The sequence below is a fragment of the Dietzia psychralcaliphila genome (assembly GCF_003096095.1).
Taxonomy (GTDB): domain Bacteria; phylum Actinomycetota; class Actinomycetes; order Mycobacteriales; family Mycobacteriaceae; genus Dietzia; species Dietzia psychralcaliphila.
In genome coordinates, this window is the sequence record NZ_CP015453.1 from 286,402 (window position 1) to 343,178 (window position 56,777).

A 56,777-nucleotide genomic window follows, 5' to 3' on the forward strand; every position below is an offset into this window, starting at 1 on the left:
CGTGAGATCGTCCCCGGCCACTGGTTCGGCCCCGTGGCCGTCGTGGCCGTGGGGTGCGCGCTCGCCTGGACACTCGTGGGGTTCGGGCACGGAGTGGCACCGGCGCTGTTCGTGCTGGCGGTGACCACGGTGGTGGCCCTGTGGAACTCGCCGCTCAGGGTGACCGGTCACGAGCCCCTGCAGTCGGTGCGGAGTACGGCCTGCATGGAACACGCCGTGGTGGTCCTGTGGCGTCCCGGATGCCCGTACTCCTCCGCGCTGCGCCGGCGGGCCGCCCGGGAGGGCCTCGAGGTGCACTGGGTCAATATCTGGCGGGACGAGGACGCCTACGAGCTCTGCCGGAGCATCAACATGGGCTCGGAGGAGACCCCCACGGCGATGCTGCTCGACCCGTCGCTCTCCGGACCGGTCGTGATCCCGGCCTCGGTGCCGGGCATCCGCGAGGCCACCGCCGCGAGGCTGCCCCGGGGTCGGGCGCGACGCGCGATCTAGTCGCGCGTTCTCGTCGACGGCCCCCGGTAGTCGACGGCCCCCGGTACTCACCGGACCACCTCGTCGTCGTCGCCGATCCCGTCCTGCTCCGCGACCCCAGTCCGGCCTCACCCGTAACGCAGTGACCCCCGCACGTCCCCACACTCCGCGCCGAGCGCCATGTCGGCGATCCGGCCCGAGGCGCGCAGCTCGGTCAGCCTCGGGGCGACCCGGTCGCGCAGGGCCCACGGGTCGATCGTATTGACGTAGATCCCGGTGGCGCCCTCGAACCCTGCGGGGTTCGAGATCCGCCACTTGAGCACGATCCGCCAGGGCATCGCCGCGCCGACCCCCGGCGGCCGGCTGTGCCACTCCTCGTTGGACGGCACCAGGGGGCCCGTGGCGGCATGGCAGGCGTGCAGTAGATCGGAGATTCCGCGGAGCTCGTCCGGGGAGTGCTCCCACGGCTCGCTCGCCGGGGATCGCGAGTAGATGACGAGGGCGGGATAGCGGTGCCCCACCCCGACCACCGCCACCGCGTGCTCGTTGGCCGCCAGCACCAACCCCTCCAAGGCCGCGTGGTCCACGCCGAGGGTGTTGTAGAGGTCCGGCTCCCGGGAGAGGGCGGCCACCTCGCGGCCGGTCTTCGCCGGGACCTCATCGATCGCCACGAGCTGCTTGTGCAGGTGCGCGAACGACGCGCCCGCGGGCTGCAGCCAGTTCTGGAACACGGACACGTACCGGGCGTGGGGGTTGTCGCGGTACAGGCTCCGCATGGCGCGGACGGTGAAGGCGATGAACTGTTCGTGTTCATCCGGGTCGAGCGCGCCGGAGGAGGCGTGACGGTCGGTTCTGGTGGCGCCGTCGGTGAGGTGGCGGCGCGCCACCACGACGTCGTGGCAGCCGCCGAAGAAGCTCTCCGAGTGGGCGACCAGGTCCTCGGTCGACATGGAGTCGACGCCCGCGGGATCCCCCTGCGAGGCGGCGATCCGGGTGCGGACCAGCGCTCGGACGTGGTCGACGCCGGCCTCGGAACGGAGGTAGGTGGTCTGGTGCGCGGACGCCCGGGCGGAGATCTCGTAGCCGTGGACCGCCTTCCAGTAGTCCAGCGAGACGATCTCGAAGAGGTTGCCGAAGAGCCGGAACTCGGGAGTCGTGAGGTCGAGCTCTCGCGCGGCCACCTGGTCCAGCGTCGTCCAGGTGTCGCCGTCGCGGACCAGACGCGACTTCTCCGGGGTGGTCTCGCGCAGGCGGGACACGCAGAACGCGCAGTGCGCCTCCGGGCCGGTCGGATCCACCGCTGAGATATGGCCGGGGGAATGGTCGAGGGGGCGGTTGCCGCGGCCGGGCACCGTCCAGACCTCGGTTCCGGTGAAGGGGTTGATCTGCTTGACGGTCCCGTCCGCCATCCGGCGCAGCGGCCGGTGACGGGGAGACGGGTCGTCGGGCGTGGTGGTCACCCGGCGAGCCTAGGTGGCCGGGGGGAAACATCTGACGACGACGAGATGAGTTTTCCGCCGCACCGGTGGAACTGTGATGGAAGTAACACTATCCTGAGTTTTCACGATGTGCATATCAGGCAGGGGGATCGGTGCTAGCGATCCCGTGTGGGCACACCGACCAGATTGAGGATCGACAATGACATCGAAGCGAGCACTTCATATCCGTGCGGCGGCCGTCGCCGGCGCGGCTCTACTCGCCGCGGCCGGCACCCCGGCTGTCGCCAACGCCCAGACAGGCTCTGTCGACGCCGGACTCGGACTGAACCTCGAGCTGCTGCTGGGCTCGGCAGGATCGGGCGACGGCGGGTCCCTCGACAACGGTTCGTTGGAGCCCGGTTCACTGGAGCCCGGTTCCCTCGATCCCGGCTCCCTCGGCCAGGGTTCTCTGGAGGGTTCGCTCGAGCCGGGTTCTCTCGATCCCGGGTCGCTGGAGCCCGGTTCCCTCGAGCCCGGTTCGCTCGCTCCGCTGTCGGCGGGGTCTGACGCCGGGTCCCTCGAGCCCGGTTCTCTCGAGCCCGGTTCGTTGGAGGGTTCGCTGGAGCCCGGTTCCCTCGAGCCCGGTTCCCTCGAGGGTTCGCTGGAGCCCGGTTCACTGGATCCGTTGTCCGCCGGTTCGGACGAGGGGTCGCTGGAGGGTTCGCTGGAGCCCGGATCCGCTGAGGGTGGATCGCTCGTGGCGCTGACCGTGTTGCTGGCGCTCGGTTCCTCGGGTTCCGAGGCGGGCGAGGGCTCGCTCGAGCCCGGTTCGCTCGCTCCGCTGTCGGCGGGGTCTGACGCCGGTTCCGATGAAGGTTCGTTGGAGGGCTCCCTGGAGCCGGGTTCGCTGGATCCGTTGTCGGCGGGGTCTGACGCCGGGTCTGACGAGGGTTCGTTGGAGGGCTCGCTCGAGCCGGGTTCGCTCGCTCCGCTGTCGGCCGGGTCCGATGCCGGTTCTGACGAGGGTTCGTTGGAGGGCTCCCTGGAGCCGGGTTCGCTGGATCCGTTGTCGGCGGGGTCTGATGCAGGGTCCGATATGGGTTCGATCGAACCCGGATCCTTGGCACTGGGTTCACTTCCGCTCGCGTCGGTCGCTGGTTCCCTCGCGCCGCTGTCGGTGGGATCTGACGCCGGTTCGGAGGACGGCTCGTTGGAGGGTTCGCTCGAGCCGGGTTCGCTGGATCCGCTGTCGGCCGGGTCCGATGCCGGGTCTGACGAGGGTTCGCTGGAGGGGTCGCTCCCGATGGGCTCCCTGGAGCCGGGTTCGGCGGAGGGATCTCTCGCGCCCCTCGGATCGCTCACCGCGTCCCTCGCCCCCGCCGGTTCGCTCGGTTCGGCCGTCGGTTCGCTGCCGATCCTGCTCCCGGTGGTCCTCATCGGCGGCTCGATCGCCGCAGCCCCGATGATCCAACAGTCGGTCGCCGACCTCGGCCTGGTCCTACCTCCCCTGCCCGGGATGCCGGTCGCGCCCGTTGCGGTTCCCGAGGCTCCGCCGGCTCCGGGTCCGGTCACGCCCAACGGCCGTGGTGGCGAACCGGGCGCACAGGGCGCGGTTGCGGTCGCGGCCAATGCGGCCGTCGTCACGACGGGTTCGCTCGGCGACTACGAGCTGGGGTTGCCGGACGGCGTCACCCTGCCCCCGTTGCCCTTCATCCGGTGATCTGACACCACAACCGCCCCGCTCCGAGTGACCCACTCGGAGCGGGGCGGTTGCCATTTCGGGGCCGAGAGATCCCGATTCCTGAGAGAAATCTCACAAGGTGGAATCCGTGTCCCACGTCGGCTGGTGTCGATTGACGAAACCCAATTGTGCGGCTACCCCCTTTTCCCCATATTATTTCCGGGCCAGTGCACTTCGGTGTTCTGAGTGCGGGTGCTCCAGCCACCACGGAGTCCGCCCGTCGACAAAGAAGGCGAGCAGATGATGACGACTCCCGGCCCCAGAGGCCTGTACCGCCCTGAATATGAACACGACGCCTGCGGTGTCGCGTTCGTCGTGGACATGTACGGACGTCAGTCCCGGGACATCGTCGAGAAGGCGATCGCCGCGCTCGTGAACCTCGAGCACCGGGGCGCCGTCGGCGCCGAGGCCAACACCGGTGACGGCACGGGTTTGATGATCCAGGTACCGGATCGGTTCTTCCGCGAGGTGATGCGTGAGGAGCAGAACCTGGAACTGCCCGAGGCCGGTGCGTACGCGACCGGCCTTTGTTTTCTCCCCCAGTCACGGATGCTGGCGATGGACGCCAAGCGGATGGTGGAGCGGATCGCCGCCGAGCAGGGCGTCACGGTTGTCGGATGGCGTGAGGTCCCGGTCGACGATTCGACCGTCGGAGCGATCTCCCGCGACGCGCAGCCCACCATCCACCAGATCTTCGTCAAGGCCGCGGGTGTCGACGGCGCTCTGCTCACGGAGCTCGCGCTCGAGCGCAAGTGCTTCGTGGTCCGCAAGCGGTGCGAGCACGAACTGGGATCCAAGGGGCCCGGTAAGGGCGACCTGGGCTCGGAGACCGTGTACTTCCCGTCACTGAGCCCCCGGACGTTCGTCTACAAGGGTATGCTCACGGAGAAGCAGCTCCCCGCGTTCTACCTGGACCTGCAGGACGAGCGTGTCGAGTCCGCCCTGGGCATCGTCCACTCCCGCTTCTCCACCAACACCTTCCCGGCGTGGCCGCTCGCGCATCCGTTCCGCTACGTCGCGCACAACGGTGAGATCAACACCGCCCGCGGCAACGAGAACTGGATGCGGGCCCGCGAGGCGCTCATGTCCAGCGAACACATCGAGGACCTGTCGGCGGCGTTGCCCATCTGCACCCCCGGCGGATCGGACACCGCGCGGTTCGACGAGGCGCTCGAGCTGCTGACCCTGGCGGGCCGGACCCTGCCGCACGCCGTGATGATGATGGTGCCCGAAGCCTGGGAGCGCCACGAGACGATGGACCCCGCCAAGCGGGCGTTCTACGAGTACCACGCCTCGCTGATGGAGGCCTGGGACGGTCCGGCGTCGATCACCTTCACCGACGGCACCGTGATCGGTGCGGTCCTCGACCGCAACGGCCTGCGCCCCTCCCGGATCTGGGTCACCGACGACGGTCTCGTCGTGATGGCCTCCGAGGTCGGCGTCCTGGACATCCCGCAGGACAAGGTCGTCACCAAGACCCGCCTGCGGCCCGGCCGCATGTTCCTCGTCGACACCGCCGCGGGGCGGATCATCGACGACCAGGAGATCAAGGAGCAGCTCGCCGCGGAGCACCCCTACCAGCAGTGGATCGACGAGGGCATCGTCCGTCTCGGGGACCTGCCGCAGATCAGCCATGAGATCATGAGCCACGAGCGTGTGGTGTTGCGCCAGCGCGTCTTCGGCTTCACCGAGGAGGAGCTCCGCATCCTCGTCTCCCCGATGGCCGGGGCCGGGGCCGAGGCGACCGGGTCCATGGGCACAGACACCCCGCTGCCCGTGCTGTCTCAGCGGGCCCGGATGCTGTTCGACTACTTCGCCCAGCGATTCGCGCAGGTCACCAACCCGCCCCTCGACGCCATCCGCGAGGAACTCGTCACCAGCTACGGCGTGACGCTCGGACCCGAGGGCGATCTCATCAACCCCGGCCCGGACTCGTGCCGTCAGATCAAGCTCGACAACCCGATCCTGGGCAACTCCGAACTCGCCACCCTCATGGCGGCGGGCGAGTCCCGCCCGGGACTGCGTGCGGTGACCGTCCGCGGCCTGTACAACGTGGCCCACGGCGGACGAGGCCTGCGCATCGCCCTGGACCGGATCCGCCGCGAGGTCTCCGAGGCGATCGAGGACGGCGCCTCCGTCATCGTGCTCTCGGACCGCGAGTCCGACGAGCGCAACGCACCCATCCCGTCGCTGCTGCTGACCTCCGCCGTGCACCACCACCTGGTCCGCGAGAAGACCCGCACCCGCGTGAGTCTGGTGGTGGAGTCGGGCGACGCCCGCGAGGTGCACCACATGGCGGTGCTGTTCGGCTACGGTGCCAACGCCATCAACCCCTACATGGCGTTCGAATCGATCGACGAGCTCGTCAAGTCGGGCGACCTCACCGGGATCGACACGGTCGAGGCCTGCGCCAACTACCGCAAGGCGGCCGCCAAGGGCGTGCTCAAGGTGATGTCCAAGATGGGCATCTCCACTCTCGCCTCCTACACGGGTGCCCAGCTGTTCGACGTCACCGGTCTGTCGCAGGAGCTGTGCGACGAGTACTTCACCGGCTCCGTCAGCCCGATCGACGGGATCGGGCTCGACGAGATCGCCGAGGACGTGGCGCTGCGGCACCGCTTCGCCTTCCTGCCCCGGCCCGAGGAGGCCGCGCACCGCGAGCTCGAGATCGGTGGCGAGTACCAGTGGCGGCGCGAGGGCGAGTACCACCTGTTCAACCCGGACACGGTGTTCAAGCTCCAGCACTCCACCCGCTCCGGCCGCTACGAGATCTTCAAGGAGTACTCGCGGCTCGTCGACGACCAGTCGGAGCGTCTCGCCACGCTGCGCGGCCTGTTCGAGCTCAAGAGCAACCGCCCGCCGGTGCCGATCGATGAGGTCGAGCCGGTGTCGGAGATCGTCAAGCGGTTCTCCACCGGCGCGATGAGCTACGGCTCCATCTCCGCGGAGGCGCACGAGACCATCGCGATCGCCATGAACCGGCTGCACGCCAGGTCCAACTCGGGGGAGGGCGGCGAGTCGATCGCCAGGTTCACCCCCGACCCCAACGGGGACTGGCGCCGGTCGGCCATCAAGCAGGTCGCCTCCGGCCGGTTCGGCGTGACCAGTAACTACCTGAGCAACTGCACCGACATCCAGATCAAGATGGCCCAGGGCGCCAAGCCGGGCGAGGGCGGCCAGCTGCCGCCGGGCAAGGTGTACCCCTGGGTGGCCGAGGTTCGTGGGTCCACGCCGGGCGTCGGGCTGATCTCGCCCCCGCCGCACCACGACATCTACTCGATCGAGGACCTGGCGCAGCTCATCTACGACCTGAAGAACGCCAACCCCGAGGCGAGGATCCACGTCAAGCTCGTCGCAGAGCAGGGCGTGGGGACCGTCGCGACCGGCGTGTCCAAGACGCACGCCGACGTGGTGCTGATCTCGGGCCACGACGGCGGTACCGGCGCCTCGCCGCTGACCTCGCTCAAGCACGCCGGTGGCCCCTGGGAGCTGGGCCTCGCCGAGACCCAGCAGACCCTGCTGGTCAACGGCCTGCGCGACCGGATCGTCGTACAGGTCGACGGTCAGCTCAAGACGGGCCGCGACGTGATGGTGGCGGCGCTGCTCGGCGGCGAGGAGTTCGGTTTCGCCACCGCCCCCCTCGTCGTGGCCGGCTGCGTCATGATGCGCGTCTGCCACCTCGACACCTGCCCGGTGGGTGTGGCCACACAGAACCCGGTGCTGCGTGAGCGGTTCAACGGCAAGGCCGAGTACGTGGTGAACTTCATGGAGTTCATCGCGGAGGAGGTCCGCGAGTACCTCGCCGAGTTGGGCTTCCGGTCCCTCGACGAGGCGATCGGACACTCCGAGTGCCTGGACAAGTCGCGGGCCTTCGCACACAACAAGCGGGTGGCCAAGCTGGACCTGGAGCCGATCTTCGCCCAGGCGGACTCTCCCTTCATGCACCAGGACCTGCGCTGCACGAAGCAGCAGGACCACAAGTTGGAGGGCGTGCTGGACCGCACGCTCATCGACGACTTCCGGTCGGTGCTCGCCGACCCGTCGTCCGGACCGGGCACGGGGCAGTACCCGATCTGCAACGTCAACCGCTCTGTCGGCACCATGCTCAGCCACGAGATCTCCAAGGCGTACGGAGCTGCCGGACTGCCGGACGGGTCCATCGATCTGACCTTCACCGGTTCGGCCGGGAACTCGTTCGGGGCGTTCCTCGCCTCAGGCGTGACCCAGCGTGTCTTCGGTGACGCCAACGACTACGTGGGCAAGGGACTGTCGGGCGGCCGGATCGTTGTCCGGCCCGCCCTGGACGCGGCTCCGGACTTCGTGGCGGCGAACAACATCATCGCGGGCAACGTGATCTGCTACGGCGCGACCAGCGGCGAGATCTTCCTGCGGGGAATGGTGGGCGAGCGCTTCTGCGTCCGCAACTCCGGGGTCACCGCGGTGGTCGAGGGCGTGGGTGACCACGCCTGCGAATACATGACAGGTGGTCAGGTCGTGGTGCTCGGTTCCACCGGGCGCAACGTGGCCGCCGGAATGTCGGGCGGTGTCGCGTACTTCTACGACCCGCACGGCGAGCTGCCGGTGAACCTCAACGACGAGCTCGTCGAGATCGAGGAACTGCTGACGGAGGACGTCGAGTTCCTGCACCGGATCGTCGAGAGGCACGCCACCGAGACCGACTCGGCGCGGGCCCGGGAGATCCTGTCCGGTTGGGCACAGAACGTGAATCACTTCGCCAAGATCATGCCGCGCGACTACAAGCGCGTGCTGCTCGCCATCGAGCAGGCGGAGAAGGACGGACGCAACGTGGACGAGGCGATCATGGAGGCCGCAAATGGCTGACCCGAAGGGCTTTCTCAAGCACACCGAGCGCGAGCTCCCCGAGCGTCGTCCGGTGGATCTGCGGATCATGGACTGGAAGGAGGTCTACGAGTCGACGACCCTCCCGGAGAACGACCTGAAGACCCAGGCCAGTCGCTGCATGAGCTGCGGCGTCCCGTTCTGCCACCAGGGTTGCCCACTCGGCAACATCATCCCGGAGTGGAACGACCTCGTGCACCGGGGACAGTGGGACTCGGCGGTGGATCGCCTCCACGCGACCAACAACTTCCCCGAGTTCACCGGTCGGCTCTGCCCGGCCCCCTGCGAGGGTTCCTGCGTCCTGGGGATCAACCAGCCGCCGGTGACGATCAAGCAGATCGAGGTGGAGATCGCCGAGAAGGCATGGGAGGACGGTCCCATGGATCCGGTGATCCCCTCGTTCCGCACCGGCCAGTCCGTCGCGATCGTGGGCTCCGGACCGGCCGGGTTGGCTGCCGCGCAGCAGCTCACGCGCGCCGGCCACTCGGTGACGGTCTTCGAGCGAGACGACCGCATCGGTGGTCTGATGCGCTACGGGATCCCCGAGTTCAAGATGGAGAAGGAGATCATCGACCGCCGCCTCGCCCAGATGGAGGCGGAGGGCACGGTGTTCCGCGCGGGCGTCAACGTGGGCAAGGACATCACCGCATCGCAGTTGCGTAGCGAGTTCGACGCGGTCGTCCTCTGCGGCGGGGCCACCCTCCGCCGGGACCTCCCCGTTCCGGGTCGCGAGCTCGACGGGATCCACCAGGCGATGGACTACCTGCCCCTGGCCAACAAGGCCGCGGTGGGCGACCCGGTGGTCGACGCCGACGGACTGCCCGAGATCAACGCGCGCGATAAGCACGTCATCATCATCGGTGGCGGTGACACCGGCGCCGACTGTCTGGGAACGGCCACCCGCCAGGGCGCGAAGTCGATCAAGAGCTTCGAGATCATGCCCAGGCCACCGGCCACCCGTGCCGCCTCGACCCCGTGGCCGGTGTATCCGCTGATGTTCCGGACGGCGTCCGCGCACGAGGAGAACGGCGAACGGGTCTACAGCGTCTCCACCGCCGAGTTCCTCGGCGAGGGCGGCCACGTGACCGCGCTCAAGGGTTCCGAGGTCAAGATGGTCGACGGGCGGTTCGAGGCGGTGCCCGGCACCGATTTCGAGTACCCGGCGGACCTGGTCCTCCTGGCGATGGGGTTCACGGGCGCGCAGAAGACCGGATTGTGCTCCGACCTGGGAGTGGACTTCAGCGACCGGGGGAACGTGGACCGGGACGGCACCTACGCGACCAACGTCGACGGGGTGTTCGTCGCCGGCGACATGGGACGCGGCCAGTCCCTCATCGTGTGGGCGATCGCCGAGGGGCGCGCGGCGGCGGCCTCTGTCGACCGCTTCCTCATGGGGGAGACGGCACTCCCCGCTCCCGTCCGGCCCACGGACGTCGCACAACGCTGACCAGGGGTGCGTGATCGAAGGGCGCGGACCGGGGCACGGCGGGGTATCGTACTGCCTTAATACAACCTAAGATCTGGGGCGATACTCTCCAGGCCGCCCCGGCCGCCGTCACGGAAGGCACTCATGGTCCGCCGTCGCCCCGCCGCCGTGATCGGTGCTGTGATCGTCGCCCTGTGCCTGGCGTTCATGGTGATCGGCGGGTCCGTCGCGTCCGCCCAGGGGCCCGGTCCCGGCGCGAGGGTCGAGGTGACCGACCTGCCTGTGCTCAGCGAACTCCCCCCGCTGCCGGTGGAGGGGGACTCTCCCGAGGCGGAGGACGGCTCGGACTCGAACTCCCTGGGGATCTCCGGGGTGCAGACCGTCGCACTGGGGCTGGCCGCCGCGGCTCTCGTCGCCGGCGGGATGGGGCTGGCTCTGGTCACGCGGCGAGGTCGCGCAGTGCTCGCGGAGGATCAGGCGCGGCCCTCTGGTCCCGCCCCGTGACGGTGCGGTCGATAGGCTCGGCGGTATGAGCCGCCACATCGCAGGACGGGGACGGACCGCGCGGGTGACACCGCCGGTCGGTCCACCAGTAGACGACGTCGAGTGTGACCTGAGCAGCAAGCTCACACTGGGGCAGTTTCTCAAGCTGGCCTCGTTGCTCGATTCCGGGGCGGAGGCCAAGGACGCCGTCGCCGCGGGCGCGGTCAGCGTCAACGGCGAGGTGGACGTGCGTCGCGGCCGCGGACTGGTCGACGGTGACGTGGTGGCGTTCGGGGACCGCGCGGCTCGCGTGGTCGCCGGTGACGGGCAGGGGAGGCCTGAATGAACGAGATGACGTCCGGCGCCGTGCCGGCCCCGGTGGTGCTGCACGACGACGACCCGGGGGCCCGCCGTTATGCCGAGTGGCTGGCGGAGGAGTTCGACACCCGCAGCTCCCACCACGACTCCGTCGATCCCGCCGAGCTCGTGGTGGCCGGGACGGTCGTCCTGGTGACGGGCATGCGTGCGGCTGGTGGTCTCGGTGGTTCCGGGTTCATCAAGGACAACTGGGAGGCGCTCGTGGAGGCCGGACGCCGGGTCGCCGTCGTCATGGTGGGTCCCACCCCGGTGACCGACGACGCCCGCATCGACTTGATGTCCAGCGAGTTCTCCGCCGACCAGCTCCGCGACCTCAAGCTGTTCCAGCTGCGTGGCGTGGTGACGCCTGACCAACTCGGGTTCCGGCAGCGGCTGGGCATCAAGACCGCTCTGGCGGCGCTGCGCCGCAAGCCCGACCTCACCCCGGAGGAGGAGTCGATGCTCGAACTCGGCGGCCTGGACCTCACGGACCGTGTCTCACTCGGCCCGCTCCTGAGGTGGATCAGGCGCGAGGCCTGAACCGTCCGGGGCGCGAGACCACCAGGGTGTGATACCCGTTACAATTCGTGTGGACTGCCCCACGCCTGGGTGGGGTGCCTATCCGGAGGTTCCCTGACATGCGCACCACCATGCTCGCCGCGGCGTCGTCCGCACTGACGGCCGCCGCACTGCTCACCGGGGCCGGGTCGGCGGCAGCGGAACCCACGGAGCCGGCGGAGCCGTACTGCGTGTGGATACAGACGATGAACGGCACTCGTTGCATGTCGGTCGATCCCGCGACGATCGACCTGCTGGGCAGCCTGGGCTACGGCTCGCTCGGCACCGGCTCGCTGATGGACCTGTTGACGTCGATCATCAACACCGGTTCCGTGGTCCTCTCGGTCGACGTCCCCAACTCGACCGGGTCCTATGCGCCGGGGTCGCTGGGGAGCTACGGGCCGGAGGCCTCGATCGGCGAGTTGTCCGTGGGTCCGGTCGCAAGCCTCGCGGGGGCCTCCTGATCCGCTGACCGCGCGGCGGCCGCCCGGGTGTCAGGTGTGCGCCCGGGGTTCAGCGCACCACGATCCCGTCGGAATCCGCGTAGAGCATCTCGCCGGGGACGAAGTCGACCCCGCCGAAACTCACGGTGACATCACGCTCGCCGGTCCCCTTCTTGCTGGACTTGCGTGGGTTCGTCCCCAGGGCTTTGCACCCGAAGTCCATCTTCCCGACCAGAGCCGAGTCGCGGATCGCGCCGTGCACCACCACACCCGCCCAGCCGTTGGACCGACCGAGCTCCGCGATGAGGTCGCCGACCAGCGCCGTGTGCACACTGGCATCACCGTCGATCACCAGGACCCGGCCCTCGCCGGGCTCACCCAGGACGCTCTTGAGCAGGGCGTTGTCCTGGAAGCACCGCACCGTGGAGATCGGACCGAAGAACTCGGTGCGGCCACCGAGGTCGCGGAACTGGGTGTCGCAGCTCCGGACGCCCTCACCGATCTCGTCGACGAGGTCCGCGGTGGGGACGAATGCGGTGGGGGTGTCGGTCATGGCTGGCCCTCCTGGTCTGCGTTCGGTTTCCCTCCACGCTATCCGGCGACCCGGCCCCGGGAGACCGCGGCCGTGGGGGACAATGACGCCAGAGGGTGTCACCGCGCTCTCTCCAGATGTAGGAGGACCGATCGTGGCCAGGTACGAAATCCTGATCCACGCCCGCCGCGCCGTGGTCGACGGCCGTATCCAGCAGGCGGCCGTGACGGTGGACGGTGGCGTGATCTCCTCCGTCCGGACCGGGTCCGAGGCACGGGACATCGGGTTGGCGGGAGACCATACGATCGATCTCGGTGACGACGTCGTGCTGATGCCGGGCCTCGTCGACCCGCACGTCAGTACGGAGGATGTCGCGGTGGGCACCCGATCGGCCGCCCTCGGGGGGATCACCTCGGTGGTGGACTACGGGACCGACGGCGATCCGTCCGCCACCGGACCCGAGCAGGTCGACCGTTGGCACGACGGGGTGACCGGCGAGTCCTTCGTCGACGTGGGCCTGTGGGGCGCCGCCGTACCCGGGAACCTCGGTCAGCTCGGGGCGTTGCTGGACCGTGGGGTGTTCGGAATCTCCGCGGTGGCCGAGGGCAAGGGTGTGTCGGGCGCCCCCACTCTTCCGCGCGCGCAGCTCGTGGCGGCGGCGGAGGAGGTCGCCGGCCGCGGCGGGCTCTTTGCCGCGGACGCCGGTGTCGAGGACCTCCCCGCACTTCTCGACGTCTGTCGTCGGACCGGCGGTCGCCTGCACCTGCGGGCCGTCGCCGACGCCGAGGAGCTGCCCCTGCTGCGCGGGGCCAAGGCGGAGGGCCTGTCCGTGACCGCCTCCACCACCCCGCACCTCCTCGCCCTGGTCTCGGAGGTCACCCACGGGGGCGCGGCCGCCGCCGACCTCGACCCCCCGATCCGGGACGCCGCGACCCGCGAACTCCTCTGGGACGCCCTCCTCGACGGCACGATCGACGCGATCGCCTCGGCGCGACTCGGTCTGTCGGTGGTGTGGACGGAAGCACGCCGCAGGGGCTGTGACCTCTCCGACGTGGCCTGCTGGATGTCCGGGAGGACGGCCGCCCTCGTGGGCCTCGAGGACCGGGGGGAGATCCGCACGGGTCTCCGGGCTGACTTCACCGCTGTCGCCGACGACGAGGCCTTCGTCGTCCTCCCCGGTGCCCGTGAGCTCGGTTCCGCCGACTCGGTGTACGCCCAGCGGGCCCTGGCGGGGGTAGTGCGCTGGACCATGGCCGACGGCCGGTTGGTCGATCCCCGCTCCCTACCCCGGGGCGCCGTCCTGTCCCGATCGGCCACATGAACCCCGCTGTCGACCGACTTGCCTTCCTGCCATTCCCGGACGGCGTGACCTCGGCCCTGCTCATCACCGAGTACGCGATCAAGATCCTCGCCCTGGGCATGGTGCCGGAGAACCGGCAACCCTCCTCCTCCCAGGCCTGGTTGCTGGCGATCCTGTTCATCCCCATCGTCGGTGTGCCGCTCTTCCTCCTGCTCGGCAACCCCTACATCACCGGCCGACGGCACGTCATCCAGGCCGAGGCCAACCGCCTCTACGAGGAGGCGCTGGAGAAGTGGCCCACGGTCCCCGACAGCGTGCGGATCCCGCCCGGGGTGCGGACGGTCCTCGAGATGAACCGGAATCTCACCGCGATCCCGTGCATGTCCGGTGAGTTCGTGGGCCTGCACTCGGACTATGCGGCCTCCCTCGCCACGATGACGGACGCGGTGCGCACGGCTCGAGATCACGTGCACATCGAGTTCTACGCCCAGTCCTGGGACGACGAGACCGACGCGTTCTTCACCGCCGCGGTCGAGGCGGCAGAGCGGGGGGTGACGGTCCGGGTGCTCGTCGACCATCTCGGCTCACTGCGGTACCGGGGCTTCAAGGTATTACGACGACGGTTGCGCCACTCGCCGGTCGAACTGCACCTGATGCTGCCGATCAACCCCTTCGTCGGCCGGTTCCGGAGACCCGACCTGCGCAACCACCGGAAGTTGCTCATCGTCGACGGGCATCACGGATTCATCGGGTCGCAGAACCTCATCGCACGGAACTACGGCAGCCCCCGCAATACCCGGCTCGGCCGGGAGTGGGTGGACCTCATGATGGAGGTACGTGGGGAGATCGTCCAGGCGATGAACGGCGTGTTCGCGGTGGACTGGTACTCCGAGTGCGGTGAGGTCATCGGCACCTTCGAGGAACTCTCCCGCGGCACATCGGTCCCGGCCGGGCGCGCGGGCGGCGACCCCACCGCCGGGGACCCGGTCAGCGCCTTCCAGCTCGTCCCATCGGGACCCGGCTACCGCACACAACCCAACCTGCGCATGTTCACCCAGCTCATCGGCCAGGCGGTGGACCGGATCAGGATCGTCAGCCCGTACTTCGTCCCGGACGAGGCGCTCCTCCACGCGGTCACCTCCGCGTCCTACCGAGGCGTCGACGTGGAGCTGTTCGTGCCCGAGCACGCCGACCAGTTCATGGTCCACCACGCCCAGCGGTCCTACTATCGTGCACTCCTCGAGGCGGGGGTCCGCATCCACAGGTTCCGTTCCCCCGCTGTGCTGCACACCAAGATGTTGCTGATCGACGACTACGGCGGGGTGGTGGGCTCGAGCAACATGGACCAACGGTCGTTCAACCTGAATTTCGAGATCAGCCTGCTGGTCCTCGGTGGGGAGGCGCTGGCCGAGATGAACGACGCGGTGGACGCCTACCTCGAGGACAGCGCGCCGCTCGGTCTGGAGACCTGGCAGAGCAGACCCTGGCCGGGGCGGTACGTCGACAACGTCGCGCGGCTGAGTTCGGCCCTGCAGTAGAGCCCGGCCCCGCAGTAGAGTTCGGCCCGGCAGTAGTACGCTTTGCGTGCGTGGGCCGGCAGGGCCCTGCTCGTGACGAGAGGCCAGCACAGATGCCCCAGAACCGTTTGCCCGGACTCCGGGCACGGCGCATCGGCGCCGTCGTCGCCGCGACCGCGCTGGCGGCGGTCGTGACCCCGGGCGTGACCCATGCGCAGGACACCTCGGGCTCCGACTCCTCGCTGCCCACGGAGACCGGTAACAGCAGCGTCGACGGACTCACCGGCCTCATCCCCGAGGAGATCGTCGTGGGCAACCCCGGCTTCGGTGCGGGATCCGAGGGGTTGCGGGACATCGGCAGTGGCGTGGTGCCGGACGCCGCGCTGTCCGCGGGCCAGGTCCTGGGCTCGGTGGCGCCGCTCGAGGCGCTGGGGTCGGCGGGTGGGTCCGCGGTGGCCTCCGTCGCCTCCTCGGGCAGCCTGCCCGGGTCGGTCTACCTCAACCCGACCGGCTCGATCGGGTCGGGCACCATCGGACTCGGTTCGCTCTCGATCCCCGAGTACATCTTCCCGGTCCTCAGCGTGCAGTTCGCCGGCGGCTTCTTCACGGCCCTGGCCGAGCGCCAGGAGGCCGGTGAGCTCTACCCGCACGAGCTGACGTTCTGGAACGACGTCGTGGTGGGGTCGGCCGAGGCCGGCGCGTTCCTCGAGGACGCCGCGACGGACGCCGGGACCGAGCTCCCCGGTGGACTGGCCGGCAGCATCGACGCGGTTCAGCGTTCCGCGCTGCAGGACCCGTTCGAGGACAACGAGCGGCGCAGGGCCATCGCGGAGGCCGCCGCGGAGGCGGAGGCCGCGGACGGGGTCGAGTCCGAGCCGGGGGTCGTGGCCGCGGACGAGGACGATGCCGATGCAGAGAACTCCACGGCGGGCGCCACCGACGATGCGCACGGAGCTCCGACCGGGGCGGACGACCGCATGCCCACGCTGGCCGCAGCCGCAGGCCCGGCCGCTCCCGCCGCCCAGGTGCAGGTCGCGCAGGAGCGGAACGCAACACCTGCGACACTGGCCGCGACCGGCGTCGAGACGACCGCGATCGCAGGTCTCGCCACGGTGAGCCTGCTGGTCGGAGCCCTGCTCCTGGCCAGCTCCCGCCGCCGCGGCTGAGCCGGGACGGGGCCGCCGCGGCTCAGCCGCGACATGGCCACTGCGGCTGAGCGCGAGCAGGCTCAGCTCGTCGTCACTTCCTCGCGGTCATCTCCTCGCACCGCTCCCACAGCGCCGCGGCGACCGCACGGTCGTGTGAGGCGCGGGTGGACTCCACGATCTTCGGGTGGCCACTGAGCTCGCCGAACCCGTCGGGACCCACGTACGCGCCGCCCGGAACGGAGTCCACGGTGGCGGCGTAGAGCTGCGGCAGGGCGCCGCGCTCGGCGGGCTGGACCAGGAACGGGACCTTCTCGGCCACGCGCATCATCATGTCCTGGACCCGGCTGCCGCTGCGGTACTGCAGGTTGGTGGCCGAGTACCCGGGGTGCGCGGCCACCGCCTTGAGCGGCGACCCCGCCGCCTCGAGGCGACGCTGCTGCTCGTAGGCGAGCATGACGCAGGCCAGCTTGGAGGCGGCGTAGACGGTCATCGGCGAGTACTTGCGGCCGGTCCAGTCGAGATCGTCCGGGTCCACGGTGCCCCTCTTGTGCATCATCGAGCCGAGCCACACCACCCGGTCGGTGAGCACCGGCACGAGCTGCTCGGTGAGTGCGAAATGGCCGAGGACGTTGACCCCGAACTGCATCTCGTGGCCCTGCGCCGTGCGTGACTGCGGGATGTTCATGAGCCCGGCGTTGTTGATCAACACATCCGGTCGGTTGCCGGCCAGCACCTCACCGGCTGAGCGCACCGAGTCCAGGTCGGCGAGATCCAGCTGCACGACCTCGGCTCGCTCCGGGTGGGGCAGACCGGCCCGGGCCGCCTCGGCGCGGGAAGTGTCCCGGCACGCCATGAGGACCCGGGCCCCCGCCTCGGTGAGCGCGAGGGTGGACTGGAGCCCGAGGCCGGCATTGGCGCCGGTGACGACGAAGGTCCGGCCCGTCTGATCGGGGATGTCGGCGGTGGTCCATCTGCTGGTCATGCGTCCAGCGTACGCACGCGCCACGTGGTCTGCGGGTCGACTTGCGTGCCCGGAACGGACCGATCGTGGCGCATATCCGCGCACCGCCCGCCCAGAGCAGCAGCGCAACGCGGGGCGGTGCGCAACGCGGGGCGGGGCACTGGGCGGGGCGGTGCCCGCGAAGGGGGCGGACCGGGTCAGTCCCAGGTGGCGGCGTCGGGGTCTATCCCGTGCGCCCGGGCGTCCGCCTCGACAGCGGCCTCGATCCACTCGGTCAGACCCGGTTCGAGCGAGTCGTACGTCTCGCTGAAGCGCGGGTCCTGCCGGTACATGCGCGCCAGCAGCACCTGCATCGAACGCGTGCAGTCGTAGAACGTCGAGATGGACGCGCGATGCCGCTCGACCAGCTCCGTGGCCTCGGGCGAGGCGGGGTCCACCCCGGCCCGCTTGGCGGCGGCCAGGTCGGAGTTCAGGGAATCCGTGTCGGCCTTGACCCGGCGCCAGTCCTCCTTGGACATCGTGCTCGTGCGCTGTTGGGACTGTTCCCACTGCGGGGTGTCGCCCCACTGCTGCTGCGCCTCGGCCTGCCAGTCCTCGTTCCAGTCGGTGCCGAAGATCTCGGCCCGGTCCGCGGGTGTCAATGGTGTGTTCACTGCGATCGCCTCCTTCAGGCGGTCCACTGCGGAGACCATCTCCTGCAGGTGTGAGATGCGGTCGACGAGCAGGTCGCGCTGCCGGGACAGGTGGGCGCCCTCGTCGACGTCGGGGTCGTCGAGCAGCACACCGATCTGGGCCAGCGGTAGGCCCAGCTCGCGATAGACCAGCACCCGGTGGATGCGCGCGACGTCGTCGTCGTCATAGACCCGGTAGTCCGACCACGTCCGCCCACTCGCCGGCGCCAGCCCGATCCGGTCCCAGTGGTGCAGGGTCCGGACGCTCACGCCGACGAGGTCGGCGACCGCACCCACGGTGAGCCCGTTGTTCCTCGTCATTCCTCCAGCATCTCTCACATCGACCACCCTGGGCCCTGACGCGGTGTCAGGGTCAAGGGCAAGTCGGTACCGCGACGGCTTACTCGTCGGTAACATCGGGGTATGAGCCGACCCACACCCCGTGTCTACGACCGTCTCCGCGACCTCGTCGCGATCCCCGAGTTCCGCGCCGATCCGTCCAGTCGGGAGTCAGCCGTCATCGAGGAGGTCTTCACCGGCGAACCACTCGCGGAGATCCCCGCGGGGACCGCGGAGGACGTGGTGGCGGCCGTGGAGCGGGCCCGCGCCGCCCAGGTGGCGTGGGCCGATCGTGAGCCCGCTGACCGGGTCGCCGTGCTCAAGCGGTTCGCGTCCCTGGTCATGCGCAATCGCGAGCAGCTCATGGACATCGTCCAGGCGGAGACCGGCAAGAGCCGGGCCTCGGCACAGGAAGAGGTCCTGGACTGCCTCATCACCGCGCGCCACTACGCCAAGACCGCTCCGGCGCTACTCGCGCCCAAGCGGGTCCAGGGCATGCTCCCGGGCCTGACCAAGGCCGTGGTCCGGCGTCATCCCAAGGGAGTCGTGGGCGTGATCGCGCCGTGGAACTACCCGCTCAACCTCGCCGCCACGGACGCACTGGCGGCACTGGCCGCGGGCAACGCCGTGGTGATCAAGCCCGCCTCCCTCACGCCGTTCTGCGCCCTCGCCGCAGCCGACATGCTCTACCGCGCGGGTCTGCCCCGCGACCTGTTCCAGGTGGTCCCCGGTTCGGGTCGCACCGTGGGCGGGGCGATCGTGGAGAACGTGGACTATCTCATGTTCACCGGCTCCACCGACACGGGGCGCACGCTCGGCCGCCAGTGCGGCGAGCGGCTGATCGGCTTCTCCGCCGAGCTGGGCGGCAAGAACGCCATGATCGTCGCGGCGGGCGCGGACCTCGACGAGGTCGCCGAGGTGGCCACCCGTGCGTTCTTCTCCAACTCCGGCCAACTCTGCATCTCCGTGGAGCGGGTGTACGTGGAGAGGTCCGTGGCTCCGCAGCTCATCGAGAAGCTCACCGCCCGCGTCCGGTCCATGAGCGTCGGACCGGGCTACGACTTCGAGGCCGAGATGGGCAGCCTCATCTCCCGCGACCAGCTGGACACCGTCTCCGCGCACGTGGACGACGCCGTGGCCAAGGGTGCCCGCGTCCTGGCCGGTGGGCGCCCCCGCCCGGATCTCGGGCCCCTCTTCTACGAGCCGACGCTGCTGGCCGACGTCCCGGAGGACGCCACCTGTTTCGGCGAGGAGACGTTCGGCCCGGTCGTGTCGATCTACTCGGTCGACTCGGTGGACGAGGCGGTGGCCAAGGCCAACGACACCGAGTACGGGCTCAACTCATCGGTGTTCGCGGCATCCGACGCGGAGGGCGAGGAGATCGCCGCGAGGCTGCGGACCGGCACCGTCAACGTCGGTGAGGGCTACGTCGCCGGCTGGGGTTCGATCGCGGGCCCGATGGGTGGCATGGGTGCCTCGGGGGTCGGCCGCAGGCACGGCGACGAGGGGCTCCTCAAGTACACCGAGGCGCAGACCATCGCCACGCAGCGCGTCATGCACCTGGGCGGGCCCTCGTTCCTGCCCCGGAACCGGTGGCAGAAGATGCTCGCCCCCGCTACGGACGCGATGCGGTTCCTGCCCGGCCGGTAACCGGTCGGGCAGGGTCCGATCGCCCAAGGGTGATCGTCTTCGGGAGGGCTCCGTCTCCGCAGGGCCGGGGGAGCCCCGCCCGAAGACGCTCACGCTGGGCCAGGTCGGCCGAGTGCGCGCCTGAGGCCCGGGGTCGCTATTTTCCGCGGCGCAGCAGCACGAACGCGCCGCCGATCAGCAGGACGGCCAGGCCGGCCACGACCCACAGTGCGGGGTCGATGCCGCCGGACTCCTCGCCCGAGGTCTGGTCGGCGGTCTGGTTCCCGGCAGGGTCGGACTGGTCGCCCACCTGGTCTTCGGCCGAATCGCCGGTGGCGCCGATGGCGGTCTCCCCGGACCCGGCCTCCCCGGCCTGCACGGTGAAGACCGAGGTGCCGCTCACGACGTGGCCGTCGGCCGAGGTGACCCGGTAGCCGACGGTGTAGGGGCCGTCCGCCAGGTCGTCGAGCGCCACGGTGACGACCGGACCCTCCACCGTGGGCTCTCCCACGACGAGGTTGGCCCGGTCGCTGCCGGTGGTCACGGCCACCGAGGCGAACATCTGGTTGATCTCCTCGTTGAACGTCAACGTGACCTGATCGGGCGAGGTCTCGAGCGTCGCCCCGTCCTGTGGGTCCACGGAGACCAGGACCGAGTGCGCTGCGGCGACCGGGGCGAGGACGGTGGCCGGAGCGGCGACACCGGCGGCCAGGGTGAGGGCGAGCGCCGTGGAGGCCACCCGCCCCCGCATCGCGGTCACGGGGTGACGCCGAGGCGGGCGAGCACGTCCTTGTTGACCCGGTCGAGTTCACCCGAGATGGCGGAGTGCACCTCGCGGCGCTGGGAGGTCGGGGTGGTCTCGGCCGTCTCGACGGCCGTGCGCAGGTCCTTGAGACGCGTCCGGGTGGAGGAGATGAAGTCCTCGACCTGACGGTCGCCGCGTCGGCCGACCTCGAGCTGGTCGAGGGTCTGCTCCAGCCGGACGATGCGGGCACCGAGGGCCGCGCCGGGACCGGTGGCATCGATACCGGCCGCCTTGAGGTCCACGGCGCCGACGTCGGCGGGTCTGCCGGCGGAACCCTGCGCGTTGGACACGAGCTTGTAGAGCATCGGCAGCAGGACCGGGGTGGCGACCTTGGCCACGCTCAGCCAGCGCTGCACGTCCTCCTTGCCGAGCTTGGTGCCCTCGAGCTTCTTCAGCTCCATCTCGGCGAGCTGGTACTCGTGCTTCCGGCCGGCCGCCTCGATCTTCTCGGCCGCCTTGCGGTCCTTGGCCACGAACTTGGCCTCGCGCTTGATGGTGGCACGCTCCTGCTTGGACATGGCCTTCTCGGCCTTGCGGCCACGCTTGGAGGCCTTCTGGGCGAGTGCGTCCTGCCGCTTGGCCCGCTTGGCCTCACGCTTGGCCTTGCGGTCCGCGTTCTTGCCCTCCAGCTTCGCGCGCTTCCTGGCCTCGGCCAGGTCGACGCGGTGCGCCTCCCTGGCCTTGCGCCTCGTCTCCTTGGCGGCGAGCTTGGCCTCGGTCATGGCGGTGGACTTGAGCGCGGAAGCGTGGGCACGGAGTTCGGCGCGCTTGTCGCGGTAGGTCGTCAGCTTGCCCATGGGCGTCGATCCTTCTCTCGTCGCGAACATCAGGTCCCCAGCCTAGGCGAACAGTCCGCCGGTGAGCACCGGACCGGTATCCGTGCGCGGTGTGCGCAATGATGGACGTCGATGGACGGTGCCCGGAACAGATCGAGTGGGGCCCTCGACGGTGCGGTGGCGGGACCGGCCTCGGGGGCCAGGTGTCTGCACCGCGTGGCCCGGGAGCGGGACGCGGGCCCGTCGTGGTGGCGGACGGCGCCACTGGACGAGGGCGTGCGGCTGCGGGCGATGGCCGCCGCGGATCGCCGCGCCGGGCTCCGTGTGCGTGCGCTTCGGAACGCCCGCGCCGACGCGCGGGTGGTGGACGTGGTGGGAGACCACTGGACGGATCTGCCGGGTGACGTCCCCGGCGACGACGACGAGGCGGTGACCCGGGATGCGCTGACCGAGGGGGCGACTCTGGTGTGGGGCGCCGCCCTGCCCGCCGATCCCGACACGGGGAGAGCTGGTCTGCGCTGCACGCTCGCGGCGGTGCCGGGCGGGGGGTACGCCCCCGTCCTGGTGGTGAACCACAAGGTCGTGGACCCGCGGCGGAGCCGGCGATCGGCGGGGGCGCTGGTGACCCGTCTGCTCGACTGGGATCCCGCCCCCGATCCGACGCTGCGGCTTCGTCGTCATCCGGCGGATCTGGACCGTCTGGTCCACGCGTGGCACCTCCTCGACGTGCTGGGGCACGCTTCCCCCGACCCGGTCGGGGCCGTGCTCGGACTGGGGTCCGCGCGCGCGGTGGTCCACGATCTCGGTCCGGTCCTGGCCGCGGCCGACCGGAACCACGCCACGCGCCTGGCCGTGCTCCGGGGCGAGCTGGCCACTGAGCCCAGCCGGATCGGCGAGTGCCGCACCTGCCCGTGGTGGGAGGGCTGGGACGACCGGGGGACGCCCGTGGCGGGGTGCCGCGACCGGCTGGTCATCTCCGACGACGTGAGCCTCGTCGTGGGCGGTGGGCAGGTGGGACCGGTGCGCGCGGCGGGTATCCGCACGGTGGCGGCACTCGCGGAGGCCGGGCCGGAGCGTCCGCCGGACTGGAACGGTGAACCGTTCTCCGACGCGGTGTTGCGGGCCCGCGCGCACCGGGACGGCGAGGTGGTCGTGCCCAAGGTGGCCCGCCCGACCATCCCACGCGCGGACATCGAGGTGGACGTGGATCTGGAGAGCCACCTGGACGACGGCGCCTACCTGTGGGGGACCCTTCTCACCCTGCGGGACGGGCGTCGCCTCGAAGCGGAGGGCTACCGGTCGTTCGCGACCTGGGCCCGGCTACCGGATCCGGACGAGGGCCGCTCGTTCGCCGAGTTCTGGCGCTGGCTCACCGGCATCCGGGACAGGGCCGCGGGGCAGGGGCGCACCTTCCGCGCCTACTGCTACTCGAGGTCCGCCGAGAACGCCTGGATGCTCTCGACCGCCACCAGGTTCGGGCCGGACGGAACCGCAGCCGTGGTCAAGGGCGTCCCCTCGGTGGCAGAGGTGCGCACGTTCATCTCCTCGCCGCAGTGGGTCGACGTCCACGAGGCGGTGGCGACCCAGTTCGTCTCCACCTCCGGGCTCGGGCTCAAGGTGGTGGCGCCGGTGGCGGGGTTCCACTGGCGCGACCCGGACGCCGGGGGTGAGGCGTCGATCGGTTGGTACCGGGATGCACAGGCCTCGAGAGGGGTGGAGCGGGACTCGGGCAGAGCGCGGATCCTCGCCTACAACGAGGACGACGTCCGCGCGACCCGGGCTGTGCGCGAGTGGATTTCGGGCGGATTCTAACCAAGTTCTCACTGAGAGGGAGCTGTTGCTTTGCTGAGTAGCAGGGATATGGTGGGACGCAAGGGTCAAAGTTTACGACGATACCCGAGCGTCGTCGCCTGACCCCGAAAGCCCATCCCTCACGGGTGTCCTGTCGCGAATCCACGCCGGATGCCGCCCCACACTCGGAGACGAACCCATGACGTTCACGATCCGTAGGGCCGCTGCCGTCGCAGCCGCCACCGCCCTCGCCATCTCCGGAGCCGCCGGCGTCGCCACCGCCCAGGACAACGGCACCGGAAGCCTGTCCGCCGACAGCCTCGGCGCCGACAGCCTCGGCACCCTGAGCAGCGGCAGCGAGGGCAGCGGAGAGTCGGCCGGAGACGGTTCGATCCCGCAGGACCTGGGCTCGCTCATCCTTGATGCCAACGCCACCGGAGAGGGCTCGCTCGACACCTCGGGCTCCGCCATCTTCGGTGAGCCGTCGACGGGTTCCCTGGCGCCTGTCGCGGGGTCGCTCATCGACGCCGCCGGTTCCATCACCCTGAGCGACCCGGCACCCGGCACCGGCTCCGTCGACGCCAGCGGCTCCCTCCTGGACGAGTCCCTCGTGGGCTCGGTCGAGCCGGCGGCGGCGTCGGTCGCGGGTTCGCTCGGGGTCGGCGAGGGCGCCACCCTGGTCCTCGGTTCTGACGCCGGTTCGCTGCCGGCGGCGGGTTCACTCGGGCCGCTGGTCCTGGTGGGCGGTTCCGCCGCGGTCATCGGCGCGGGGATCTACTTCGCACCGCAGATCCACCAGGCGCTCACCGACGCGGGCATCGTCCTCCCGCCGCTGCCGGGGACCCCGGTCGCGCCCCCGCAGGCCGCCCCGGCTCCCGCTCCCCAGGCCCCCGGCCCGGACACCCCGAACGGCCGCGGCTGAGCGTGCAGCGCTGAGCCGGCGAGCTCGACGCCGGCGAGGCCGACCTCCGGCCGCTGAGTCTCTACCGCGTCCGGTCGGTGAGCGATCGCCCGCCACGACATCGAAGGCCCGCCTCCTGACACGGGGGCGGGCCTTCGGCTGTCATCGGTGCGATGGCCATTGGGTGACGTTGCCGGTCCGCCCGGGTCCCGCTCCCGTGACGGCGGAGCCCCCCGGTACAGCGGTACGGCGGGCCCCCGGTACAGGCGGTACGGCGGAGGCCCCCGGTACGGCGGAGGCCCGCGCCCCTCTCGGGGTGCGGGCCTCTGCGCCGATCGCTCGTCTCCGAGGCGGTCCGGTGTCCTAGCGCGGGGCCATCCGGAGGGCGCCGTCCATGCGGAAGCTCTCGCCGTTGAGGTAGTCCTGCTCGACGATCGCGTTGGCCAGCTGTGCGTAGTCCGAGGGGCGCCCGAGGCGCGACGGGAACGGGATCGAGGCCTCGAGGGTCTTCTGGAACTCCTCGGTGAGGCCGCGGAGCATCGGGGTCTCGATGGTGCCGGGGGCGATGGTGTTGACCCGGATACCGAACTGGGCGAGGTCGCGAGCCGCGCAGATGCCCATCGAGTACACGCCGCCCTTGGACGCTGCGTAGGCGATCTGGCCGACCTGGCCCTCATACGCGGCCACGGAGGCGGTGTTGATGATGACGCCGCGCTGGCCGTCCTCGTCCACCGTGTCCTGGGTGGACATGGCCTCGGCGGCCAGACGCAGCACGTTGAAGGTGCCCACCAGGTTCACCGAGATGCAGGTCTGGAACAGGTCCAGCGCGTGCACGCCCTTCTTGGAGACGATGCGGGCGGCCGGGGCGATGCCGGCGCAGTTGACCACGACGCGCAGCGGGGCGGCCTCGGTGGCCTTGGCGATGGCGGCCTTGACGTCGTCCTCGCTGGTCACGTCGGCGGGGATGAGGGTGATCCCCTCGTCGATGCCCTGCTCGACGGCCTTGTCGATGGACTGCTGGAGGTCGAGGCCAAAGACGATCGCGCCCTTCTCGGCGAACGAGCGCGCGGTGGCGTTGCCCAGGCCGGAGGCGGCGCCGGTGACGATGACGGATGCACCCTTGATGTCCACGGGTGATGTCCTTTCTCTTTGGGAGGCGAGCACTAGGAGGTGCAAGCAGTTACCGACCCAGTGTCCCAGAACCGTGTTCAGCGCACGTCGAAGGCCGGACTCTCCCCCCGCACGGGGAACAACCTGCCGTCGATACCGCGACCGGAGGCGGTGTAGACCACACGGTAGACGCCGGCCGGTGTGCCCGGCGGGATGTCCCAGGTGACGAGGGCGTTCGTCACCGTGAGCAGGCCCTCGAACACGATCATGGTGGACCAGTCGCCGTCGTCGTGGACCCGGATCCACCGGCTGCCGTCCCGGCGCTCCACGGCGAGGTAGGTGTCGCCCCGACGCAGGTCGGAGTTGGGGTTGGTGCCGGAGAACCTGACCGCGACCCGCTGCCCCGTCCGGTACCCGGGCAGGGGCGGGTCGAGTACGTCGCCGAAGTTCCGCAGCGGCGCCGGGGTGTCCACGAGCGGGTTACCCAGCGGGGAGACGGGGATCTGTCCGGTGAGGTCGCGCTCGGAGACCCCCGGATCCAGAGGGGTCCCCGACCGCATCGAGCGCGCCAGGTCGGCGGCCACCTGCTGGATGGCGGGCAGCGTCCACGGACCGAACGCGGTGGCCCCGCCCTCGTAGTTCTGGGCCGAGTACTCCTCCGGGGTCGTGACGTAGTGCCCGTAGGCGTTGGAGTACCCCTGCACCGTGACGTGGTCCTCGGGGACGCCGAGTTCGGACGCCAGCGTGCGGCGCAGGCGCAGTCCCGCCACGACGGTCGGCTCGAAGCCCAGACTGAACAGGTAGTGCCCGCCCAGCCGGACCAGGTGGAACGGGTACACGCGCTGGATGGCGTGCGGCACCAGACCGACGGGCAGCAGGACGTCCTTGGCGCCGTGTGCTTCCCGCAGCCAGGCGGGGATCACGACCTCGGAGATGGCCTTGATCTCCGGGTTCCCGCCCCGGTCGCCCTCGTTGAAGGGCAACTCCTCGGCGCCCCCGCCGTCCTCCTGGCTGCCGGCGGCGAACGCCGCGCCGAGCGCGGCCACGGCGGTGCGGTGCGTGCGACCATCGCCGGTGAACTCCGGCCGCACATCGACCGCCGACATGTCGACCCAGCGGTGACGGACGTCGATCCCGCCTCCGAGCGGTCGTACGCCCCGGCCCACCTGGTCGCGGGCGGCGGCGAACTGTCGCTCGCCGTTGATGCGGGTGTTGAGCCACTCGTCGGGCGTCGGACCGCGCCCGGGCTCGAGGTCGAGGTTGGGGCTGACGTCCCCGGGGTTGGTCTGGGCGAAGGCGGTGACCAGGGCCGGTGCGCCTCCGGCCAGGTAGTCCTGACCGGCTACCTCGCGCTCCCAGTGCCAGGCGGCGTATCCCTTGTTGTCCGAGGAGGAGAGCGTGTTGGCGGCGGTCATGGAGGTGGCATGGGAGGCGAACCAGTTGAGCACTCCGACCAGGCGCTCGCCCCGGGTGATCTGCAGGGATTGCGACCGGGGGTCGATGCCGGTGGGGAAGTGGGCGCGTTCACCGGGGGTGTCCCGGTCGAAGGAGCCGCGGGAGCGGTTGACGCCGGCGTCGTGCAGCTGCCCCGTGGTGACCCCGACGCCGGACGGCGCGAGGTCATGGTGAGCCATACGGACGGCGTCCACGATCCCGGCGCAGTTGGCGTCGAAGGTGACGGGTCGGAACCCGAGCATCGAGAGGTCGACCATCGGGTGACCGGACGTGCCGCCGGCGGCGGAGTGAGTGTGCGTGGCCGTGATCACGACGTTGCCCTCGTGGTAGGTGTCGCCGAACTCGGCGGCCAGGCGCCGGAGGACCTCCTGGTGGATGGACTGGAAGATCAACCCGATCTCGGCGGTCACGTGCAGGAACCGGGCAGACGACGGCGAGTCGGCAAAGACGAACGCCCGTGCCCTCTGCCGGAGATGCAGTCCTACGGAGTGCTGCTCGGTGTCGGCGTAGCCGTTCATCCCCGCCCCGAGGGACTCCCCGGTCATGTCACCGATGCCCCGTCCCACGTACATCCGGGTGGTCTGTGCGGACGAGACGGCCGGCAGGAGCGAGTGCAACGCCGCCACCCCGCCGAGGGCGGCGGCCCCGCCCAGAACGGAACGTCGCCTGACTCCGCGGTGACCGGCCCCGTGGCGGTCGGTGGCGTGGTGAGACATCGGCATCAGGCTCCCGGGGTGCGCGGACGGCTGGTGACCTTGGTCACCTCTTGGGGCGTGACGTTACCCAACTGGACGACCGACCGGGAAGCCACCCTCGACTCGACGACGGCGGGCCCCCGCGCAGGATGCGCGGGGGCCCGGGGGTCGATCCGTCGGTGGGGCGGTCAGCCCTTGGCGGCGGCGTAACGCTGCGCGACGTCCGCCCAGTTCACGACGTTCCACCAGGCCTTGACGTAGTCCGGCTTGACGTTCTTGTACTGGAGGTAGAAGGCGTGCTCCCACATGTCCAGCATGAGCAGCGGGGTGATGTTGATCGAGATGTTGCCCTGCTGGTCGGTCAGCTGCTGGATGATCAGGCGCTGCCCGATGTGGTCCCAGCCCAGAACGGCCCAGCCCGAACCCTGAAGGGTGGTGGCGGCGGCGTTGAAGTGGGCCTGGAACTTGTCGAACGAGCCGAACTCGGCGTCGATGGCGGAGGCCAGCTCGCCCTCGGGCTTGTCGCCACCCTCCGGCGACATGTTCTTCCAGAACACCGAGTGGTTGGTGTGGCCACCGAGGTGGAAGGCCAGGTTCTTGCTCAGCAGCGGGGCCTTGGCGGCGATGCTGCCGTCCTCGCGCGCAGCGGCGAGCTGCTCGATCGCGTCGTTGGCACCCTTGACGTAGGTGGCGTGGTGCTTGGAGTGGTGGAGCTCCATGATCTCGGCGGAGATGTGCGGCTCCAGAGCGCCGTAGTCATAGTCGAGATCGGGAAGAATGTACTCGGCCATAGTGGTGAGTCCTCTCAGTTGAGTGACGGGCTGCGCGCGGGTCTCGCCCGTGGCGCCCGTCACGACGTCCGGTTCCCACCATAGTGATCGAGCACGAACGGCGTCGGCCACCGGAACCACCGGCCGGTGGCAGCGGTTACGACCTGCCATGATCGGGGACATGGATCATTCCGATTCGGCCCCCGTCCGCGTCATCTCGGTCTCGGCGGTGGCGCTGACCCGCGCGGACGGAGCGGTGGTGACGGTGCGCAAGACCGGTACGGATCGCTTCATGCTGCCCGGCGGGAAGTGGGAACCGGGGGAGTCGCCCAGGCAGTGCGCGGTCCGGGAGGTCGGGGAGGAGTTGGGGGTGACGATCACCCCGGAGCTACTGACCCCGCTGGGGCGGTTCGACACCGCGACAGCCAACGAACACGGGTTCAGGCTGGTCTCCGAGGTGTTCGCTGCCGAGTCGGACGGACGCATGGAACCCCTGGCGGAGATCGCCGAGGCGCGGTGGCTCACGACGGCCGAGTTGCGAGTCGTCGCCGGGCTCCCGGAGGACGATTGCGCGCCCTGGGCCCCGCTATTGGTCCGGGTGGCTCGCGAGGGGCTGGTGTAACAGGGTCGCAGCAGGTCAGAGTACGAGGAGTGCGATCAGCGCGATCAGCAACAGGGCGGCGATCGCGACGCTGACGGCGAGGTTGCGATGACTGACGTGGTCACTGCACCCCGATCCCTCGAAGGGCTGGGACGAGCCGCGGTCGAGGATGTCGCGCAGTTGCTGTGCGGCGGGCTTTGAAGCGGTCACGTCGAACTCCCCAATGGTCGATCTGCGGCCACCCTAGCGCGAACTATGGCGTTCGTCACATCACGTCCGGATCACAGTCCCGCCGCAGGGTTACTCTGGCGTCATGGGCTGGCTACAGGACGCGATACGACAATCCACGATGCGCACGGCGACCGAGGTGATCGACGCCGAGTCGGCGCTGCCGGGTAGGTCCGAACCGATCGCGGTGGCGCCGACCAACATCGCCACCGGCAACCCGATGGTGCCCCCGTTCCCCGAGGGGCACGAGTCGATCGTGCTGGGGATGGGCTGCTTCTGGGGTGCGGAGAAGATCCTCTGGCAACTCCCGGGGGTGTGGACCACGGCCGCCGGCTACGCCGGCGGGTGGACCCCCAACCCCACCTACGAGGAGACCTGCACGGGTGCCACCGGGCACACGGAGGCCGTCCTGGTGGTGTTCGATCCCGAGGTGTTGCCCGTCGAACGGCTCCTCGCCACGTTCTTCGAGTGGCACGACCCCACCCAGGGGATGCGCCAGGGCAATGACATGGGGACGCAGTACAGGTCGGCTGTGTTCGCCACCACCCCGGAGCAGTTGGAGGCGGCCCGTCGTCTGGGCGCGGCGTATCAGAAGGAGCTGGACGCGGCCGGTCACGGGCCCCTGACCACGGAGTTCGGGTTGCTCGGGGAGGTCCGGTCGGGAGAGTTCGCCTACGCCGAGGATTATCACCAGCAGTACCTGCTTAAGAACCCCGGCGGTTACGACTGTCATGTGCGAAGCGGAGTGGCCTGCCCGATCTGAGGTCTGTCCGAGGCCCGGCCGGGCCCCGCCGGGCCGGGTCGGGCCCCGCCGCGCGGGGAGACTCCGGGCCGATGCCGCCGACGGCGTGGGAACGGGATTTCGCTCCGGACATGCGAAAGGGCCCGGCCGGGATTTCTCCCGGGCCGGGCCCTTTACGTCGATGCGGCGTCAGATTGCTCTGACGTCAGATCACATCGGGGTGATGTTCTCCGCCTGCAGGCCCTTGGCGCCCTGCGCGACGTCGAAGGAGACCTGCTGGTTCTCCTCGAGCGAGCGGTAGCCCGAGCCCTGGATGGCGGAGAAGTGCGCGAAGACGTCGGCGGAGCCGTCGTCCGGAGCGATGAAGCCGAAGCCCTTGTCAGCGTTGAACCACTTAACGGTGCCGGTAGCCATATTGGCGTCCTTTCGAGAGTCGGCACTCCGCTTGTCGGAGTACCAGATGATGCAGCAGAGAGCGTGCTGTGTGTTTCCCTGCGGTGCCGCATCGTTCTCTCGCAAGAACGGTGGATCTACAGAAATACAACGTACGTTTTCAACTACTGAGGAGAACCCTACAGGCTCAGAGCCGGTCCGTCACCCCCACGGGGTGTCCGGCAGGTGAATTCGCTGTTCCGCCTCGGTCCCGGACCGCTCATGCGGCCCGGGAACGACAAGACTGAGCACGTGTACTCCGACCTGACCCGTGAACTCGATTCCATCCTGGGCGACCTCGCCCCAGGCCGCGCCGAGCGGACGTCGGAGATGGACCAGGTGGCCCCGACCCACCGCGACGGCGCCCTGAACCTCGTCGACTACGCGACCCTTCGCAGACACGACCTGCGGGACCTGCAGGATCGACTGCTCGACGTCGGCGTCTCTCCCCTGGTCGGATGTGAGGACGACGTGGAGGCGGCTCTCGGCGCCGCCCGTGCCGCGTTGGCCGCGCTCCAGGGGCAGGACCCGACGCCCTTCGCGGACCGGGAGGCCACGGCCGAGGCGCGTGCTGCCGGGGACGCGGCGCTGGCAGCCCATGCGGACGAGCTGCTCGGAACTCCCCGCCACGGCCGGTCCGGTCGGGTCATGGTGACGTTGCCGTCGTCGGCCGCCGACGACCCCCGGCTGGTCCTGGACCTGGCCGAGCGGGGCATGGGGTTGGCGCGCATCAACTGCGCCCACGACGACCCGGAGCGGTGGGAGTCGATGATCGCCGCGGTCCGAGCGGCGGAACGGACCGTCGGCAGGAGGATCCCGGTCTCGATGGACCTGGCCGGACCCAAACTGCGGACAGGGCCGGTGGCCCTCGGCGCGCCGGTGGGCAGGGCGCGGGTCACCCGGGAGCCGGGAGGCGGGGTGATCGACCCCGCGCGCATCTGGTTCACCCGCCAGGGCCTGGATCCGGCAGACACGCCGGCACCGCCCGCCGCGCGCGGACACCCCGCACTGTGCGTACGGGTGGACCCACGGTGGCTCGCGGGCCGGTCACCGGGAGACGTGATCGAGGTCCCCGACGCGCGGCGGCTCCGACGGCGGTTCACCGTGGTGTCCGCGGGCACCGACGGAGTCCTGGCGGAAGGGGGCCGCAACGCGTGGGTGCGCGACGGGACGCTGATCGACTGCGACTTCGAGCACACCCGGGTCCGTGGCATCCCCGCGGTGCCGCGCCGGATCCGGGTCCACCGCGGGGACTCGATCCTGCTCACCGGCGACATGGAACCGGTGGAGCCGCCGCCGTCCGGGGAGGAGATCCGCCTGGGTTGTGCGTTGCCCGCTGTCGTGGAGGCGCTGTCGGTGGGAGACCGCGTCCTGTTCGACGACGGCGTGATCTCCGCCGACGTCACCTCGACCTCGACACCGGGGCAGGAGGACGGCCCCTGGGCCCGACTGGAGGTGGTGCGGTGCCGCGAGGGCGGGCGCTGGCTGGGGTCGGAGAAGGGCATCAACGTGCCTGGAGTGGAGGTGGAGACCCCCGCGCTCACCGATGAGGACCGCCAGTGCCTGCGGTTCGCGGCCCGGCACGCCGACGTCGTTGCCCTGTCCTTCGTGCGGACGAGGGGAGATGTCGCCGACGCGGTGGAAGCGCTGCGGGCCGCGACCGCGGAATCGGGGCGTGAGCTGGGCCTGTTGCTCAAGATCGAGACCCGGCAGGGCTACCGCGCGCTGCCGGATCTGCTGCTGGAGGCTATGCGTCACCACCGGATCGGGGTCATGATCGCGCGCGGCGACCTCGCCGTCGAGATGGGTTTCGAGTCGCTCTCGGAGATCCCGCGCAACATCACCCTGATGTGCCAGGCGGCCCGCGTTCCGGTCGTGCTGGCGACCCAGGTGCTGGAATCGCTCGCGAAGACCGGGATGCCGTCCCGCGCGGAGATCTCCGACGCCGGCTCGGCGCAGCGGTCCGAGTGCGTGATGCTCAACAAGGGGCCGTACGTGGCCGAGGCGATCGAGACCCTCGACGCGATCCACTCGCGGATGGGCCGGATCCAGCGGAAGGCCCTCCCGCTGATGCGTCACGTCAACAGCTGGGACTGAGCGTCGCCGTCACCGTCGCGCCCCGGGCCCGCTGTGCCAGCATGGTCGCCATGACCTCACCGCGGCGGACCGGCCAGTGGCGCTGGGTCGCGCACCCGCCGTGGCGTCCGCCGGTACCGGGGACCAGACCTCCGACGCCCCGGCACCGCTCGGGACCGGCGTGGGGGGACCGGACCCCGGCCTACCCGGCGACCCCGAGGTGGGGCCTGCCACCGGTCGCGATCCCTCATCGGCTGGAGCAGCCCGAACCCTGCAGGCGCGCGCGAGTGGCCGCGGTGGCGCCCGGGATCGTCGGGGCGGCCGGGACGTGGTTCGCGGTGGCCGCCGTGGTCCACGGTCTGCGGTACGCGGTTCTGGCCTGGTACTCCGATCGTCTGGCCCCGTGGTGGGTGGAGGCCACGACCACCGCGCTCGTGTGGGTGGCGGGAGTGGTGGCGATCGCCGTCGGGGTGGCGGCGGCCGTCGCGGCGACCGCATGGCTCGTCGAGGCCCGTCGTCGCGTGTACTCACCCGTTCCGGATCCGCGGAGGCGGGCGGGTCTGTGGATCGGATGCCTCCTGCCCGTCATCAACTGGTTCCGGATACCGGTCTACCTCGAGGAGCTCCGCCTGGCCTCGACCCGCGCGTCCTCCAGGTCCGAGCTCCGCCGCTGGTGGGTGGCCGTCGCCGTGAACGGTGTGGCTGTCGCGCTCGCGCTGTGGCGCGGCACGGGAGAGGGTTCGCAGGCCGCAGCGGACACGGTGGTGCTCACCGCACTGGCGGCGGCAGCCGCGGTGTGGGCGGCGCGGGAGACCCGGACCGTCATGCGGAGTTTCGACGAGCCTTCCCCGCGGTTCACCCACCGGCTTCTCCCGCGAGGGATCGTGAACACGTCCCCCGCTCGAGAGGAGTAGACGTGACGGTCCCCGCGACCACACATCTGCAGTCCACGGTGTCCACCAGGAGTGGGGTCGTCGCCCACCGAGGGGCCTCGGCCGAGTTCCCCGAACTCACGCTCGTCGCCTACGAGCAGGCGCTCAAACAGGGCGCGGAAGCTCTCGAGGTGGACATACGACTCACCTCCGACGGGGTCCCGGTGCTCCTCCATGACCCGAGAACGGCCAGGGTCGCGGACCGCGACGTGTGGGTCCACTCCAGCACCCTGGACGAGCTCTCGACACTGGACCTCGGCACGTGGCATCCGGTGCACCGCAGGCCCGAACCGCTTCTCACGCTGCGCAGTCTCCTCGTGATGGCCGAGGCGTACCCGAACGTGAAGTTGTTCCTCGAGACCAAGCACCCGGTGCCCTCCGGTGGCCGGGTCGAGGTCGCCCTCCGCGACGAACTCAAGTACTTCGGTCTGGACCGCCCCGCCTCGCATCTCGAATCCCGAGCGGTGATGATGAGCTTCTCCGTCATGGCGGTGCGGCGGTTCAGGCAGCTGGCCCCGCAGGTGCCGGCGGTGCAGCTCCGGGAGCGCGGCAACGTCCTGAAGTCGTGGCCGGCCGAGGGGTTCGGCGCCCAGTTGATGGGCCCGAGCATCGGCGCGCTCCGGGCGCGGCCGTGGTTGGTCGACTACTGGCGGTCGCGGGGGATGGGTACCTACTGCTGGACGGTCGACGATCCGGCCGACATGCTCCTGTGCCGTGACCTGGGCGTGGACTGGGTAGCCACCAACGTCCCGTCACGGGCGCTGACCGTCCTGGACGGGCCCGCACCCCGTGCCTGACCGGCACACCCCACGAGTGATCGACGGACCGGGGCCGTACCTCCTGCGGGCGGGCCGCGCGGGCGCACCGTATCGTGGTGCCCGTGGGTAGACGTCAGCGCCATAATGAGCCCAAGTCCGGCGGCAACCGCCAGGCCAAGATCGCCGCGCGCGCGGCCGAGCGTGAGGAACTGAGCGTCGAGCCCCGGCCGTTCGCCGGGTTCGCCGGGGAATGCGACATGGTCGCGATGCGCGAATTCGTGCCGTCGGCCACCGCGCGACTCACCACGACCGCCGAAAGGCGCGAGATCACGCTGGCGACCGTCCTGCCCGGGGCCATCGCCGGCCTCGTGCGTGACGATGAGCTGGGCGGCGAGGCCATGGTGGGCCTCCAGGTGCAGGTCCACGGACCCGACCCGGCCGTCGATCTGGCCTACGCGGTGGACTGGGCCTCTCGCGCCGGGGGCGGGGAGACCCTGAACGCCTCCCATCCGGACGAGTCCACCCCGGCGTTGGAGGACGTCGTGGTCGCCGATGCCCCGCTGGAGATCGTGGTGCACGGCGACTTCTCCTGGTGGCTCGCCGAGGACGCCCAGGTCAGGCCCGAGATCGCCCAGGCCATCAAGAACGCCAACGAGGTCATGATGCCCTCCGCCCGTGTCGCGGCCGACGGCATCGACGCCGCCTGGTGGGTCGACGCTGGCGAGAAGGCCCACGTCCGCTGGGTACGCCCGGAGAACGAGGACGCGCTGTTCGAGGCACTCGCACGCGTTCACTCCGCAGGCGGCCTCCACCTGGGCGAGGGCTCCCGGTTCGCCGGGTCCTTCCGTACCCACGGGTTGCTCGTGCCGGTGTTCGACCTGGACCCGGAGATGCACCATCAGGAATGGGCGCCGGGCCTTGTGGAGCTCGACGCGCGACTGGGCGAGGCGTTGGCTAAGGACGGTCCGCTCAGCTCGGACGAACGCGCGTCGCGCGACGGCCTCCGGGCGCGACAGGTCACCCTGCGCTGACGCGGCACCGGCCCCCGACCGGGCCCGGGGACCTCTAGTATCCCCTCGGGCGGCAACCGGGTCGCCCGGCCGGACGTGTGGCGGAGGGGGTGCGGCCGACGTGGCCGACCAGCCGAGAACGGGCGACGACGACGAGGCCACCACCTCGGAGGTGACGGTTCCGCCGTGGTTGCGGACCGGGCCGACCCCCGAACCGTCCGGTCCCGAACAGTCCGCCGCCGTGCCGTCTGCGGTTGCGCGGTCGGCCGCCGGGCGAGGTGGTGCGGTCCCCGAGCGGGCCGACGCAGGGCCGCAGGACTCCTCCCGGGAGATCTCCCCCAACCGCATCAGACTGGGTGCTGGAGAGCGGGACGACGAGCCGGTCGGAGAGCCCGGTCAGCCCGGTGGCCGCGGTGAGCCCGGTGCGGGGGAGAGCCGGCGTCGGGAGCGGGACCTGTCCTCGTTGCCCCTCGACGCGGAGCAGCCCGTGTCCGTTCGATCCGGGGTCGCGGGGCTCGGTCCCGACCGTTCCCCGACCCGCGACGGGCGCGCACGGCGGCTCGCGCTGTTCGCGGTCGCCGGGGTGGCGGTACTGGCCGGGTCCGCAGTGCTCGGGTTCGTCATCGCCCGCGGAGCCCTCACCCCGACCGGTGGGGAGGCGACGGACTGCGCCCCGGTCTCGGAGCCCGGCCGCGTGGTGGGCGACGGCCCCGGTTCCCTCGCCACCCCGTTGGAGACGGTGTTGGCGTTCGACTACGCCTACTACGTCGATCGGTCGGCGGAGAAGGCGTTCGAGGCGGTCTCACCGTCGAGCCGGATGACCAGGGAACAGCTACGCGCCGACGGGGTGGACCGGGTGCCCGAGGGGACCACCCACTGCGTGGAGGCGCTGGAGTTGTCGCCCACGCTCCTCGAGGTGAGCCTCACCGAGTCCCCGCCCGACGCGGAACCGGTGGTGATGCGCCAGCGTGTCCGGGTGGCGGAGAACCCCGACGGAACCTGGGGGATCGTCTCGATCACGCCGGCGGGGTGATCCAGCCAGGCCGATAGCCCGGCCCGGCCCGCCCGGCCCGGCCCGCCCGGCCCGCCCGTTGCCGGACGGGGCCGGGGAACGGGTCAGGGACCGGGGTCGAGGTACTCCTGCGGCGGGGTGCGTCCCGAGGCCACCGCGTCGAAGAATCCCGAGGTGCTCGGACCCCACACGAGGTAGGAGCCCACGGCGCCGGAAGCCATGCCGTCGTAGGGGGCGGTCACGGTGAGCGGATCGCCCCTGAGCTTCCACATCACCGAGGCGAGGTTCCAGATGTGGTCCCCGGTGTCCACCGTGACGGCCTCCGAACCCGCGTCGACCAGTGACACCGCGGTGAAGGGGTTGAGCAGGTTCCCCGGGGACATGGTCGCGCTCATGAGCGCGCCGAGGAACTGCCGCTGGTTGCGGACCCGCTGGAGGTCCTGCTCGGCGAAGCCGTAGCGGGTACGGACGAACCCCAGGGCCTGCGGCCCCGCGAGGGTCTGACAGCCGGCGGCCAGGTCGAGCCCGGCCAACGGGTCGTTGATGGGCTCCTCGATGCAGATGTCCACACCACCGACCGCGTCGACGATCCCGGCGAAGCCGCCGAAGCCGATCTCCGCGTAGTGGTCGATCCGCATCCCGGTCTGCTCCTCGAGAGTGCGGGTCAGCAGCGCCGGTCCACCGAAGGTGTAGGCGGCGTTGAGCTTGTTCTGCCCGTAGCCCGGGATGTCGACCAACAGGTCGCGTGGCAGCGAGATGAGCATGGTGCGGCCGCCGTCGCGCGGCGTGTAGACCAGCATCATGGTGTCCGTGCGTTTGCCGCCGGCATCGGATTCGGAACCGGTGGACAGCTGGGCCTGTTGCTCCGGGGTGAGCCCCTCGCGGGAGTCGGTCCCCACGAGGAGGGTGATGCTGCCCGGGGTGTTGCCCCCGCGCCCGGGGTAGTCGGTGAGGGCGTCGATCCTCTGCAATTTGGAGTCCGCCCACAGGACGCTCACCACGCCCAACGTCAGGATCAGGACCAGGACCAGACCCAGGATCCGCACGGGCCCGAGCCGCCGCCTGCCGGGTGCCCGGCGGGAGCGGCGATCTCGTGACGGCCCGTACCCGGCTCGGGACGGCCTTCGGGCGGATCGTGGATCGCGCGGGTCGACGGGCTGACGGCGGGGGTCACGTGCCCCGGCTCTCGACCGCGACGCGCGGGCGGGGTCGCGGTTCGGGTCGCGGTTCGGATCACGACGGGGGTCTCGGCCCGGATCGGCTCGACCCGCGTACCGGGCCCGCTCGTCGCGGGAGAGGGGCTGGGGCTCCTGGCGGGGTTGATACCCGCCCGGACCAGCCGTCCGCTCGCGACCGGGTTCCGGCGAGCGGCGCGGGTCGCGACCGGCCGCACGACGAAGATCCGACGTGCCGCGGGGCTCCTGGCGGGGTTCACGACCCGGATCTCGACCCGGATCTCGACGCGGATCTCGACGCGGCGCGGGTTCGCGCGGCACGCCGGGGTCGGCGTACCCGCGGCGCTCACGCGCGCGGCGCCGGAGCTCGGCGGCCTCCTCAGGGGTGAGGTGCCGGCGCCTGGAGTCGTCGGTCATGGGACCGGACTCTACTTGGCCACCGGTCCGGTCGGCGTCCCGCACCGCGCCGCCGGAGGTGGCGCGCGAGTTGGGGGGAGAGGGGAGACGGTCCGCGTTCGCCGCCCGTCAGAGCCAGGCGACGTGGGGCGCGAGCAGCGCATAACCCACGAACGCGACCACGTCCAGGAGGGTGTGCGCCAGGACGAGCGGCCAGAGTCGTCGGGTCCGCATCCACCAGAGGGCAAAGACGATGCCCATCGCCAGGTTGCCCAGCCCGCCGCCGAAGCCCTGGTAGAGGTGATACGACCCCCTCAAAAGGGCCGTGCCCACCAGCGCGACCGCGGGCGGGACCCCGAGCTGGCGCAGGCGAACGAGGAGGTAGCCCACGACCAGGATCTCCTCGGCGGCGCCGTTGCCCGCGGCGGCCATGACCAGCACGACCGGGCGCCACCACGTCTCCGTGAGCCCGGAGGCCGCCACCTGCAGGTTGAACCCCGCTGCCACCGCACCGAGGTAGAACGCGAGGCCGGGGATCCCGATGACGGCGGCCAGGGCGAATCCCCATGCGATCTGCCGGCCGGCGCGATCGCGGACGAGCCCGACCGCCTTCGGCCCGATGCCGGTGTGTGCGAGCAGGACCAGCGGCAGCAGCGACCACGCCACCAACCGCAGCACGCTGAGCACCTGATAGCCGGCGTCGAGCCAGGCATGGGTGGACCGCGAGGGGTTGAGGGTGGCGGACTGGCCCGCCAGGGGTTCCGGGGCGAGCAGCGCGGAGGTGAGGTCGAGGACCGAGTAGAGGCCGGCGAGACCGAAGGTCACCAGGAGGACGACGACGAGCTCGACCGCCAGCAGCCGGCGGGCGCGGGGGTCGGTGACCGGGTCGAACCTGGCGGCGTAGCACCGGAACGCCTCTCGCGGGGAGAACGCCTTACGCACGCGGCCCGCCTCGGGAACGCGCCGCACCCGGCCGGTCATCCGGGCAACCGGATGTCGCTCACGATCCGGTCCATCCAGCGGGGCCCGGGGGTCGATTGCTGGGAATTGGTCACGTACGCGACCCACCACCGCCGACCCTCTGATCCGAACACGGCGGCGTAGACCAGTCCGCCGGCGGTGGCGTCCTCGGCGTCGTCGGGGACCAGGACATACGAGACGGCGGACCCGTCGCCGGCCTCGTTGCGGACCTCGGTGACGCGCTGTTCGTCGCGGGTCCCCGTGACGCCCATGAGGTAGAGCTGGATGATCTCCGCCAGCGCCGTGGCGGCCCCCTGGTCGTCGGCGATCGCGGCGGCGGCGATCCCGGGTTCGAGAACCCCGGCGATGATCCGGGTGTCGAGGGCCTGCCCGGAGCCCACCGGCGCCATCTGGATCGTGCCGATCTCCGGTTGGCCGATGATCTGCCACCCGATCGGGACCGCGATGTCCAGTCCCGACTCCTCGTCCAGGTGGTGGGCCCCGTGCAGCGTGGAGTCCCTGGGCAGGACCGAGGCGGGATCCGTCGCCACCGCCACGACCAGGAGAAAAACCAGTAACGCCAGCGCCACGCGGAACGTGCGCGGACCGCGCTTCTCCTCGGGGGTCAGGTGAGAGGCGTCGGGGGCGTCGTCCGGGGCGGGGGCGTGATCGGAGGCGGGGGAGTCGTCGGAACCCATCGGGGGAGAGAGTAGCAACGCCGCGGTGTAGACCTGTGGTCATGACGGTCTCACTCGAACTGCTCAGCCGCGGTCCCTCCCGCCCGGACCTCCTCGAGGACCTCGTGGTGGCAGGTTCCGGGCTCGCCGCGACGCTGCTCCGGTGGTCCGCCCCGGAACCGGTCGAGGTGCCGACGGACCCCGTCACCGGTCTCCCCGGACACGACGCCGTCGCCGAGGTACTGGCAGCGGACACCGCGGTGGTGATAGACGTGGCGCCGGGTCTGGGCGGCACGGGTGCCGCGGCCGACCGGCTGGTCGACCTGCTGGCGCTGGCGGCCCACTCCGGGGTCGGTTTCGGGTCGGGCCTGATCCCCCGGTGCACCGATGCCGGTCAGATCTGGGCGCTGCTGGCGGGAGCGGTCGCGGCCATGACCGGTGGGGATGTCCGGGCCGCACTCGTCGCCCCGGACCCGGCCGCCCTCCTCGCGCTGCCGCGGGCCGCGCGCGAGGCGATCCGTGACGTCGTGACGTGTGCCGTGGTGCCGGAAGAGTCCCTGGAGGGGGTCTCGGCGGACCTCGCGTCCGCCGGGCGACCCTGACGCTGGCTAGTCTTGTCGTCGTGGTCACCGTCGCCTACCTGGGCCCGCCCGGAACCTTCACCGATGCCGCCCTGCACCGTCTCCGCACGGACGCGCACACCTCGGCGCTGCTCGCCGGGGCCGAGGCCGTCCCGGCCGGCACGCCGGACGAGGCGTTGGCCATGGTCCGGGACGGTGCGGCCGACTACGCCTGCGTGCCGTTCGAGAACTCGGTCGACGGCACGGTCAACCCCACCAGCGACGCGCTCGCCGCGGGGCAGCGGCTGCAGATCTTCGCCGAGACCGAGCTCGACGTGGTCTTCTCCATCCTCGTCCGACCCGGAACCGCCGCCGCCGACGTCCGGGTCCTGCGGACTCACCCGATCGCCGCCGCGCAGGTACGCCGTTGGGTCGGTGTGAACCTGCCGCGGGCCCACATGGAGACCACGTCGTCGACCGCGGCCGGGGCCGAGCAGGTGGCGGCCGGCAGCGCCGACGCCACCGCTGCACCGGCGCGAGCGGGCGAGATCAACGGCCTCGTCCCGCTCGCGGAGAACGTCGCCGACGTGGGTGGGGCCCGCACCCGGTTCGTTCTCGTGGGCCGCCCGGGGCCTCCGATCGGGCGCACCGGCCACGACCGCACCTGCGTGGTCTTCGGGCTGCCGCACGAGCCCAATTCGCTGGTCCAGGCACTCACCGAACTGTCGATCCGCGACATCGACCTCACCCGGATCGGCTCACGACCCACCCGCGTCGAGCGGTTCACCTACCTCTTCCACGTGGACCTCGTCGGGCACATCGACGACCCGGTGGTGGCCGAGGCGTTGGCGGCACTACACCACCGGACCGCAGACCTGCGTTTCCTCGGATCGTGGCCCGTCGCGGACGGCGTCGGCGCAGGCTCCGCACCGCCGGATCGCTCCGAGGCTCTCGACTGGATCGACGGTCTCCGGCACGGGGTCGACGAGCGATGAGCGCACGACTGCACCTGGTCCGTCACGGGCAGACGCCGTCCAACGTCGCCGGGGCCCTGGACACCGCACTGCCGGGTGCTCCCCTCACCGAACTCGGGCGGGACCAGGCGCGGACGGTCGGCGCGGAGCTCGCGGCCTCGGGAATCTCACCGACGGTGATCCTCAGCTCGGAGGCCGCCCGTGCCCGCGAGACCGCCGGACTGATCGCCGAGGCGACGGGGCTGCCCACCCAGGCCGTGCCGGGCGCATACGAGGTGCAGGCCGGCCACTACGAGATGAGGACCGGCACCGAGGCGCTGCTGGCCTACAACCGGGTCGTGCGCGACTGGTTGGAGGACGGTGACCTCACCTCGTGCCTGCCCGGGGGCGAGAGTGCGCTGGCCGTTCAGGAGCGTGCGATGCCGCTGGTGTCGGAGCTGCGGGAGAGCTACCTCGACAACGGGATCGACGTGGTCCTGGTGGTGCACGGCACGCTCATGCGGATGATCGCGGTGTTCGCCGGCGCCGTCCCCTCACAGTGGGCGCTGGTCAACCGGATCCCCAACTGCGGGGTCATCGAGTTGGCGCCGGATCGCGGTGGGTGGTCCTGCGAGCGGTGGGGCGACCACCTCGGACGCCCGGAGTTCTGACGCCCGACCCCGCCCGACCCCGCCCGACCCAGCCCGGTGAATCCCAGCCCGGTGAACCGCAGCCCGGTCATCCCGTGCCCGGTCAGCCCCACCCCAGGGCGTGCAGGGTGTGTTCCTCGATCCCGAAGTGGTGGGCGATCTCGTGGATGACCGTCACCGCCACCTCGTGGACCAGCTGCTCCTCGGAGGAACAGAAGTCGCACAGCGCTCCGCGGTAGATCGTGATGGTGTCGGGTAGGAAGCCCGAGTAGGTGGTGTCGCGCTCGGTCAACGCCACCCCCTCGTACAGGCCCAGGAGGTCCGGTTCCTCCGGATGGCGGTCGGCGATGAGGACCACCACGTTGTCCATCGCGGTGAACAACGCGTCCGGAACGGAGTCCAGAGCGTCGTCGACCAGCGACTCGAATCGTGCCTCGTCGACGACGATGCTCACGGCGTGCCGCCGGGGATCGGGACGGACACCGTCCCGGGATCAGGATCGGTCGGGGTACCGGGAGTCCCCTGGCCCACTCCGGGTGGCGGGACCTCTGTGGTGGTGGGAGCCACCGGGGTGGAGCCGTCGATCAGCACGCCCTGCCGAGCCGAGCCCCGCAGCACCGCGAACGGCCCGGGGTCGGCGGCCCTCATCAGCCCGCAGTTGACGGTGCGGCTCCCGGTGGCCCACGAGATCTGCGAGATCGGGTTGACCAGGGTGGAGATGAGGGTGGTCTGACGGAGCGCCTCGGCGTCACCGAGGTAGGCGGTCCCGGCGGCGAGGCAGGCATCCGCGGAGAGCTCGGACTGCACCCGCGGCTCCGGCGGGGTGGGCGCCTCCGGGAAGATCCCGGTGACGTCGATGTCGGAGACGACCTCGATCGCGTGGTCCTCCGAACACGGGACCGGCGCCCCGGGCAGACCCTGGTCGGTGAACCCCAGGCAGGTGCCGGGGTCCCACCGTCGATGCTGATCCGACTCCGCGAACACCCCTGTCGAGGTGGTCGACCTGCCGTCGAGTTCGGCCGCGGCGACTCCGCACAACACCGTGTGGTCGCCCTTGTCCCAGCCCTCCTCGGACGGGGGTACGACCAGACCGGTGAACCGGCCCGCCGGGTCGACCTCCCGGCCCCCCGCGTAACGGGTGATCAGCGGCAGGCACCGATCCGTGCCGATCGGCGCCAGCCTCGAGTTGTCCGGGAGCGGGGTGTTCTCGCCGAACCCGGGTATCCCGGTGAGGTCGATCCGGCCGGCGACCTCGAAGCGGTGGGGCTCCGCGCAGTCGACGGTCGTGAACGCGGTGACGCGGTCCGCGGCGTCGACCTGCCAGGTCAGGCACGTTCCCGGGGTGGCGTCGGCATAGGCGGGCCCGGACAGGGTCCGCGGATCGACCTGCGGGACGATCGCCGCGATCCGCTCGGCGGTAGCGGAGTTGGGATCACCCATGGCCGAGGCCATGAGCCCGCCGGTGACGGCCCCGCCGGCCAGTATCGCGACGAGTGAGGCCATGACCGCGCCCCGGGTCCGGAGCAGCGATCGGCCCTGGTGTGGTGATCGCGAGGAATTGATCATCACATCCATGATGCCGCAACTTCGCCGCCCCGATAGGATTCAGGGCATGAGCGGACAGAACCGAGACGAGGCCGGCGGCCCGGACAGCGGCGCCCGCGCGCCGCGTGAGGGCGTCGACCCGGAGGTTCTCGAGTTCGCCCAGATGCTCTTCCAGCTCGCGCGCGACGGCGAGACCGAACGACTTGCCGCCTATGTCGACGCCGGTGTGAGCCCGGACCTCACCAACGAGCGCGGTGACGCACTTCTCATGCTGGCCGCCTACAACGGGCACCCCGACACCGTCCGGGCGCTGCTCGCCCGCGGCGCAGAGGTCGACCGCGCCAACGACCGCGGCCAGACCCCGCTCGCGGGCGCGGTGTTCAAGGGGTACGGCGAGGTGGTCCGGGTGCTGTTCGAGGGGGGTGCGGACCCGAACGGGGGCACACCCACGGCGGTCGACACCGCCCGGATGTTCGAGAAGGACGCCTTCCTCGAACTCTTCGGCGTCTGACCCGGACCGCACCGGATCCGCTGCCCTCACGCCGGATCCGCTACCCGCACGCGGGTAGCGGATGCGCGGTCGCGGTAGCGGATTCGGGTAGGGGAACAGGGCCGCTAGGCTGGTCGCCGTGATCGATCTCAAGCTTCTCCGCGAGAACCCCGACCTCGTCCGCGATTCCCAGCGCACCCGCGGCGAGGACCCCTCGCTGGTCGACAAACTACTGGCGGCCGACGAGGCCCGCCGGTCGTCGATCTCCGCAGCCGACGGGGCGCGCGCCGAGCAGAAGGCGCACGGCAAGAAGGTCGGGCAGGCCTCGCCGGAGGACCGCCCCGCGTTGCTCGAGGACGCCGGCGCGCTCAAGCAGGCGGTCAAGGACGCCGAGGAGGCGGAGAAGTCCGCCGCGGCCGAGGTCGACCGGCTCCAGCGGTTGCTCTCCAACGTCGTCGAGGCGGGGACCCCCGCCGGCGGCGAGGACGACTTCGTGGAGATCGAGCGGATCGGCGAGATCCCGACCTTCGACTTCGAGCCCAAGGACCACCTCGAACTGGGCGAGAGCCTAGGCCTGCTGGACATGGAACGCGGCGCCAAGGTCTCGGGTGCGCGCTTCTACTTCCTCACCGGCTACGGCGCCCTCCTGCAACTGGGGATGCTGCAGCTGGCAGCGCAGAAGGCCACCGCCAACGGGTTCACGCTCATGATCCCGCCGGTCCTGGTGCGCCCGGAGATCATGCAGGGAACCGGCTTCCTCGGTGCCCACGCGGACGAGATCTACCACCTCGAGGACGACGACCTCTACCTGGTGGGCACCTCCGAGGTCGCGCTCGCCGGATACCACCAGGGGGAGATCCTGGACCTCGCCGACGGGCCGAAGCGCTACGTCGGTTGGTCGTCGTGTTTCCGCCGCGAGGCCGGCAGCCACGGCAAAGACACCCGCGGCATCATCCGCGTCCACCAGTTCGACAAGGTCGAGATGTTCTCCTGGTGCACGCCGGAGGAGGCGCACGACGAGCACCTTCGGCTCCTGGGCTTCGAGAAGGAGATGCTGCAGGCCATGGGTCTGCCCTTTCGGGTGATCGACATCGCCGGCGGAGACCTGGGGTCGTCGGCCGCCCGCAAGTACGACTGTGAGGCGTGGGTCCCCACCCAGGGTGCCTACCGCGAGCTCACGTCCACGTCCAACTGCACGACGTTCCAGGCCCGCCGGCTGGGTGTGCGCTATCGGGACGAGAGCGGCAAGCCGCAGACGGCCGCCACCCTCAACGGCACGCTGGCCACCACGCGGTGGCTCGTGGCGATCCTGGAGAACCACCAGCAGGCGGACGGCTCCGTGATCGTGCCCGAGGCGCTGCGCCCGTTCGTCGGCAAGGACGTGCTCGAGCCGCCCCGCTGATCCCGATCCGCCCACAGGGGCGGCGGCGTCGGCACGCCGGTGGCCGTCGCCCGCCGCTCAGGGGCGGAAGAGCATCATCACGCCGCTCGCGCTGGCGCAGGTCCGCCCGTCGGTGTCGAGGACCTTGGCCTGCACGACGCACGTCGACCGGCCCACGTGTTCGACCTCGGCGTGGATCGTCGCCGGGGTCTTCTCCTGCCGGAGCGCGCGGATGTACCGGACGGTCAGGTCGAGCGTGCTGTAGCCCACGCCCTCGTCGACGACCGTCGCGGTGGCGTAACCGAGCGCGGAGTCGACCCAGCCCGAGACGATCCCACCGTGCACTGTCCCGCCGTTGTTCAGGGCCCATTCTCCGGGTGCGGCGGTCATGGTGACCACGCGATCGGCGACCGACGAGAGTTCCAGGCCGAGCGTGTGTGCCCCGGGGGAGAGGTGGCGCTCGCCGTCGACGATCCGCCGCAAGGCGTCCAGGCCCGCGTGCGGGGTTCGCTCGGATGCGGTGGGCAGCGGGGGCCACGAATAGTGGCGACTGCGCGCCGCGGGGTCGACCGAATCGAAGGGCTCGTCGTCATCCACCCCGCCGAACCTACCGGCAGCGGGTCACACCGTCAGGGGTGCGCGGCTACGCTGGTGCCCGTGGAGCTGCTCTATACGGGGATCATCGGGTTCGCCCGCACGTTGTTCAAGGTCCAGGGTCTGGACATCACGATTCGCGGGGAGCGCAACTTTCCCGAGGTCGGCGGTGCCGTGGTGGTGATCAACCACACCGGGTACTTCGACTTCGTCTACGGCGGTATCCCGGCGCGCGTCCACAAGCGGTTCATCCGCTACATGGCCAAGGTCGAGGTGTTCGAGCACCCGGTGACCGGACCGATCATGCGGGAGCTCAAGCACATCCCCGTGGACCGAACGGCCGGCAAGGCGTCGTTCGACGAGGCCGTCACGCGGCTGAAGGCCGGTGAGCTCGTCGGGGTGTTCCCCGAGGCCACCATCAGCCGCAGTTTCGAGATCAAGGGCTTCAAGTCCGGTGCCGTGCGGATGGCGCTCGAGGCCGGTGTCCCGATCATCACCGTCACCTTGTGGGGATCCCAGCGGGTGTGGACCAAGGGTCTGCCCAAGAAACTACTGCGTCCGAAGGTGCCGATCCTTATGGAGGTCGGTGAACCGATGCAGGCCTACGAACCGGTGGACGAGTGCACCGAGGAGCTCCGTTCGCGGATGAAGGCCACGCTCGAGCGGGTCCAGGAGGAGTACGCGCAGCGATACGGCCCGTACCCGCCCGGGGCGAACTGGGTCCCCGCCCGTCTCGGTGGCTCGGCCCCGACCCTCGAGGAGGCCACCGCGCTCGACGAGGCCGAGCACGCCGAGCGAATGCGTCGGCGGGCCGTGACGGAGGGCGACGACGCCCCGAAGGGACCGGCGGGCCCGGACGCTCCGTGACCGGCTCACGGCCACTGCTGGTCGCCACCGACATCGACGGAACGCTGGTCGACCGGAACGATCGCATACCGGCCGCCAACCGGGCCGTGATCGCCGAACTGGTGGCGGATGGCGCGACGTTCGTCTTGGCCACCGGTCGGCCTCCGCGTTGGCTGTCCCAGGTGGTCGATCAGCTGCCCGTGGCGCCCCTGGCGGTGTGTGCCAACGGTGCGGTCGTGATGGACACCGCCAGCGGCGAGTTCCTCAGTACCCGCCTACTGGAGGCGGAGGCGTTGGCCGCGATCGACGAGGTCCTGCGCGACAGGTTGCCGGGTAGCGGGATCGCCGCCGAACGTCTGGGCGTCGACGCAGCCGACAGGGAGTTCGTGGCCAGCCCGGACTACGAACACGCCTGGATCCAGCCCGAACACCTGGAGGTCGGTCACTCCGAGGTGCTCGCCCGCCCCGTCCTCAAGCTCCTGGCCAGGGTCCCCGGGATGCCCAGCGCGGACATGGTGGAGGCCCTACGGGGAGAGGTGCACCATCTGGCGGACGTCACCTACTCCACGACCGACGGGTTGATCGAGTTCGCGGCGCGCGGGGTGACCAAGGCCAGTGGACTGGCCGAACTCGCGGCGGGACTCGGGCGGCAGAGCCGGGCGCGGCCGGGTGCCGGGGAGTCCGGGACGGCGCGGGGAACGCTCGCCTCAAGCACGGCGCAGGGAACGCTCGCCCCCGGGGTGGTGCCGGTGACGGTCGCCTTCGGCGACATGCCCAATGATCTCGAGATGTTGCGCTGGGCCGACCACGGGGTGGCGATGGGCAACGCCATCCCCGTGGTCCACGCCGCCGCCGACGAGATCACACTCACCAACGACGAGGCGGGACTGGCGCACGTGCTGCGCCGCTGGTGGAACTGAACGACCGATCGCGGGAGGCGCGGGCCTCCCCGATGGGGATGCGCGGCCCGCGCCCGAAAGGGGCCCGCGCTTGAGGACGGCCGGGATCTGAAAACGGCCCGAGCGTGAGAACGGCCCGAGCCTGTAAACGGCCCGAGCCTGAAAGGGGTACACGGACCGGTCCCCACCACTTCCCCGGTGTGCCCGCCGCCCCGTTGAGGGGGCGGCGGGCACACCTGGTGGGACCCGGTCCGCGAGTCTGGTCGGCCGACGCACCGGCGTCGGCCGGGGATCAGGGGGCCGGTTCCACCGAGAGCTCCTTGGTGGCCGGGTCGAAGACCAGCGTGCCACCCTCGAATCGCTGGGCGACGGTGCCGTCCTCGCGCTCGGTCTCGCTCGAGACCGGGAGGCCGAGCGGTCCGCGCTCGAAGCCCTGGGAGGCCCAGGCGTCGCCGATCACGCCCCACACCGGGTGGGTACCGGTCTCGGGAGAGGAGTAGAGCGCGCCGTTCTCGTGCTTGACCAGGGACACGTTGCCGAATCTCTGGACTCCGGAGAGGACCTTGCCGAGCGGACCGGCGAACTGCGAGGCGAGCCTGGTGAAGTCGCCGCCGCCGAGGTTCCCGACGGAGCCCATGTCCCCGCCGATGGCGTCCTGCACCGAACCGGCGTCGAACGGGATGTCGGCGAGCGTCTTCCCGCCGGTGAGGATGCGGGTCAGTTCGGCGACGTCCAGTCGGCCGCCGGTCAGGACGGTCCGGAGGGCGGAGGTCACCGCGTCCTGGACGCTTCCCTGGGTGAGGCCCGGGCTGGACGAGCCGCCGGTGCCGGGCCGCGGGGTGGTCCCGGGGTTGGTGACCGGGGGAGTGGGGTTGGACGGGGGATTGGTCGGAGCCGGGGACCCGCCGCCGGTCTTGGCGTAGGCGGCCGCGATGTCGCGGATCTGGCCCATCTTGGCGTAGCCCGCGTTACCCGGGCACGAGGTGTTGCCGACGTCGCGGTGGGCGAAGATGTTGGGTAGCCGGACCGCGGTGCCCATGGGGAACTTGGTGTACGAGGTGCCCTCGGAGTAGTGGGTGTCGGTGCCCTTGGGGTCGACGCCGGCGAGCGACAGGCGCCAGCCGATGACCTCGCCCATCTTGCGCACGGTGGCGTCGGACGGGGCGACGGTGGAGTAGTCGCCCATCATCGAGATGCCGAAGGTGTTGCCGTTGAAGCCGCCGGCGTGTGCGCCCTGGACGTTGCGGTTGAGTCCGCCCCGACGACCCTCGAAGGCCTGCCCGTACTTGTCGACCATCACGTTGTAGCCGACGTCGCACCAGCCCAGGTTGCGTGCGTGGTAGACGTAGATGCCCCGCACGACGCCCGCCGAACCCTCGCGGGTGTAGTTGTTGCTGCCCGCGGTGTGGTGGACCGTGGCGGCGGCCAACGTCGTGTCGTAGGCGGTGCCTCCGCAGCGGATGGACTCGTCGGCACCCCAGCCGCCGCGGGTGATGATCGACGGCTGCTTGGCGGCGATGTCGCCGTTCACGCCGGAGCCACCCTGCGCGGTGATGTCGCCGAACGACTCGGCGTCGGGCGTCGGGGTGTCGTCGGGGGAGAGCAGGACGGCGGTGACGTCGGTGGCGTCGGTGTCGGTTGTCTCGGCCACCGGCTTGATGTCGGCGTAGCGCGTCGGGACCGGCGGTGTGTCGTCGGTGGCGGACCGCGCGGGTGCGGGCTCTGCCGACCGGGTGGACGCCACGTCGCTCTGCGCGGGGGTCTCCGTGGCCGGGGCATCGGCGGTGTCGGACGCCGGGGTCTCGGATGCTGCGGACCGGGGCGCTTCGGACTCGGGAGCGTCAGAATCGGGGGTCTCGGATGCGGTGGCGCCGGACTCGGTGGTTTCCGAATCGCTGACCTCCGGCTCGTCGGCCAGCGACGTGTCCGCGACGTCGACCCCGGAGAGCTTGATCTGGACGGTGGTGGAGTCGACGCCCAGGAAGACCGGCTCGGTGCCGCCGGTGCCGGTGGTGCTCTCGCCCTTGCCGTCGACGGCCTCGGCCTCGTACCACGGGCCCCAGGACCCGTCTGGGTTCTTGGCGCGCAGGGCCGCGACGGCCTCCGGGTTGTGCCCCTTCCACGTGACGCCGACCATCGAGAACGGCGTCTCGGAGGTGACCTCCCTGACGGGGGCCGAGCCCACCGCGATATCGGTGTCCACGCCGGCCGCTGCGGGTGCGTCGGCGAGGGCGACCTCGGTCGTCCCAGTCGGGACGGCGCTGCCCGCGGTGGCGGTGATGTCATCTCCGGACTCGACCAGGTGGTCCGCCCCGTATACGGCGAGGGGCGTGACGACGGACGCCGCGACCGCCACCGCGAGGGCGAGGGTCCGGCGTCGACCGCTGATGTTCAGGGGGCGGCGTCGTGTTCTCAAGGGCTTCTCCAGATCAGGTCTGTGTCTCGCGGATCCAGCTGCGGAACACTTCTTCCCGGCGGCCGCGAGGCAGAGCGACCACTGGGACAAATGTGACGAACGTGATCAATGGTAGCTAAGAAACGCGTGAAACCAAGTGGTACGGATGTGAATTTTGGGGTCACAACTGTGTAGTTTCGAACCGATGTACGACGACGAGGTGGTCCGACGCGCGAGCTGAGCGGCGGCACCGGACGCGGAGGAGCCCTCCTCGTCGTCGTCGCCTGGTGTGGCCCCGGGCCCCTACCCCCGCCCGCCCGATACCCTTGGACCCGGACCCGCGCCGACCGGCGTGTGGTCCCGCGAGAAGCAGTGACGGACTACGGGAAGGCACCAGTGATGGCAGGCGAGCGGCAGTGGGGGACCTACGACCTCATCGTGGTGGGGTCCGGTTTCTTCGGCCTGACGGTCGCCGAGCGGGCGGCGTCGGAACTCGGCAAGCGCGTGCTCGTGCTGGACCGGCGGCACCACATCGGCGGCAACGCCTACTCCGAGCCCGAGCCCGAGACCGGCATCGAGATCCACAAGTACGGCGCCCACCTGTTCCACACCTCCAACGAGAGGGTGTGGGAGTACGTCAACCGCTTCACCGACTTCACCGGGTACCAGCACCGGGTGTTCGCCATGCACAAGGGGACGGCCTACCAGTTCCCCATGGGCCTGGGCCTGATCAACCAGTTCTTCGGCCGCTACTACTCGCCCGACGAGGCGCGGGAGTTGATCGCCGAGCAGGCCGCCGAGTTCTCGGCCGAGGACGCGGCCAACTTCGAGGAGAAGGCGATCTCCCTGATCGGGCGGCCGCTCTACGAGGCGTTCATCAAGGACTACACCGCCAAGCAGTGGCAGACCGACCCCAAGAACCTGCCCGCCGGGAACATCACCCGCCTGCCCGTGCGCTACACCTTCGACAACCGCTACTTCAACGACACCCACGAGGGCCTGCCCGTGGACGGCTACACCGCGTGGCTGGAGAACATGGCGGCGGACGACAAGATCGACGTGGTGCTGGACACCGACTGGTTCGACGTCCGTGAGGCCGTCCGCGCCGCGAGCCCGGACGCGCCCGTGGTCTACACCGGCCCGCTCGACCGGTACTTCGACTACTCCGACGGCGAGCTGGGGTGGCGCACCCTGGACTTCGAGACCGAGGTCCTGCCCACCGGCGACTTCCAGGGCACCCCGGTGATGAACTACAACGACGCCGAGTACGACTACACGCGCATCCACGAGTTCCGGCACTTCCACCCCGAGCGCACGAACTACCCCACGGACAAGACCGTGATCATGCGCGAGTTCAGCCGCTTCGCCGAGCGCGAGGACGAGCCCTACTACCCGATCAACGAGTCCACCGACCGTGAGCGGCTGGCCGTCTACCGCGAGCGCGCCAAGGCCGAGACCGCGGAGAACCGCGTGATCTTCGGCGGCCGCCTGGGCACGTATCAGTATCTGGACATGCACATGGCCATCGCGTCGGCGCTGACGATGTTCGACAACACGCTGGCCCCGCACCTGCGGGACGGGACGCCGCTCGCCGGCTGACGGGAGGGCCGGGGCGGCGGGACCGGCTGTCGGCCGGCTCCGGGTTCACGTCCCCGCGGGGCCGGTGCGACCGTCAGGCGTCGGGCCCTACGGACAGGCGCCGCACGACCTCGTCGCGCTGGGCCGCGTGCACCAGGGTGGGTTTGGCCTCGCCGAGATGCTCGAGCACCGGGGTGACCGAGGACCAGAAGCGACTCAGCGAGCTCAACCCCTCGTTCTCCGCACGGGCCTGCGCGCGCTCTGCCCGGGTGTCGCCCGAGCGGGTCGGGTGGTGGGCGGCGCGCTTGCCCTCGACGCGGCCGTCCTTGCGCTGGGAGATCACGTAGCCGAGCGCGAACGCGACACTCCGCGGCATGCGGCCGGTGAGCAGGACATCGGCCTCGGGGTAGTCGTCGAGCACCTGCTCGACCGCGCCGGAGAGCTCCTCCACGATCCGGGCGAACGCGCGCCGGTCGATCTGCCGACCGCTCGCGCCCGGGTACCACCGGCCGGACGGGAGGGTCCAGGGCAGGAGAGTCTCGACGCCGTCGGTGGGGGCGGTGGGACCCACGACGACGACGAGGTCCGCCGTCGCCCGCAGGGGATGCTGCGCATCGACCTCGGAAACCGCCCCGCCGCCGTCGAGCTGCAGCGAGAGCCACACGCGACCCACGGCGGTCCGGTCCGCGGTCACGGCATCGGAGGGGCCGTCTTGCGGGGGCGCGGCATCTGGCGGCACGGTTGTCGATGGCACGGCAGTCGACGGCACTGCTTTTGACGACACGGCAGTCGACGGCAGGGCAGCCGGGCGTGCCGCGCCGAACGTGACCATCGACAGCTCGGAGTCCAGTCGGCTCCGCCGCGACCGCCACCGGCGCTCGGCCCACATGTCGTCGCCGTCGTCGAAGAACACGGTCCGCACCCCGGTGTCCCCTCCGGGCAGTCGCCGTCGTCGCGCGCTCGTGGGCAGCTCCGCGAGGTGGGTGCGCTCACGCAGGAGGGTGTCGTATCCCACTGCCAGGGCGGCGGGGAACGCCAGGTTGGGGGCTAGGACGTAGCCGGTCGCGTCGTCGTCGTCGTTCATCGCACGTTCGAGCTCGTCCGAGATGTGGTCGACTTCGCGCCGCAGGTCCACGACCTCGTAGTCGGTGCCGAACCACCCGGTCGCGGAACGGAAGTCCAGACTCCGGGCGTTGGCCACGTCCACGGCGGCGCGCATCCGGTCGGCGGTCTCGGCCGGGAGCAGCCGCAGGTAGTACAGGGTGCCGTTGTGGGCGATGAGCCATGCGCGCGCCGCCATCGCCAGGATGAGCACCGCCAGGGTCCCGACGAACCAGGCGAGGCGGGAGGGGGAGGTGCATTCCTGCGACCACAGGTCCGGCACCGAAGAGATGGTGCACGCCGAGTCGCGGGTGATGAGATCCTCCGCGACCAGACCGCCGAATGCGGTGGTCAGGGCGACCGTGATCGCGATGAGGGTTTCCAGGATGAACATCCGGACGAGGTTAGCGGGATGCTCAGCGTGTTCACCACCGGCCTGCCTCGGACCAGCCTCGGACCGGCTTCCGCCCTGCCGTGTCGGCGAGCCCGAGCGGAGCAGGAGTGCCAGCCCGGAGGGTGGACGTTCCCACTGCGGCCTTTCGGTACATCCGCCGCAGCCAGCACGACCATTCCTGCCCTGGTCCGCGAGAGTCCGGGCAGTTCGCCCGTGTTTCTCTGGGCGGTCCTTCCAGCCCCAGGCCGGGGCCGCTCCGGGTGTGCATTCGGGTCTGCCGAAAAGGGCGAGACGACGACGAAGCGCCGCGCCTAGAGTGGACGCATGATCAGCTCGGTATCCCGTCTCCGCCTCCTGCTCGTGGTGCTGTCCGGCGCCGCGGCCCTGCTGCTCTTCCTGCTCCCACTCGCCCCGGCCGGAGCCCAGGCTCCGGCACCCGCCCCAGCCCCCGGGCAGGCCACGGCGGTCGGCGTCGGCATCACCGACGGGGCCGGTGTGCTCTCGCCGGGGGATCAGGATCTGCTCCGCACCGAGACCGAGCGCATCGCGTTCCCGCCGCAGGTGCAGCAGGTCGAGTACCTGGTCTTCGACGACGGGAACGACAACCTCAACGACACCACCGAGCGATTCGCCCAGGCCGAGCGGCCGGATCTCGTGTCGGAGGACAGGGAGAAGTGGGCGCCCGGAACCCTGATCGTGGCCAACGACGTGGAGTCGCGGCAGGTCGGCATCTACTGCGGGGACGACGTCTGCGCGGCGCTCGACATCTTCGAGGGCCGGCACCTCGACGGCTCGCTGGAGGCCATGAAGGACCCGATGCGGCGCGACAACCACGCGGTCGGCCTGCTCGCGGGTGCGCAGGCGGCGGCCGATCCCACGGTCCTGGCACCGGAGTCCGAGGGGATGCCGTCCTGGCTGCCGTGGGCGCTCGGCGGCGCGGGCGTCGTGGGCGCGGGCGCGATCGGTGCGGCCGTCGCGGCGAGTCGCAAGAAGGAGGCGACGACGGCGAGGGAACGCTACGACCGGGTCTCCCGCGAGTACGGGCGGGTCGCGGGGGAGCTCACCGGGCTGGACATCCGCGCCAACTCGCTCACGTCCCCGCTGGCCGACGACGAGCTGAGGTCGCAGTGGGAGGACGTGCGGGACCGCTTCCTCGCGCTGGACACCGTCATGGGCCGGATCGGTGACCTGCGGCCTGAATCGAAGGACTCCGAGTTCCGCGAGAAGGCCGCCGACATCGAGACCGCGCACACCACGGTCGATCAGATGGAGACGGCGGAGAAGAACATCGACCAGCTCTTCCGCATGGAGCAGGGCGATGCCGACGTGCGCCGTCGCCAACTCGGTGAGCTGCACGAGGACATGCTCGCCGCCGCGCTGGGAACAGAGGATGAGCGGCTCGCCGCCGAGGCCAAGGCCCTCGATGCGCGTGCGGACGAGCTCTCGAAGGACACACAGGCGGCCGACTTCATGGACCGCTACGCCCGGCTCGTGGTGGACTACCGGCTCGTGGTCGAGGCGATCCGGGTCCGCGAGATGTCGGATGTGGAGGCGGCTGACGACGCGGGCGACCGACACGCGCCGAGACTGTACGACCGGGACTGGCGCGCGGGCTACGGCTACAACGGCTTCGTGCCGTTCTACGTGGTCTCGAGCTGGCACGCTCACGACGTGCAAGCGGCCGAGGCGGCGTCGAGCGCCACCAACACCAGCTACTCGAACGCCTCGTTCTCCGGGGGCGGCGGGTCGAGCGGCTACTGACCCACGGAGGCCGGCTCAGCCCTCGACGATCTCCACAGACTCGATCGTGTGCACCGTCCGCGGGGCGCCCTGCGGGCTGCCGTCGTCCTCGATCGCCGTGACGGCGTCCATCCCGTCGGTGACGGTGCCGAAGAGGCTGTAGTCCGGCGGCAGTGACACGCCGGAGTCGCCGGTGACGATGAAGAACTGCGAACCGTTGGTGTCCGGGCCCGCGTTGGCCATGGCCATCGAGCCGACCTCGTACTCGCCGTCGGCGGGGAGCTCGTCGGAGAACTGGTAGCCCGGGCCGCCGCTGCCGGTGCCCTGCGGGTCGCCGCCCTGGATCATGAAGCCGGGGATCACCCGGTGGAAGGTGATGCCCTCGTAGTACTTGTGGCGGGCCAGGTACACGAAGTTGTTCACCGTCTCCGGGGCCTTCTCCTCGAGCAGGTCCACGGTGACGACGCCGGCGTCGGTGGTGATGACGGCGGAGTAGTCGACCCCGGGTGTCAGGCACATCGGCGGGGCGGAGTCGAACGAGGTGATGCGTTCGCTCGTGCCCTCGGTGGGCGGGCACTCGACCGCGTCGGACGCGCCGCCGTCGGACGTGTCCGCCTCTGGCTGCGTCTCGGACTGGGTCGCCGCGGTCGTGCCGGTGGCCGTCGCGTCCTCGGAGGCCGAGTCGTCCGCGCCGCAGCCGGCGAGCGCGAGGGGCACCGACAGGGCGAGGATCCCGAGGGTGGATCGGACGGTCGGACGGGGCCGGGCTGTGGCGGTGAGGTGCATGGCTCGAGACTAGAGGCTGCGTCGACACAGGTGGGACCCCGGTTCCGCGTGGTGGGCGGGATCGCCCCGGCCCGCCGGGTACGATCGACCCGGCTTTCGACTAGCGACGGCGCGACGCGGGACGTGCACGAGGGCGGACAGTGTGTGCCGTCGGAAACGGGGACTCATCCATATGCAACACCACGGCCACCACGAACTGGTCGACGAGGTCGAGCGGTCGGTCGCCGGGCTCGCGGACCCGCTCGGCCGGGAGTGCCTCCAGCGGATCATCCTGCCCCGGGCCGGTGAGCCCCTGGACGTGAGGTCGCTCTACCTCGGGGAGGCCCCCACCAACGCCCGCCGCGCGCACTCCGCCGGCCGCACCACGCTGAGCATCGGCGCGGACTCCGAGGTCTCCTTCGCCACCTACTTCAACGCGTTCGCCGCGGCGTACTGGCGGCGCTGGACCATCCTCGGCGACGTGGTCCTGCGGCTGACGATCCGCGGCGCCGGCCGCGTGGACCTCTACCGGTCCAAGATCGACGGGTCGCGGATCGCGATCACCGGGGACGTCGTGGGAGAGCCGGGCGAGGCGGGCGCGGACCGGGTGACGACGGTCGAGTTCGTCTGCGACCTGGGCCCGTTCGAGGACGGCGGCTGGATCTGGTTCGACCTCACCTCCGACACGGACGTCGAGTTGCTCGCCGGTGGCTGGTACTCGGCCGTGGACGCGCCCGCGACCCGCCCGGACGCGGGCCCGGACGGCACCCCCGACCCGTCTGTGCAGGTGCCCAACGACCGCCGGGTGACCATCGGGATCCCCACGTTCAACCGACCCGGGGACGCGGTCGCGGCGCTGCGGGCGCTCACCTCCGACCCCGAGGTGGACGCGGTCCTGGACGCCGTGCTCATGCCGGACCAGGGCAACCGCAAGGTGCGCGACGAGCCCGGGTTCGCTGAGGCCGCCGAGTACCTGGGCGAGCGCCTGCGGATCTTCGACCAGCCCAACCTGGGCGGTTCGGGCGGGTACAGCCGCATCATGTACGAGGCCCGGCGACTCACCGATTCGCCGTACATCCTGTACATGGACGACGACATCGAGATCGAGCCCGACTCGATCCTGCGGGCCCTGGCCTTCGCCCGATTCTCCACGGTCCCGATGCTGGTCGGCGGCCAGATGCTCAACCTGCAGGAGCGCAGCCACCTCCACACCATGGGCGAGGTGGTGGGAGCGCACGACTTCATGTGGACCGCCGCCCCGCACGCGGACTACGACTACGACTTCTCCCGGTACCCCCTGACGGACCGGGAGAACCCCAAGGAACTCCACCGCCGGATCGACGTGGACTACAACGGCTGGTGGATGTGCCTCATCCCGCGCGTGGTGGCGGAGAAGATCGGGCAGCCCCTGCCGCTGTTCATCAAGTGGGACGACGCGGAATACGGGTTGCGGGCCCGCCGGGCCGGTCATCCCACGGTGTCCATGCCGGGCGTGGCGATCTGGCACATGGCGTGGTCGGACAAGGACGATGCGATCGACTGGCAGGCCTACTTCCACCTGCGCAACCGCCTGGTGGTGGCCTCGCTCTACCACGACGGCGACCACAAGGGCATCATGCAGTCCAGCCTGAAAGCGCTGGTCAAGCACCTGGTATGCCTCGAGTATTCGACGGTGGCCATCCAGATCGAGGCCGTCCGCGACTTCCTCCGCGGCCCGGAGGCGCTCTACG

52 protein-coding genes (2 of these 52 only partly in view) are annotated in these 56,777 nt (G+C 70.7%); 31 read left to right on the forward strand and 21 right to left on the reverse strand.

The window, feature by feature from the left end:
• Positions 1-492, forward strand: partial view of a thioredoxin domain-containing protein gene (locus tag A6048_RS01230; protein WP_235027558.1) — the 3' portion only. 27 nt of this gene lie to the left of the window's left edge; the window shows 492 of its 519 coding nt (coding positions 28-519); its start codon lies beyond the left edge, outside the window; its stop codon occupies positions 490-492.
• 107 nt (positions 493-599) lie between these two features.
• Here the strand turns inward: A6048_RS01230 and A6048_RS01235 are convergent, their stop codons facing one another.
• Entirely contained in the window at positions 600-1,880 is a 1,281-nt protein-coding gene (locus A6048_RS01235; RefSeq protein ID WP_107747875.1) for a DUF4921 family protein, read from the reverse strand.
• A gap of 229 nt (positions 1,881-2,109) precedes the next feature.
• Here A6048_RS01235 and A6048_RS01240 point away from each other — a divergent pair, with 229 nt between their 5' ends.
• From A6048_RS01240 to A6048_RS01270, 7 genes are all read left to right on the forward strand, one after another.
• The gene (locus A6048_RS01240; RefSeq protein ID WP_107747876.1) at positions 2,110-3,609 is read left to right on the forward strand and encodes a hypothetical protein; all 1,500 of its coding nucleotides are present in this window, start codon (positions 2,110-2,112) and stop codon (positions 3,607-3,609) included.
• Between the two features lie 261 nt (positions 3,610-3,870).
• Positions 3,871-8,472: a glutamate synthase large subunit gene (gene gltB, locus A6048_RS01245; protein ID WP_107747877.1), complete on the forward strand. Its 4,602-nt coding sequence runs from the start codon at positions 3,871-3,873 to the stop codon at positions 8,470-8,472.
• On the forward strand, positions 8,465-9,937 hold the full coding sequence (locus A6048_RS01250; protein WP_107747878.1) for a glutamate synthase subunit beta: 1,473 nt from the start codon (positions 8,465-8,467) through the stop codon (positions 9,935-9,937). The genes gltB and A6048_RS01250 overlap by 8 nt, the downstream gene beginning before the upstream one ends.
• A gap of 123 nt (positions 9,938-10,060) precedes the next feature.
• The gene (locus A6048_RS01255; protein ID WP_107747879.1) at positions 10,061-10,420 is read left to right on the forward strand and encodes a hypothetical protein; all 360 of its coding nucleotides are present in this window, start codon (positions 10,061-10,063) and stop codon (positions 10,418-10,420) included.
• A 25-nt stretch (positions 10,421-10,445) separates the two neighbouring features.
• Positions 10,446-10,745, forward strand: a complete 300-nt coding sequence (locus A6048_RS01260; protein ID WP_107747880.1) for an RNA-binding S4 domain-containing protein — start codon at positions 10,446-10,448, stop codon at positions 10,743-10,745.
• Positions 10,742-11,296 carry a hypothetical protein gene (locus A6048_RS01265; protein WP_107747881.1) on the forward strand — a complete coding sequence of 185 codons (555 nt, stop codon included), beginning with the start codon at positions 10,742-10,744 and terminating at the stop codon, positions 11,294-11,296. Before A6048_RS01260 ends, A6048_RS01265 begins: the two co-directional genes overlap by 4 nt.
• 98 nt (positions 11,297-11,394) lie before the next feature.
• Positions 11,395-11,778 carry a hypothetical protein gene (locus tag A6048_RS01270; protein WP_107747882.1) on the forward strand — a complete coding sequence of 128 codons (384 nt, stop codon included), beginning with the start codon at positions 11,395-11,397 and terminating at the stop codon, positions 11,776-11,778.
• Between the two features lie 49 nt (positions 11,779-11,827).
• Here A6048_RS01270 and rraA read toward each other — a convergent pair whose 3' ends face one another.
• The gene (rraA, locus tag A6048_RS01275; protein WP_107747883.1) at positions 11,828-12,310 is read right to left on the reverse strand and encodes a ribonuclease E activity regulator RraA; all 483 of its coding nucleotides are present in this window, start codon (positions 12,308-12,310) and stop codon (positions 11,828-11,830) included.
• Positions 12,311-12,443: 133 nt separating this feature from the next.
• On the opposite strand from rraA, the gene A6048_RS01280 reads away from it, so the two are divergent.
• From A6048_RS01280 to A6048_RS01290, 3 genes are all read left to right on the forward strand, one after another.
• On the forward strand, positions 12,444-13,610 hold the full coding sequence (locus A6048_RS01280; protein WP_107747884.1) for a dihydroorotase: 1,167 nt from the start codon (positions 12,444-12,446) through the stop codon (positions 13,608-13,610).
• Complete coding sequence (locus tag A6048_RS01285; protein ID WP_107747885.1) at positions 13,607-15,127, forward strand: phospholipase D-like domain-containing protein; 1,521 nt, start codon at positions 13,607-13,609, stop codon at positions 15,125-15,127. Before A6048_RS01280 ends, A6048_RS01285 begins: the two co-directional genes overlap by 4 nt.
• 92 nt (positions 15,128-15,219) lie before the next feature.
• On the forward strand, positions 15,220-16,272 hold the full coding sequence (locus tag A6048_RS01290) for a hypothetical protein (protein ID WP_107747886.1): 1,053 nt from the start codon (positions 15,220-15,222) through the stop codon (positions 16,270-16,272).
• Between the two features lie 73 nt (positions 16,273-16,345).
• Here A6048_RS01290 and A6048_RS01295 read toward each other — a convergent pair whose 3' ends face one another.
• Both A6048_RS01295 and A6048_RS01300 read right to left on the reverse strand, forming a co-directional pair.
• Entirely contained in the window at positions 16,346-17,236 is an 891-nt protein-coding gene (locus A6048_RS01295) for an oxidoreductase (protein WP_107747887.1), read from the reverse strand.
• Between the two features lie 176 nt (positions 17,237-17,412).
• A complete protein-coding gene (locus tag A6048_RS01300) occupies positions 17,413-18,207 on the reverse strand; it encodes a MerR family transcriptional regulator (RefSeq protein WP_107747888.1) in 795 nt (264 codons plus the stop codon).
• Positions 18,208-18,309: 102 nt separating this feature from the next.
• Between A6048_RS01300 and A6048_RS01305 the strand changes: the two genes are divergently transcribed.
• The gene (locus A6048_RS01305; protein ID WP_107747889.1) at positions 18,310-19,875 is read left to right on the forward strand and encodes a succinic semialdehyde dehydrogenase; all 1,566 of its coding nucleotides are present in this window, start codon (positions 18,310-18,312) and stop codon (positions 19,873-19,875) included.
• A gap of 136 nt (positions 19,876-20,011) precedes the next feature.
• Here A6048_RS01305 and A6048_RS01310 read toward each other — a convergent pair whose 3' ends face one another.
• Together A6048_RS01310 and A6048_RS01315 are read right to left on the reverse strand one after the other, a co-directional pair.
• Entirely contained in the window at positions 20,012-20,605 is a 594-nt protein-coding gene (locus A6048_RS01310; protein WP_235027508.1) for a copper resistance CopC family protein, read from the reverse strand.
• 5 nt (positions 20,606-20,610) lie between these two features.
• The gene (locus A6048_RS01315; protein ID WP_107747891.1) at positions 20,611-21,456 is read right to left on the reverse strand and encodes a DUF6474 family protein; all 846 of its coding nucleotides are present in this window, start codon (positions 21,454-21,456) and stop codon (positions 20,611-20,613) included.
• 111 nt (positions 21,457-21,567) lie between these two features.
• Between A6048_RS01315 and A6048_RS01320 the strand changes: the two genes are divergently transcribed.
• On the forward strand, positions 21,568-23,247 hold the full coding sequence (locus A6048_RS01320) for a TM0106 family RecB-like putative nuclease (RefSeq protein WP_107747892.1): 1,680 nt from the start codon (positions 21,568-21,570) through the stop codon (positions 23,245-23,247).
• 178 nt (positions 23,248-23,425) lie between these two features.
• The gene (locus A6048_RS01325; protein ID WP_107747893.1) at positions 23,426-24,148 is read left to right on the forward strand and encodes a hypothetical protein; all 723 of its coding nucleotides are present in this window, start codon (positions 23,426-23,428) and stop codon (positions 24,146-24,148) included.
• Between the two features lie 342 nt (positions 24,149-24,490).
• On the opposite strand, the gene A6048_RS01330 is transcribed toward A6048_RS01325, so the two are convergent.
• From A6048_RS01330 to A6048_RS01340, 3 genes are all read right to left on the reverse strand, one after another.
• The gene (locus A6048_RS01330; protein ID WP_107747894.1) at positions 24,491-25,258 is read right to left on the reverse strand and encodes an SDR family NAD(P)-dependent oxidoreductase; all 768 of its coding nucleotides are present in this window, start codon (positions 25,256-25,258) and stop codon (positions 24,491-24,493) included.
• Positions 25,259-25,335: 77 nt separating this feature from the next.
• Positions 25,336-27,408, reverse strand: coding sequence for a neutral/alkaline non-lysosomal ceramidase N-terminal domain-containing protein (locus tag A6048_RS01335; protein WP_235027282.1), 2,073 nt, complete (start codon positions 27,406-27,408; stop codon positions 25,336-25,338).
• Between the two features lie 167 nt (positions 27,409-27,575).
• Positions 27,576-28,178, reverse strand: a complete 603-nt coding sequence (locus A6048_RS01340) for a superoxide dismutase (RefSeq protein ID WP_107747896.1) — start codon at positions 28,176-28,178, stop codon at positions 27,576-27,578.
• 160 nt (positions 28,179-28,338) lie between these two features.
• On the opposite strand from A6048_RS01340, the gene A6048_RS01345 reads away from it, so the two are divergent.
• Entirely contained in the window at positions 28,339-28,779 is a 441-nt protein-coding gene (locus tag A6048_RS01345) for an NUDIX hydrolase (protein ID WP_235027618.1), read from the forward strand.
• Between the two features lie 15 nt (positions 28,780-28,794).
• On the opposite strand, the gene A6048_RS18160 is transcribed toward A6048_RS01345, so the two are convergent.
• Positions 28,795-28,968, reverse strand: a complete 174-nt coding sequence (locus tag A6048_RS18160; protein WP_159110386.1) for a hypothetical protein — start codon at positions 28,966-28,968, stop codon at positions 28,795-28,797.
• Positions 28,969-29,071: 103 nt separating this feature from the next.
• Here A6048_RS18160 and msrA point away from each other — a divergent pair, with 103 nt between their 5' ends.
• The gene (msrA, locus tag A6048_RS01350) at positions 29,072-29,749 is read left to right on the forward strand and encodes a peptide-methionine (S)-S-oxide reductase MsrA (RefSeq protein WP_159110387.1); all 678 of its coding nucleotides are present in this window, start codon (positions 29,072-29,074) and stop codon (positions 29,747-29,749) included.
• Positions 29,750-29,938: 189 nt separating this feature from the next.
• Here the strand turns inward: msrA and A6048_RS01355 are convergent, their stop codons facing one another.
• Positions 29,939-30,142: a cold-shock protein gene (locus tag A6048_RS01355; RefSeq protein WP_007629661.1), complete on the reverse strand. Its 204-nt coding sequence runs from the start codon at positions 30,140-30,142 to the stop codon at positions 29,939-29,941.
• Positions 30,143-30,346: 204 nt separating this feature from the next.
• On the opposite strand from A6048_RS01355, the gene A6048_RS01360 reads away from it, so the two are divergent.
• The 5 genes from A6048_RS01360 to A6048_RS01380 all read left to right on the forward strand — a co-directional run bounded on the left by A6048_RS01360 (position 30,347) and on the right by A6048_RS01380 (position 35,969).
• Positions 30,347-32,257 carry a pyruvate kinase gene (locus A6048_RS01360; RefSeq protein ID WP_244911034.1) on the forward strand — a complete coding sequence of 637 codons (1,911 nt, stop codon included), beginning with the start codon at positions 30,347-30,349 and terminating at the stop codon, positions 32,255-32,257.
• 50 nt (positions 32,258-32,307) lie between these two features.
• Complete coding sequence (locus tag A6048_RS01365; RefSeq protein WP_244911035.1) at positions 32,308-33,150, forward strand: DUF4328 domain-containing protein; 843 nt, start codon at positions 32,308-32,310, stop codon at positions 33,148-33,150.
• Between the two features lie 2 nt (positions 33,151-33,152).
• Positions 33,153-33,965 carry a glycerophosphodiester phosphodiesterase family protein gene (locus tag A6048_RS01370; RefSeq protein ID WP_107747899.1) on the forward strand — a complete coding sequence of 271 codons (813 nt, stop codon included), beginning with the start codon at positions 33,153-33,155 and terminating at the stop codon, positions 33,963-33,965.
• A gap of 83 nt (positions 33,966-34,048) precedes the next feature.
• Positions 34,049-34,957 carry a DUF5926 family protein gene (locus A6048_RS01375; RefSeq protein ID WP_107747900.1) on the forward strand — a complete coding sequence of 303 codons (909 nt, stop codon included), beginning with the start codon at positions 34,049-34,051 and terminating at the stop codon, positions 34,955-34,957.
• A 100-nt stretch (positions 34,958-35,057) separates the two neighbouring features.
• Entirely contained in the window at positions 35,058-35,969 is a 912-nt protein-coding gene (locus A6048_RS01380) for a DUF8176 domain-containing protein (protein ID WP_107747901.1), read from the forward strand.
• A gap of 83 nt (positions 35,970-36,052) precedes the next feature.
• Here the strand turns inward: A6048_RS01380 and A6048_RS01385 are convergent, their stop codons facing one another.
• The 4 genes from A6048_RS01385 to A6048_RS01400 all read right to left on the reverse strand — a co-directional run bounded on the left by A6048_RS01385 (position 36,053) and on the right by A6048_RS01400 (position 39,177).
• The gene (locus A6048_RS01385; RefSeq protein WP_107747902.1) at positions 36,053-36,994 is read right to left on the reverse strand and encodes an LCP family protein; all 942 of its coding nucleotides are present in this window, start codon (positions 36,992-36,994) and stop codon (positions 36,053-36,055) included.
• On the reverse strand, positions 36,964-37,473 hold the full coding sequence (locus A6048_RS01390; RefSeq protein ID WP_107747903.1) for a hypothetical protein: 510 nt from the start codon (positions 37,471-37,473) through the stop codon (positions 36,964-36,966). The genes A6048_RS01385 and A6048_RS01390 overlap by 31 nt, the downstream gene beginning before the upstream one ends.
• Before the next feature lie 175 nt (positions 37,474-37,648).
• Positions 37,649-38,500: a CPBP family intramembrane glutamic endopeptidase gene (locus A6048_RS01395; RefSeq protein ID WP_107747904.1), complete on the reverse strand. Its 852-nt coding sequence runs from the start codon at positions 38,498-38,500 to the stop codon at positions 37,649-37,651.
• Positions 38,497-39,177 carry an APA family fibronectin-binding glycoprotein gene (locus A6048_RS01400; protein ID WP_107747905.1) on the reverse strand — a complete coding sequence of 227 codons (681 nt, stop codon included), beginning with the start codon at positions 39,175-39,177 and terminating at the stop codon, positions 38,497-38,499. Before A6048_RS01400 ends, A6048_RS01395 begins: the two co-directional genes overlap by 4 nt.
• Positions 39,178-39,218: 41 nt before the next feature.
• On the opposite strand from A6048_RS01400, the gene A6048_RS01405 reads away from it, so the two are divergent.
• From A6048_RS01405 to A6048_RS01415, 3 genes are read left to right on the forward strand one after another with little or no spacing between them, the layout of a single operon-like run.
• Positions 39,219-39,758, forward strand: a complete 540-nt coding sequence (locus tag A6048_RS01405) for a hypothetical protein (protein WP_107747906.1) — start codon at positions 39,219-39,221, stop codon at positions 39,756-39,758.
• A 20-nt stretch (positions 39,759-39,778) separates the two neighbouring features.
• On the forward strand, positions 39,779-40,711 hold the full coding sequence (gene pheA, locus A6048_RS01410; RefSeq protein ID WP_107747907.1) for a prephenate dehydratase: 933 nt from the start codon (positions 39,779-39,781) through the stop codon (positions 40,709-40,711).
• On the forward strand, positions 40,708-41,340 hold the full coding sequence (locus A6048_RS01415) for a histidine phosphatase family protein (RefSeq protein WP_107747908.1): 633 nt from the start codon (positions 40,708-40,710) through the stop codon (positions 41,338-41,340). Before pheA ends, A6048_RS01415 begins: the two co-directional genes overlap by 4 nt.
• Positions 41,341-41,422: 82 nt before the next feature.
• Here A6048_RS01415 and A6048_RS01420 read toward each other — a convergent pair whose 3' ends face one another.
• Together A6048_RS01420 and A6048_RS01425 are read right to left on the reverse strand one after the other, a co-directional pair.
• Complete coding sequence (locus A6048_RS01420; RefSeq protein ID WP_107747909.1) at positions 41,423-41,773, reverse strand: metallopeptidase family protein; 351 nt, start codon at positions 41,771-41,773, stop codon at positions 41,423-41,425.
• Positions 41,770-42,885 carry a septum formation family protein gene (locus A6048_RS01425; RefSeq protein ID WP_235027521.1) on the reverse strand — a complete coding sequence of 372 codons (1,116 nt, stop codon included), beginning with the start codon at positions 42,883-42,885 and terminating at the stop codon, positions 41,770-41,772. Before A6048_RS01425 ends, A6048_RS01420 begins: the two co-directional genes overlap by 4 nt.
• A 46-nt stretch (positions 42,886-42,931) precedes the next feature.
• On the opposite strand from A6048_RS01425, the gene A6048_RS01430 reads away from it, so the two are divergent.
• Entirely contained in the window at positions 42,932-43,375 is a 444-nt protein-coding gene (locus A6048_RS01430) for an ankyrin repeat domain-containing protein (RefSeq protein ID WP_107747910.1), read from the forward strand.
• A gap of 118 nt (positions 43,376-43,493) precedes the next feature.
• On the forward strand, positions 43,494-44,756 hold the full coding sequence (gene serS / locus A6048_RS01435; protein ID WP_107747911.1) for a serine--tRNA ligase: 1,263 nt from the start codon (positions 43,494-43,496) through the stop codon (positions 44,754-44,756).
• A gap of 57 nt (positions 44,757-44,813) precedes the next feature.
• Here serS and A6048_RS01440 read toward each other — a convergent pair whose 3' ends face one another.
• Positions 44,814-45,332: a PaaI family thioesterase gene (locus A6048_RS01440; protein ID WP_107747912.1), complete on the reverse strand. Its 519-nt coding sequence runs from the start codon at positions 45,330-45,332 to the stop codon at positions 44,814-44,816.
• 60 nt (positions 45,333-45,392) lie between these two features.
• Here A6048_RS01440 and A6048_RS01445 point away from each other — a divergent pair, with 60 nt between their 5' ends.
• The gene (locus tag A6048_RS01445; RefSeq protein WP_107747913.1) at positions 45,393-46,196 is read left to right on the forward strand and encodes a lysophospholipid acyltransferase family protein; all 804 of its coding nucleotides are present in this window, start codon (positions 45,393-45,395) and stop codon (positions 46,194-46,196) included.
• Positions 46,193-47,095 (forward strand): HAD family hydrolase, encoded by a 903-nt coding sequence (locus A6048_RS01450; protein ID WP_107747914.1) that lies wholly within the window; start codon positions 46,193-46,195, stop codon positions 47,093-47,095. Before A6048_RS01445 ends, A6048_RS01450 begins: the two co-directional genes overlap by 4 nt.
• A 271-nt stretch (positions 47,096-47,366) precedes the next feature.
• On the opposite strand, the gene A6048_RS01455 is transcribed toward A6048_RS01450, so the two are convergent.
• A complete protein-coding gene (locus tag A6048_RS01455; RefSeq protein ID WP_235027466.1) occupies positions 47,367-49,490 on the reverse strand; it encodes an N-acetylmuramoyl-L-alanine amidase in 2,124 nt (707 codons plus the stop codon).
• A gap of 378 nt (positions 49,491-49,868) precedes the next feature.
• On the opposite strand from A6048_RS01455, the gene glf reads away from it, so the two are divergent.
• Positions 49,869-51,068, forward strand: coding sequence for a UDP-galactopyranose mutase (gene glf / locus A6048_RS01460; protein ID WP_107747916.1), 1,200 nt, complete (start codon positions 49,869-49,871; stop codon positions 51,066-51,068).
• A gap of 73 nt (positions 51,069-51,141) precedes the next feature.
• Here glf and A6048_RS01465 read toward each other — a convergent pair whose 3' ends face one another.
• The gene (locus tag A6048_RS01465) at positions 51,142-52,542 is read right to left on the reverse strand and encodes a hypothetical protein (protein WP_107747917.1); all 1,401 of its coding nucleotides are present in this window, start codon (positions 52,540-52,542) and stop codon (positions 51,142-51,144) included.
• A gap of 324 nt (positions 52,543-52,866) precedes the next feature.
• Between A6048_RS01465 and A6048_RS01470 the strand changes: the two genes are divergently transcribed.
• Positions 52,867-54,303: a DUF5129 domain-containing protein gene (locus A6048_RS01470; protein ID WP_107747918.1), complete on the forward strand. Its 1,437-nt coding sequence runs from the start codon at positions 52,867-52,869 to the stop codon at positions 54,301-54,303.
• A 15-nt stretch (positions 54,304-54,318) separates the two neighbouring features.
• On the opposite strand, the gene A6048_RS01475 is transcribed toward A6048_RS01470, so the two are convergent.
• The gene (locus tag A6048_RS01475; RefSeq protein ID WP_107747919.1) at positions 54,319-55,068 is read right to left on the reverse strand and encodes a peptidylprolyl isomerase; all 750 of its coding nucleotides are present in this window, start codon (positions 55,066-55,068) and stop codon (positions 54,319-54,321) included.
• 172 nt (positions 55,069-55,240) lie between these two features.
• On the opposite strand from A6048_RS01475, the gene A6048_RS01480 reads away from it, so the two are divergent.
• Positions 55,241-56,777: the 5' portion of a glycosyltransferase gene (locus A6048_RS01480; protein ID WP_107747920.1), read on the forward strand. It continues 470 nt past the right edge of the window; 1,537 of the gene's 2,007 nt are visible here — the first part of the coding sequence; the start codon lies at positions 55,241-55,243; the stop codon falls past the right edge of the window.

What these genes read in the sequence shown, in the direction of transcription:
- msrA (WP_159110387.1), top strand. Translation starts at nt 29,072, where the DNA reads ATGGGCTGGCTACAGGACGCGATACGACAATCCACGATGCGCACGGCG.
- A6048_RS01475 (WP_107747919.1), bottom strand. Translation starts at nt 55,068, where the DNA reads ATGCACCTCACCGCCACAGCCCGGCCCCGTCCGACCGTCCGATCCACC.
- A6048_RS01300 (WP_107747888.1), bottom strand. Translation starts at nt 18,207, where the DNA reads ATGACGAGGAACAACGGGCTCACCGTGGGTGCGGTCGCCGACCTCGTC.
- A6048_RS01425 (WP_235027521.1), bottom strand. Translation starts at nt 42,885, where the DNA reads ATGATCAATTCCTCGCGATCACCACACCAGGGCCGATCGCTGCTCCGG.
- A6048_RS01310 (WP_235027508.1), bottom strand. Translation starts at nt 20,605, where the DNA reads ATGCGGGGGCGGGTGGCCTCCACGGCGCTCGCCCTCACCCTGGCCGCC.
- A6048_RS01270 (WP_107747882.1), top strand. Translation starts at nt 11,395, where the DNA reads ATGCGCACCACCATGCTCGCCGCGGCGTCGTCCGCACTGACGGCCGCC.
- A6048_RS01365 (WP_244911035.1), top strand. Translation starts at nt 32,308, where the DNA reads ATGACCTCACCGCGGCGGACCGGCCAGTGGCGCTGGGTCGCGCACCCG.
- A6048_RS01355 (WP_007629661.1), bottom strand. Translation starts at nt 30,142, where the DNA reads ATGGCTACCGGCACCGTTAAGTGGTTCAACGCTGACAAGGGCTTCGGC.
- A6048_RS01240 (WP_107747876.1), top strand. Translation starts at nt 2,110, where the DNA reads ATGACATCGAAGCGAGCACTTCATATCCGTGCGGCGGCCGTCGCCGGC.
- A6048_RS01315 (WP_107747891.1), bottom strand. Translation starts at nt 21,456, where the DNA reads ATGGGCAAGCTGACGACCTACCGCGACAAGCGCGCCGAACTCCGTGCC.
- A6048_RS01295 (WP_107747887.1), bottom strand. Translation starts at nt 17,236, where the DNA reads ATGACCAGCAGATGGACCACCGCCGACATCCCCGATCAGACGGGCCGG.
- A6048_RS01305 (WP_107747889.1), top strand. Translation starts at nt 18,310, where the DNA reads ATGAGCCGACCCACACCCCGTGTCTACGACCGTCTCCGCGACCTCGTC.
- A6048_RS01255 (WP_107747879.1), top strand. Translation starts at nt 10,061, where the DNA reads ATGGTCCGCCGTCGCCCCGCCGCCGTGATCGGTGCTGTGATCGTCGCC.
- A6048_RS01235 (WP_107747875.1), bottom strand. Translation starts at nt 1,880, where the DNA reads ATGGCGGACGGGACCGTCAAGCAGATCAACCCCTTCACCGGAACCGAG.
- A6048_RS01395 (WP_107747904.1), bottom strand. Translation starts at nt 38,500, where the DNA reads ATGACCGGCCGGGTGCGGCGCGTTCCCGAGGCGGGCCGCGTGCGTAAG.
- A6048_RS01465 (WP_107747917.1), bottom strand. Translation starts at nt 52,542, where the DNA reads ATGTTCATCCTGGAAACCCTCATCGCGATCACGGTCGCCCTGACCACC.
- A6048_RS01290 (WP_107747886.1), top strand. Translation starts at nt 15,220, where the DNA reads ATGCCCCAGAACCGTTTGCCCGGACTCCGGGCACGGCGCATCGGCGCC.
- A6048_RS01400 (WP_107747905.1), bottom strand. Translation starts at nt 39,177, where the DNA reads ATGGGTTCCGACGACTCCCCCGCCTCCGATCACGCCCCCGCCCCGGAC.
- A6048_RS01340 (WP_107747896.1), bottom strand. Translation starts at nt 28,178, where the DNA reads ATGGCCGAGTACATTCTTCCCGATCTCGACTATGACTACGGCGCTCTG.
- A6048_RS01250 (WP_107747878.1), top strand. Translation starts at nt 8,465, where the DNA reads ATGGCTGACCCGAAGGGCTTTCTCAAGCACACCGAGCGCGAGCTCCCC.
- A6048_RS01265 (WP_107747881.1), top strand. Translation starts at nt 10,742, where the DNA reads ATGAACGAGATGACGTCCGGCGCCGTGCCGGCCCCGGTGGTGCTGCAC.
- A6048_RS01345 (WP_235027618.1), top strand. Translation starts at nt 28,339, where the DNA reads ATGGATCATTCCGATTCGGCCCCCGTCCGCGTCATCTCGGTCTCGGCG.
- A6048_RS01335 (WP_235027282.1), bottom strand. Translation starts at nt 27,408, where the DNA reads ATGTCTCACCACGCCACCGACCGCCACGGGGCCGGTCACCGCGGAGTC.
- A6048_RS01430 (WP_107747910.1), top strand. Translation starts at nt 42,932, where the DNA reads ATGAGCGGACAGAACCGAGACGAGGCCGGCGGCCCGGACAGCGGCGCC.
- A6048_RS01320 (WP_107747892.1), top strand. Translation starts at nt 21,568, where the DNA reads ATGGACGGTGCCCGGAACAGATCGAGTGGGGCCCTCGACGGTGCGGTG.
- A6048_RS01285 (WP_107747885.1), top strand. Translation starts at nt 13,607, where the DNA reads ATGAACCCCGCTGTCGACCGACTTGCCTTCCTGCCATTCCCGGACGGC.
- A6048_RS01405 (WP_107747906.1), top strand. Translation starts at nt 39,219, where the DNA reads ATGACGGTCTCACTCGAACTGCTCAGCCGCGGTCCCTCCCGCCCGGAC.
- rraA (WP_107747883.1), bottom strand. Translation starts at nt 12,310, where the DNA reads ATGACCGACACCCCCACCGCATTCGTCCCCACCGCGGACCTCGTCGAC.
- A6048_RS01260 (WP_107747880.1), top strand. Translation starts at nt 10,446, where the DNA reads ATGAGCCGCCACATCGCAGGACGGGGACGGACCGCGCGGGTGACACCG.
- glf (WP_107747916.1), top strand. Translation starts at nt 49,869, where the DNA reads ATGGCAGGCGAGCGGCAGTGGGGGACCTACGACCTCATCGTGGTGGGG.
- A6048_RS01415 (WP_107747908.1), top strand. Translation starts at nt 40,708, where the DNA reads ATGAGCGCACGACTGCACCTGGTCCGTCACGGGCAGACGCCGTCCAAC.
- A6048_RS01325 (WP_107747893.1), top strand. Translation starts at nt 23,426, where the DNA reads ATGACGTTCACGATCCGTAGGGCCGCTGCCGTCGCAGCCGCCACCGCC.
- gltB (WP_107747877.1), top strand. Translation starts at nt 3,871, where the DNA reads ATGATGACGACTCCCGGCCCCAGAGGCCTGTACCGCCCTGAATATGAA.
- A6048_RS01470 (WP_107747918.1), top strand. Translation starts at nt 52,867, where the DNA reads ATGATCAGCTCGGTATCCCGTCTCCGCCTCCTGCTCGTGGTGCTGTCC.